Origin of the sequence: Brucella sp. NBRC 14130 (genome assembly GCF_040371715.1) — a bacterium.
GTDB lineage: Bacteria > Pseudomonadota > Alphaproteobacteria > Rhizobiales > Rhizobiaceae > Brucella > Brucella intermedia.
The window spans coordinates 1-57,671 of record NZ_BAABTE010000020.1; the positions used below are offsets into that span (position 1 = coordinate 1).

The window sequence follows — 57,671 nt, forward strand, 5'->3', positions numbered from 1 at the left end:
ACAAACCACCGGCACCCGAAGCAGCCGTCTGGCCTCCACAAAATGGGCCAGCGTCAACACCAGCAGTGGCAAGCAGACCGATCATGCACTAACATTCCAAACGGATCACCTCGTGGGGGCAGGCCAGGTTCATACGACGCTTTCGGGCGCCCTTGCGGCAATCTCTGTCACGACTGACGTGAACGTCACCCATCTGGATCAGCATGTGATCTCTGGTGATCCGTCAATCAGCGGCAGCTTGGTCGCCAATGATGGTGTCGTCCCTGAAGGCTCGCGGGTCGTAGTTTCAGACGGCGGTACTTTTGTTGACGCAAGCGCAGCGGGCACTGTCATCCATGGTGTCCATGGTGACCTGACCGTCTATAGCAATGGTACATACAAGTATGAGCCGCTGGACACGTTGGCCTATGCCGACCGCGAAGGGACGGACAGCTTCACCTACAAGATCGTGCTTCCGGGCGGTTATGAAACGACGGCGGAACTGGTTGTCCAGCTTCATGACGGCGCGGCCGTAACGTTTACAACGGAGACGGCTGATCCGGTATCGGCAGAGAGTTTCTCGGCGGACACATCAGGCGATGTCGTGGCGCTTGGCGGTCTCGCCGGATCGGATGCTTCGGACAGCTCGCCAGAACCGGCGCAGCATAATCTGTCAGAGGCTCTCCTCCTTGACGACGGCGGCGGTGAGATCGTTCTGCCTTCCAGCGATAGCGAAACGGGCGGAGGCAGCTCTGCCGATGCGGCGGTAAGCAGCACAGATACCGATCTGATAACGGTAGATGAGGGCAGCACGGTGATCGATCCGTTGGCTTATCTGACACCCGATCCGCTGAGACAGGAGGACCCACCCCACTCTGCACATATGGTTTGATCGATCTTCCCTGCCGCCGGCTGGTCGGCGGCAGGGTTTCATCCGAAAATTTTCAGGCTTCGGCCGGTTATAACGGATATTAGATGCATAAAGCCCCGGTCTTAAATCATTTGCCAACCATATTGCTCAGTTCATGCCTTCTGGCGGCGTGCCAGACCACTACAATTGACCCGGCTCCGGGAGACCAGCTTTCTGCCCAGCCAACAAGGAAAGCGGAGGCTCCCCGGCCCCCGTCAACAACGGGTTCCGTTCCCCCAAACCCTGTTGCTGACGGGGGCAATCCTGCTCGAAATCCCGCGCCCGCGATACAGGCTTCAGCGGGGTCCCTAACAATGGAAACTGCCGTTCGGCGTGCCGTCGGCTGGCATCCAGCCGTCGACGAAGCGACAGGCCGGATTTATCAGGCCGACGAACGCATTCGGGCTGCGCAGGCAGGGTACTATCCCAAGCTCAATGCGGGCGTCGCTTCCGGTTATCAGAGCAGCAATAGGGAAGGCTGGCGGCCGAATTTCAATGTCTCGGCGTCGCAGATGCTTTACGATTTCGGCAAGGTTTCCAGTTCGGTCGACATTGAACGGGCCGTAAAGGATATCAGCAATGCTCGCCTTCTTCTCGCTATCGATGATCTATCGCGCGACACTGCCAATGCCGTTGTCGAGGTGCAGCGCTACAGAAGGCTTTCGGCGCTGGCCCAGGAACAGGTGGCAGGGGTTAAAGTCATCGCGGGCCTCGTCAACCAACGCACGGACAAGGGGGCGAGCACCATGTCCGACAAGGTACAAGCCGATGCGCGTGTAGAGTCCGCGCTGGCTACCCAGTTGCAATACCAGTCCGAATTGAACCGCTGGCAGGTGGCTCTCGGAGCGCTGATCGGCGGCGGTTCGCCAAACCCCGTTTCTGGTGAGCCCGGCTGGCTGGGCAAGGCCTGCGATGCTGCAACCCCGGACTGGGAAGAAGTGCCTGCAATGCTGCAGGCCAAGGCGGAGAAGGAGGAGGCTGAGGCGCAACTGGCCGCCAGCCGGGCTGAAGCTCTCCCAACCGTATCCCTTGAGGCGATGACCGGATACGATCTCAACGCGTCGAGGGACGATACACGAAGCAATGATCGCCAGCCGGAATATTCCGTAGGCCTGAATGTTTCGTCGAACCTCTACAATGGCGGCCAGACGACAGCCCGTAAAAGAGCTGCGGCCTATGCACTCCAGTCGGCAGAAGCAGCCATCAGTACCGCCCGCTACGATATCGAGCGCAATCTCATGGAGGCGAGAAGCCAGATTGGTACGTTGGGCCGGTTGATGGGATCGCTGGAATCGCGTGCGAACATGATGGTCAAGACGCGCGATCTTTACCGCGAACAATATCTGGAACTGGGGACCCGAACGCTTCTGGACCTGCTCAATGCCGAGCAGGAATTACATGAATCGCGGTTTCAGATCGCCAATACCGTCCATGATCTGCGGCGGCTCAATATCAGCTGCCTTTATAATTCCGGTAAGATACGCCGCGAGTTCGGCATCAATCCCGCGATGGTGCGAGGAGGCACGGTCAGCCAATGAAACATGGCGAAATCTCTCCCGAAATGGGATCAGTCTTGAGCTTTGAGCCAGAAGAAGACGTACAGGAGCCGAGGTTTTGCCAGGAACGCTGGCTGGAAGCCTTGCGGCTTGTTGCACAATATTACCGACTTCCGCTTTCTGTTCAGGGTGTAAAACTCGCCGCCGCTTCCATAGACCCCAATTCAACTGACGAGATGAAGCTTCATGCGATGGCCCGCCGCATGGGGCTGGGTATCAAGCTGGTCGACCCACAAAATATCAATCTTTCCAACTGGCATGTGCCTTTCATTCTTGAATTGACGGATGGGCAATTGGCGGTTGTTCACAAGATTTCAACGGATAGGGAAGCTGGGGTCTGGCTGAGCGGCGAACAGGGGCTGGAACATGCATTTCCCCTTGATGCTCTTGTCGTCCAAACCCGTCATGTTCTGCTGGCTCGCCCGGCCCGGACTGTTCCTGATGCGCGCGTCGATGCCTATATCAAGCCTTTCGAGGAAAACTGGCTAAGGCGGATCGTCTTTCATGATCTTGGGTCCTATAGCCATGTGCTGGTCGCTTCATTTATCGCCAATGTGCTTGGGCTGACGGGTATCATTTTTTCGATGCAGGTCTATGACCGTGTCATCCCTGCGCAGTCGTTCAATACGCTCTATGTTCTGTTCAGCGGCGTCGTGCTGGCGATTTGCTTCGATTTCATGATGCGTCGCGCACGAATGGGCATCATTGATATGCTCGGAAAGCGTACCGACCTGCAAATGTCAGATGTCGTGTTCGGTCACGCGCTCCGGGTGCGTAACCGGGCCCGACCGACTTCTACAGGTTCTTTCATCGCGCAGTTGCGCGATATTGAACAAGTGCGCGAATTGTTGACCTCAACGACCGTTGCAGCAATTGCGGACCTGCCGTTTTTCCTTCTGTTTCTCGTGCTGTTCTGGTGGCTGGCGGGGCCGTTGGTCTTTATCCCGCTGGCCGCGATCGCAGCCTTGATCTTGCCCGGTGTCTTTCTGCAAAGGCGTCTCCGCCGGCACGCCAATGAGGCCATGCGCGAGTCATCATTACGAAACGCCATGCTGGTGGAAACAGTACAGGGCATAGAAGACATCAAAAGCCTGCAGGCGGAGGATCGCTTCCAACAGCAGTGGAACCATTTCAATGCTGTTACCGGCGAGGCGCAGATCAGGCTTCGTTCCGTTACAAACGGATTGAGCGTATGGACCCAGAATGTGCAGACGGGCGTTTACGCGTTGACGGTATTTATCGGTGCGCCCATGGTCATCAGTGGTGACATAACCACCGGCGCACTTGTCGGCGCATCCATTCTCGGTTCGCGTATGCTGGCGCCGATGGCGCAATTTACGCAGATCGCCGGGCGTTTGCAGCATGCGAGGATCGCAAAACAAGGACTGGACCGTCTTATGCAGATGCCGGTCGACCATCCCGACAGCGAAACCCGGATTCACTGCCCGCATATCAAGGGTTCCTATCTCCTGAAGAACGCGCTCTTCCGTTATGGTGATGAAAGCTCGCCTCCAGCGCTGCTGGTGCGCGACCTTAAGATCGAACACGGTGAGCGGGTTGCTGTTCTCGGACGAAACGGTGCAGGTAAATCCACGCTCCTGCTCGCCCTGTCGGGGCTTATGGACGCAAGTGACGGTGAGGTTCTGCTGGACGATCTCTCCTTGCCGCAGATCGATCCGGCGGACGTCCGGCGCGACATCGGTCTTCTGACACAGAATTCGCGCCTGTTCTTCGGCACATTGCGCGACAATATCACGATGGGTGCGCCTGACGCTTCGGACGATGAGATCCGGCGCGTTCTTGCCATGGTCGGAGCCGATGGCTTTATCCGCAAACTTCCGCAAGGCCTCGAATATCTTGTTCAGGAAGGGGGAAGCGGTCTTTCCGGGGGCCAGAAGCAGGCCATATTGCTGGCGCGGCTGCTGATACGGGACCCGTCGGTGGTGCTGCTCGATGAACCGACATCCACGATGGATGAGGCGACCGAGCGCCATTTCATCCAGCAATTCGCAAAGTGGAGCGCAGGGCGCACCGTGGTCCTCGCGACACATCGCACGCGGGTGCTGGAACTGGTTGAACGGCTTATCGTCGTCGAAAACGGACAGATAGCACTGAACGATACCAAAGAACGTGGGCTGCAGGCCCTGCTCGGCGTAAGCAAGGTCGAAGCCCCGAGAACGGCCCCTGCAGCATCGGCCAGAACATAGGAACTGGCTCTGGTTGGGAGAATGGCGATATGGCAGCCCTTGGCGAAGATTTCGGCGATTGGGTGAACGGGAGTGTCGACGGTGCACGGCTGAAACGTTCGAAGCGTTTTGTCCGGCTTGTATTCCTGTTCTTCGCGGTTCTGCTGATCTGGGCTTATCTGGCTTTGCTCGATGAAGTGTCGACTGGCACCGGCAAGGTAGTTCCAACGTCCCAGGAGCAGGTGATCCAGTCCTTGGAGGGCGGGGTTCTAGCGAAGCTTTATGTTCGTCAGGACGATGTCGTCGAACCAGGCAAGATACTGGCTCAGCTCGATCCAACGGTCACTGAGGCAACGGTACAGGAAAGTTCCGCCAAATACCGTGCTGCGCTGGCCAGTTCCGCTCGTCTGACGGCGGAAGTCAATGGGAGCGATCTGGAATTTCCTGACGAACTGGATGCATTTCCTTCGCTTCAGGCATCAGAGACCAAGTTATATGAAGCGCGCAAACGCAGCCTCAAGGAGTCGCTCGATTGGCTTGCGGAGTCTAAGAAACTGGCGCAGGACGAACTCGCCATCAGCCAGTCGCTGACAAAGATGGGCGCTGCCAGCAATGTGGAAGTCATCCGGCTGAAGCGGCAGCTTGTCGAGCTTCAACTCAAGGAAACCGAGATCCAATCGGACTATATTGTCAAGGCACGTGAGGAACTCGCGAAAGCCAATGCGGACGTGGAATCGCTTTCTTCGGTGATAAGGGGCCGGGCGGACTCGCTTGCGCGGCTGACCCTGCGCTCTCCAGTGCGCGGCATCGTGAAGAACATTGAAGTTTCGACGATAGGCGGTGTGGTTCCTCCCAACGGCAAGCTGATGATTATCGTCCCGCTGGATGAACAGCTTCTCATCGAGGCTCGCATCTCCCCGCGCGACATTGCCTATATCCATCCCGACCAGCCAGCAACGGTCAAGGTCACCGCGTATGACTATGCGATATATGGCAGCTTGAAGGGAAAGGTCGTCAGTATTTCACCGGATACAATTCAGGACGAGGTCAAACCGGAAGAGTTCTACTATCGTGTCTTCATAAAGACCGAAACAGACGCACTTTTCAACAAAACTGGCGAGCGTTTTCCAATCGTCCCCGGCATGGTCGCTACCGTTGACATTCATACCGGCAGCAAGACTGTTATGGATTACCTCATCAAGCCTTTCAACAGAGCGCGGGAAGCACTCCGGGAAAGATAGTTGGCTTGTATTATCCGCGTGGCGAGAATGCCATTTCCCAATGGGCTCGCTGAGTCGTGGGTGTAAACCACCAGTGACTGAATAAGTCGAAATCGGCTTTAAACGGTTTCGTAGAAGCTGTCCCGCATGGAGCGCAGGATGATGACCGCAGAAGCAGCACCGGGATCGACATGACCAAGCGAGCGCTCACCCAAACGAGCAGCGCGGCCCCGTGCGGCCACCATAGAACGGGTTGAATCCGCACCCTTTTCAGCTGCTTCGAGAATTCTGTTCCACATTTCCAGGCTGCTCAAGCCGTGCGTTCGCGCGTCAACAGCCGTTTCCATCGCCGGTATCCATGCATCCAGCATGGTTTTATCGCCACGTTGTCCCTTTCCGCGTTCCTGAATGCCTCGTGTGATCGCCTCGACGATGCCGGCCTGGTCCTCGGCGTCGAGGCTTTCGCGCGGTTTAAGGGCCTTGGAAGCGTGGCGAAATGCCGTCGCATAGAGGGGACCGGTGGAAGCGCCCACGGTGTCGAGAAAAGCGGCTGCAGCTGCGGCGAAAATCTCGGAAGGGAGTATGTGCTCCAAATCCAACTTGGCAAGCGCGCTGTTGATGGCTGAAAAGCCCAGCACCATGGTGATGCCGTGATCCGCATCGCCAATTGCTCCGTCGAGATCGGAAAGTCGTTCTTTTTCCTCCTTCATCGAAAAGGCAATGAGCTGGAACATTCGGCTTAGACGACGCGCTGCAGTTTCCTGCATTTGTACCTCCCAGACAATCTGGAATTCATGTAACCGCCGAAAGCGGCTTTAATCAGTTGACCCGCAGAAAAGCCGTATCGCAAGGATGCGACAAGAGATCGGACAATTCCTGATCGAGGTGCATGACGGATATAGATGCTCCGTTCATGTCCAGCGATGTGCAGTAGTGGCCTACCCAATTGGCTTCGATTGTTATTTGCTTGGCGCTCAGCCGTTGTTCGACGCGTCGGAACAAAATGTAGAGTTCCATCAGCGGCGTTGAGCCGAACGAATTTACCAGTACCGCCACCCGATCTCCCGGCGATGCATTCATCTCACTGAAAATCCGGTCCATGATGTGATCGACAATGGCATCGGCGGACATCATTTTCTCGCGAACAACGCCACGTTCGCCGTGAATACCCACGCCGATCTCCATTTCTTCAGCGCCGATTTCGAAATTGTGGCGCCGTGTCTGGGGCAGGGAACAGGGCTCCAGCGCAACGCCCATCGTAAAGGTTCTTCGGTTGGCCTTGCGCGTCACCGCTTCGCATGCCTCGAGCGACATGCCGCGGTCACACGCTGCACCGGCTGCCTTGAAGATGAAGAAATTTCCCGCTACGCCGCGCCGACCGTCGCGATCCTCCACTGGGGACGACGATATATCGTCTGTTGTCAGAACGGTCCGTGTGGGAATGCCAGCTTCCTGCGCCATTTCGGCCGCCATCTCGAAATTCATGACATCCCCGACATAGTTGCCATAGACGAAGAGGACGCCTTCTCCGCCGGAGGCGGCCTTGGCGCATTCGAGAATTGGGGCAGGGGGAGGCGAGGAAAAGACATTCCCGATGGCTACCGCATCGGCAAGCCCTTTTCCGACATAGCCCAGAAAACACGGTTCATGCCCGGACCCGCCGCCAATCACCAGTCCTACTTTTCCCTGTCGGGGCCCGGTCCGTGCGACGAGCGCGCGTTTCGATCCGTTGATAGGAGCGAGATAGGACCGGTGCGCTCTGGTGGCGCCATCAAGCATTTCCTCCACGACATCGTCGGGACTGTTCAGAAACTTCTTGATATGCGTGCGGTAATGGCTGGACACGTGGGCCGGCTCCGCACGCAGCTTCTGCGAAAGCTTGCTGTCGATTTCAGTCACGCCATCCGCGTTGAGGATACCGCGTCCTGTCGCGGCATCGGTAATCAGAATGTTGATATAACCGCCCCGCAAGGCGGCGAGAATTGCAGGTACTTTGTCGAAACCACCTGCAACTGCGATGCGCATGTCGATGTTGCGCAACCTGTCGAGCGTAATACCGATGGTCCTGTCGTCAAGCGGGCCTGATACAGGCTGTCCATGAGAATCGATGAAGCGCCCGGCGACGACGCCGACGGCATTCTTGGCCAGATATTCCTGTATGGAGACGTTCTCGAAAAAGCCGCTGGTATGAATCGTGGAATTCGGTCGGAGCGAAGAAATACCGAACAACGCCTTGTTCGCGTGGTCCAATGCCTGGAACTGCTCCGCAATAATCGGTTCTCCGACTATTGCTGCCTTGACGTGAGCACTGGATACGATAGCTGGCGCTGTGATGTTGACGAGATGCGCATTTGTCGCCCGTGCCATGGCTGCCGCGCATAATTCGGGGGTGTAAGCGAAACTGGCGCGTGTTCCACCGGTAGCCTGAACGACGGTCACATCCTGCAGATTGGCTATGCGGGTGTTCTCAGCGATAGCGAGGACCGTCCGCCCCCAGGCGACAGCGAGCGTATCCCCGGATTTTAGAAGCTTGGCGATTGCTTGCGCAGCTGCGGTTCCAAGCCGGTCGATAAGCGCCTGCGCGCCGTCATCATTTGGCACTACCAGACAGTCGTTCAATCCGAAATGGCGCTTGAGTTCCTGCGCGATTGCAAGGGAACCGAGGCGCGCGGGTTCGATCGAGATGTTGACGATGCCACGGCTACGGGCATCCGCCAGATAGCTGTTCACGGTAGCCCGCGAAATCCCCATGATTTCAGCGATTTCACCCTGCGTGCGCCCATCTTCATAATAGAGCCAGCACGCCCAAACGTACGGATCGTCACCATAGCGCAGCGGAATGCCGTGGGTCGGTTCCACCTGTCCAATCTTGCTTGCGGTTGTTTTTCCGTTTGGCGCCATGTTCTCTGCACTGAACCTCTTGTTTCCTTCTAAACATATCCAACAAAAGTGCGAAGCGGTTTTGTGTTGGATAATGCGTAAAAACAGAAGATTGAGCGGTTCTGCTGAACCTGTCTTAACCGGACTGCTCTATCGTCGGGTTGCCTGGCAATACAACGGTTTTGCTTGGAGTTTTTTAGAATGCGCGGAAACAGCAGGCCCGGTTCCTGGCTTTACACCGGGCCTGCTGATCGTCGGTAATCCCTACTGGAACCGCACCCGTGCGCCGTCGGAAAGTTCCTTGAGGATAATGGCGCAGGATGTCGCTCCGGCATCCAGAACACCCAGCGACCTTTCGCCAAGACGGCTGGCGCGACCGATCTTCGCCACCAGATCGATCGTCGAATCCCGGCCTTTCTCAGCGGCTAAGACGAGAGCTTCGAGGGCCTCGGCAAATGACTTTCCGGCAGCGGTGGCTTCATCGAAAGCTTCGATGGCAGGCACGAGCGTGTCCAGCAATGTCTTGTCACCGACCTTTGCAGAGCCGATTGACTGGATACCTTCAAGCCCGGCGTGAAGCATGCGGCTGAACGCAGCCGCATCGATATTCTCGATCCCGTCTATTTTTTCCGCAAATTCGGTGAACATCACGCCGTAAAGCGGCCCCATCGAGCCGCCGATCTCGGTCATGAGCACTGTGCCAAGCGTATCGAGAGAAGCGGCCAGTGTCTCGTTCTTCCCCTTCAGTCGTTCGGCGGCCATGTTGAACCCCTTGGCCATGTTGACGCCGTGATCGCCATCACCGATCTTGCCGTCGATCTCGCTGAGATAGGCGCGGTTCTCGACAATCCGGTCGGCCATTGCCAGCACGATGTCTCCGGCTTTTGCGTTATTGAGTGTTTGCACAGGTCTCTTCCTTACAGAATGGTGGTGCAGCGCACTTCCACGTCGAGCAGTTCTTTCAGTTCGTTGTCCAGCGCCATGATCGTCAGCGTTGCGCCGACCATTTCAAGCGAAGTGAAATAATTGCCGATATAAGTGCGATGGATTGTCAGTCCGCGTGCCCGGATCTCGGATTCAATCGTGTCGTTGAGGATATAAAGCTCGTTCAGCGGCGTTGCGCCCAGACCCGAAATAAGCACGGCCACTTCGGTGCCTTCAGCAAGTTCGTGGTCATCGAGCACGATCTGGCACATATCTTTTGCGACTTCGGCTGCGGGCTTGAGCGGCTCCACCCGCACCCCAGGCTCGCCGTGATGCCCGATCCCGACTTCCATCGTTCCCGGCGCGATCTCGAAATTCGGATGACCGACGGCACGCAGCGTGCATGGACCGAGCCCCACACCGATCGAACGGCAGTTATCGATGGCCTTCTGCGCTGTGGCGCGAACCTCCTCCAGCGCGGCTCCAGTTGCCGCTTTTGCGCCGCCAACCTTCCACATGAAAATCTCGCCGGCAACGCCGCGCCGCTTTTCGCGTTCGTCGGCAGGGGCTGAACAGACATCGTCGTTCGCGACGACTGTCGCAACTTCGATGCCGTCCTTGGCGGCCAACTTGGTCGCCATCTTCACATTCATGTTGTCGCCCGCGTAGTTGCCATAAAGGACGACAACGCCCTTGCCGCCGTCTGCTTCGCGTATGGCATCGTGAAAACTCTTGGCGGTTGGCGAGGAAAACAGTTCCCCCACCGCTACCGCATCAAGCATGTTCTTCCCCGTGTAACCGATGAAAGCGGGCTCATGACCGGAACCGCCACCTGTAACGACACCGACCTTGCCGGCGACGGGGGCATCTTTCGCAGCAATGACACGCGGGTTTTCCGCGAGCCGGACGATGTCGGAATGAGCTTTGACAAAACCCTTCACGGTATCTTCCACGACTTCGTCCGGATTGTTGATGAAGCGCTGCATGATATCTCCTGTAAGATGAATGAGCGCTGGGCTCAAAGAATGGTATAGCCGCCGTCGATCAGGAGATCGGCACCAGTAATCATGTCGGCTCCTGCAGATGCGAGGAATACGGCTGCTGCGGCAATCTCTTCTGGATAGGCAAAACGCCCTGCGGGGATACGCTTCTTTGCGGCCTCGCCCTTTTCACCGGCCCAGGCCTTCTTGCCGAGTTCCGTGAGCACGATGGTCGGTGAAAGTGTGTTGACGCATATTCCATGCTTGCCCCATTCGGCTGCGAAGGTCTTCGACATGCCGATGACGCCGAACTTCGACGCGCAGTAGGCGACGTGTTCTTCAATAGCGACTGTGCCTGCCTGAGAGGCGAGATTGATGATCTTGCCGCCCTTGCCCGCAGCGATCATGGCGCGACCGACCGCCTGAGTAACGAGGAAACTTCCTTTCAGATTATTGGAGATGGTCTTATCCCATTCATCGAGCGAAATTTCTTCTGCGGGAGCCAGATAGACGACACCTGCGCTATTGACCGCAATGTCGATTGTGCCGAACTCATCATTGACCGCTGCGATTGCGTCATTGACCGACTGCTGGCTCGAAACATCGCAAACGAACGGCTTTGCGTTTTCGCCGAGTTCCGCGGCTTTGGCTTTCGCAATATCAGCGCTGATATCGAGCACTGCGACTTTGGCGCCTTTGGCGATGAAAGCTCTGGATATTGCAGCACCGATCCCGGAAGCGCCTCCGGTCACGATTGCAATTTTTCCGGAAAGCGGGAAGTTCAGGTCAATTTGGGGAGCTTGATCGGACATTTTGTGCCTCGGGAGTCTGGTTTGTGAGCCTGGCGGCCCGGCATCCCTATCATGACTTTCACGATAAGTGGCGGGGCCGCCCAGGCAGCGTTACTTGCGGCTTTCCAGGAGCTTGTCGACGTTTTGAGCGGTCACGGGCGTCCATGGAACATTGTAGTTCTTGTTCTTGCCGTCGTTAAACGGCATATCCGGATACTGCGCCCAGATATCGGATTGAGGCTTGTACTCGCCCTTCTTGGCGTGGAAGATCGCAAGGTCGAGAGCGCCTTGTGCCTGCGCATTTGCATCCTGCAGAATGGAAGTCATCGTGCCTTCCTTGACCGCATGCAGTGCATCGGTAATACCGTCGATGCCGGCGATTGCGAAATCACTCACCTTGAGGTTGGCGGCCTTGATCGCCTCGATCGCTCCGAGCGCCATTTCGTCATTCTGGCCGATCACGCCCTTGATCTGACCGGGATGTGCGGTCAGCCAATTCTCCATAAGGGTCTGCGCTTCAGCGCGAGACCAATTCGCAGTCTGGTCTTCAAGAACATTCACGTCCGGGCATTCGGCCAGCGCTTTCTTGTTGCCTTCCAGACGGGAAATCTGTGCGGATTGGCCGATTGGTCCTTCAAGGATGACGACATTTCCCTTGCAGCCGATCTTGTCGAGCACGTCCTTGGCTTCCATATAGCCCGACACCGTATCGTCGGAGCCGACATAGGCCGCGAGCAAATCGGAGTTGACGCGTGTGTTCGAACCTACAACCGGGATGCCTGCGTCGCTGGCGGCCTGAACGGCGGTAGCACCTGCCTCGATATCAATAGGCACGAAGATGATCGCGTCGAACTTCTGCGTAATCATCGTATTGAACTGTTCCTGCTGGACCAGCGCATCATAACGCCCGTCGAATATAGTCAGGTCAACCTCGCCGTTCTTGACCGCCGGATGCTTTTTCAGGGCTTCCGACCAGACCTGCATGAACTCGGCATTCAATCCGTAAGGCGCCGCGCCGATCTTGAGCTTCTTGTCTTGTGCCAGTGATGGCGTAACGATTAGTGCGGACGCCGCAGCGAGCGCGATCAACAGTTTTTTCATTGCAATCTCCTCCTTGTTGATTTGGCATACCGATCAGTATGCCGTTCTTGAAAATGGGGGCGGTGCGGCTAGGCAATTTCCCGTTTGAATTGAATCGGAAGAAATGCCCTTCCGTTTGCTTTTGCGCATGTCCTTACCCCGAAACCGTTTCCTGCTTTCGGGAGGCCTGCTCTAGGCGCCCTGGTTGCGTTTCTGATCAAGCATGACCGCGCCTACGATGAGTGCTCCCTTCAAAACCTGCTGGTAGTAGGACTGGATACCCATCAGATCGAGACCGTTGTTCATGACACCGATGATGAGCGCGCCGATGAGTGTTCCCGTGATGCGCCCGACGCCGCCCGACAGGCTGGTGCCGCCAATGACGACCGCTGCGATGGCATCGAGTTCATAGCTGATACCCGCTTGCGGCAGCGCCGATCCGGTGCGGGCCGACAGGACCATGCCTGCAAGGCCGGCCAGCCCGCCGGAGATGACGTAAACAGAAAAGCGCACCCGTGATATGTTGATGCCAGAAGTATTCGCGGCGTGGGGATTGCCGCCAACAGCGTAGATATAGCGGCCGAACCGCGAGCGATTCAGAATCCACCATGATACCAGAAACACGATCGCGAGCAGAATGACAGGAACCGGAACGCCGAGAATGTTGCCGGTTCCAATCCAGCGAAAATCCGGGACAAGGGCGGGTACCGGCTTGCCGCCGCCGTAGATCAAGGTCAGGCCGCGCGCTGCGGAAAGCATGCCGAGCGTGGCCACGAATGCCGGAACCGCGAAGCGTGAGACTATCGTGCCGACCAGCGCGCCACAGCCGATGCCCACGAGCAGGCCGACGGGAATGGCTATGAACGGTGAATATGGAGCCCCCGCAATGCCTGCCGTCGCCGACGTGGTTGCAAGGCTGGCGCTGACGATACCGGCCAATGCGACCACAGAGCCAACGGAGAGGTCGATGCCACGCGTCAGAATGACGAAGGTCATGCCGATGGCGAGAATGCCGTTGATGGAGGTTTGCAGCAAAACGTTGGAAATATTGCCTGCTGTCAGGAAATACTCGTTGGAGAACGAGAGGATCGTGGCCAGAAGCAGGAAGGCGATGAATATGCCATATTCCTGAACGACCAGCCTGCGACGTTCGGAGCCAAACCAGCTGGTTGGTGAATTATTCTCTGTGGTGGACACTGTTCTACCTCTCCAGAACCGGCCGCAAGTGCTGATGCAGGCGACTGTTCTATCTCCTTGGTCTCAACCGATACGCGGTGCTTCCGTGTCAATCTTCATGTCGAAAGATGCACCAGCGTCTGCGCGTTCGTTTCCGCCCTGCGATAAATGCCAACCGATTGTCCCCCGCGCATGACCATGATGCGATCGGACATGCCGAGAACCTCATCGATCTCCGATGAGATCATGACTACAGTTCCGCCTTCGGCGGCAAATTCGCAGATGACGCGGTAAATTTCCTGTTTTGCGCCGACATCGACACCGCGCGTTGGTTCATCAAGCAGCAGAACGCGCGGGCTTCGCAGGAACCATTTTCCAAGTACGACCTTCTGCTGGTTGCCACCCGAAAGGCCGGAAACCGCCATCGTGTCATGCGCGACCTTGATCCTGAAACGCTCGATCATTGCCCTGCTGGCTGACGATTCCTCGCGTCGGTTCATTGCAAAATGCGGGCTCATCTCGGGCAGGCTGGCAAGGCAGATATTGTTGCGAACGCTGTCGCCAAGATTGAGTCCGGTGAGTTTTCGGTCCTCCGTCACGAAGGCGAGCCCGAGCGCCATGGCATCCGAGGGACGCCGGATGCTTATCGTCTCACCTTCCAGACGGATTGCGCCTTGGGAGGCTTTATCCAGTCCGAAAAGACAGTTGAATATTTCCGAACGACCCGACCCCATCAATCCGTAGATGCCGAAGATCTCACCCTTGTGCGCGGTGAAGGAGATATCGGTTATCTTGCCTGGTGCGCTGAGGCCCAAGACCTCGAGGCCTGGAACTTCTGTCGGGACATTCGTCTTGATGTATTCGTCACCCAATTCCCGTCCGATGATCAAACGGATCAATTCTGCGCGCGTGATAGCTCCGAGATCGCCGCTGTCGATATAGCTGCCGTCGCGAAACACGGTATAGGTGTCGGCAATCTGAAAAATTTCCGACAGGCGATGCGAGACGTAAACGACCCCTTTGCCGCACGCTTTCAGCCGTTCGATCGCGGCAAAAAGCTGCTGGGCTTCCTTTTCGCCAATGGCAGACGTCGGTTCGTCCATGAAAATGACTTCGGCGTCGTGACTGAGCGCTTTTGCGATCTCAACCAGTTGAATCTGGGCGACGGACAGATTCATCATGAACTGATTGGCGCGAATTTTGAATTCGAGTTGGTCGAGAAGTTTTTGGGCATTCCGGTTCATCGTTTTGAAGTCGATGCCGCCGAAACGACGAAGCGGTTCTCTGCCCAGATAGATGTTTTCCGCCACGGTCATGTGCGGGATGGGGCTCAGCTCCTGCTCGATTATGGCGATGCCCGCCTGCAACGCTTCAGCAGGGCTGGAATATGTGACTTCTTTTCCGCGCCGCCGGATATGACCTTCGTCACGGGCGTGAATGCCCATCAAAATTTTCAGAAAGGTGGATTTGCCCGCGCCGTTGCCCCCGCAAAGTGCATGCACCGAGCCGGGCCGCAACTGGAGGCGTCCGTTCCGCAAGGCGGCAACGCCGCCAAAGGACTTTTTCAGCCCCTCCACATCCAGCAGAAGTTCCAATGCATTTCCTCCGGTGGCGGCAGTTGTTCTGCCGCCGGTTTCAACGGCCTCGCCGTCGTTTTGACAATATTCGATAAATGATCGACAAATGTCAACCTTTCATGTAAGAAGGACAAAAAGGGGAAAAGCAACATCAGCCCTGACGGTAGCTGGGCGGCGACAATAACGTTCCTATTCAATGGGTTAAGTGTAATCAGACGGATCGGCAGGTTTTGAGTGTAGATCTGGCCCGTGATTGCGCTTCCAGCTGAGGGATCTCCCGTTTTTGAGAAGATTTCGGTGTTGAGGGGAAATGTGTTGACAAGAGACAGAACTGTCTGACAAATGTCAAAATGTGGAGGCGGTCTTCAAGCTATCACCTGTCAGGAGGCGGCAGGGTTTGAAGAACGAGAAATGCTTCGATAGCGGGAGGATGGACGTGTCATCGAACAGCCTAGATCGACAGACGCTGTTTCTGGCGTTGATCAATGTCGCCGTTCTGGCGGCGGGCGGCTTTCTGGCCGGTTCAAATTTCATGGACAGCTATAACCTGCAATCGATGGCGTCGCAGGTTCCCGAATTGGGACTGCTGGCCTTCGGTGTCATGCTGGCGATGATTTCAGGCAATGGCGGTATCGATCTTTCGGGCATCGCGCTGGCAAATCTTTCCGGCATCGTCGCGTTTCTGCTGACACGCCATTATATTCCGGCTGCCGATGCACCGCTGCTTTTCTCGTGGGTATTTGCCGGTCTGGCGCTGGTCGTCGGGTTGATCGGCGGTGTCATCAATGGGATCGTGATTGCCTATGCGCGCCTGACGCCATTGATCGCAACGCTCGGAACCCAGCTTCTTTTTACCGGCATTGCCGTGTTCCTGACCAACGGCTCCGCCGTCAGCATGGGCTTTATCGAGCCGCTCGATAATTTCGGCAACATGCCCGTTCTTGGCGTTCCGATGTGCTTTGCGCTGTTTATCGCTATCGCTCTGGCGCTGTCATTCCTGCTCAAATACACGCCTTTCGGCGTGAAACTGATGCTACTTGGCAGCAATGCCAAGGCGGCTCGCTATGGCGGTATCAATGAAAGGCGCATGCTTCTCATCACCTATACGCTGTGCGGCCTTCTTGCTTCAGTTGCGGGGATCATCATTGCTGCGCGCAACTCTTCGGTGAAGTGGGATTATGGCGGGTCTTACGTCCTGATTGCGATCCTGATTGCCGTCTTGGGCGGTGTGAAGCCGGAGGGCGGCTGCGGGAAGATACTCTGTGTGCTTCTGGCCGCTACGGCTCTGCAGATACTCTCAAGCCTGTTCAATTTCATGAATATCTCGAATTTCTTCCGCGATCTTGCCTGGGGTGTTCTGCTGATGGCGCTTCTGGCATCGGCACGCATGCACTTCAGCTACTGGCTGCGGCCCAGAAGACAATAGCGACAAGGCTGCGGTTCCGGGATGAAGCCGCCAGCCGAGGACCCAAAAAACAATCTGCTTATATTAATGGAGGAGTCTTATGAGCATGTTTTCCAAACTGATAGCGGGCACGATGCTTGCGGGAACAGTCATGGCCGGCGCCGCACTCGCGGCAGACAAGCCGACCATCGTGACGGTAGTCAAGGTTACTGGTGAAAACTGGTTTACCCGCATGAACGAAGGGGTTGATGCTTATGGCAAGGACAATGCCAATGTGAGCGCCAGCCAGGTGGGCCCGGCAAAGGCTGATGCCGCGCAGCAGACCCGCATCATCGAAGACCTCGTTGCCAAGAATGTCTCGGCGATTGCCGTTGTGCCGATGGACCCTTCTGCACTTGAAGGCGTGCTACGCCGCGCTTCACAGCGCGGCATCAAGGTCATCACCCATGAGGGTGACAGCCTCGTGAATACCGATGTCGATATCGAAGCCTTCGACAACAAGGCATTCGGCGCGCGTATCAATGAAAAACTTGCCGAATGCATGGGCAAATCGGGCAAGTGGACCTCGTTCGTGGGATCGCTTGGCAGCCTCACGCATAATCAATGGGTCGATGCCGGTGCCGAAAACGCCAAGCAGTATCCCGATATGGAACTGGTGGCAGAGAAGAACGAATCCTTCAATGATGCCAACCGGGCCTATGAAAAGGCCAAGGAAATCCTCCGTAAATATCCGGATATCAAGGGCTTTCAGGGATCGTCCGCTATCGATGTGATCGGCATAGGTCGTGCCGTGGAGGAAGCGGGACTGCAGGACAAGACCTGCGTGTTCGGTCTCGGGCTTCCGAAGGATACCGGTCCATATCTCGAAAGCGGTGCTGTCGACCAGATTTTTTTCTGGGACCCGAAGGATGCCGGCTACGTCATGAACAAGGTCTCCGATCTCGTTCTCAAGGGCGAGGAAATCAAGGATGGCATGGATCTGGGTGTTACGGGTTACGAGAAGATGACCGTCATCAAGGGGCCGGGCAAGGGCATCATCATCCAGGGCCAGGCCTGGGTTGATGCGGACAAGTCCAACTACAAGAACTTCCCGTTCTGACTACGAAGCAACGCGCCACGCTGACCTCCAGGGCCGCCCGCACCACAGCGGCCCTGGAGGGACCATCCGGAATTTCAGGAATTCGCCATGCTCGCCACCGATACAACGACACATTCTGCGCCGCCGTTTCTAGAGGTCAGAAACGTCAAGAAATCCTTTGGCGGCGTAAAAGCACTCAAAGACGTCAGCCTGACAATTGAGGCCGGACAAATCTACCATTTGATGGGAGAGAACGGTTGCGGCAAGAGCACGCTGATCAAAATCCTCTCAGGCGCACAGCCCGCCGATGAGGGGCAGATACTGATCGACGGCGAGGCGACCGGTGCAACGGCTGGCGATCTTGGCGCTATTGGAGCGCTTCGTGCAGGAATAGAAACTGTTTATCAGGATCTGTCGCTGCTACCCAATCTCTCAGTGGCAGAGAATGTAGCATTTACCGAACAACTCGTTGAAGCTTCCGGGCGTCTTGCCCGCCGGTTGAATATTTCGCTTCTGAACGAAACTGCGCGGCGGGCGCTTGCGGAAGTGCATTTGCCTACAGACAATGCGTTTCTTTCGCTCCGAACCGACACGCTGCCGCTGGCAACGCGCCAGTTGATCGCCATTGCGCGCGCGGTCGCTTCCGAGGCACGCCTTGTCATCATGGACGAGCCCACGACATCGTTGACCCGCCAGGAAGTTGAAAACCTGCTGCATGTGGTGGAACGCCTTCGCAGCAAGGGTGTGGCCGTGCTGTTCGTCACGCACAAACTCGATGAGTGCAAGTCTCTTGGCGGGCGTGCAATCATCATGCGCGACGGGCTGAAGGTTGCCGAGCTTGATGTCGCCTTGCACAGCAAGGCGGAGTTCAGTCATTGGATGACCGGTCGTGAAATCAGCGAAACACGCTATCGCACGGATCCGAAACTTGGCGAAGTCATGCTCGAAGTCGAAAAGCTTGGCGATGGCAAGGCATTTCGGGATGTTTCACTCAAGCTTAGAAAAGGTGAAATCCTCGGTATCACTGGCCTGCTGGATTCGGGCCGCAACGAGCTTGCGCTCGCTCTTGCTGGTGTCAAAACAGCAACAACCGGAAAGATGCGCTTGAACGGGCAGGAGATCGCACCGCAGTCGACGGCGCAAGCCATTGAATATGGGATCGGTTACGTGCCGGAAGACCGGCTGACTGAAGGTCTTTTCCTCGAGAAACCGATTCAGGACAACATTACCCTTCCGATCCTCGACCGGTTGCGCAATGCGCTTGGCGTGATTAGCGTCCGGCGTGCGCGTAGCGTCGCCGAGCAAAGCGTTGCCGACCTGCAGATCGTCGCGCCGGACGTAACCATACCGGTGCAGTCCCTGTCCGGAGGCAATCAGCAGCGCGTTCTGATCGGCCGATGGCTGACGATCAACCCTCAGCTTCTGATCCTGCATGGTCCGACGGTGGGGGTGGATGTAGGCTCGAAGGACACGATTTTCCGTATCATCCAGCGTCTGGCTGATGATGGTATGGGCGTCATTATCATCAGTGATGATTTACCGGAGCTTTTGCAGAACTGTGACCGCATTCTCGTCATGCGTCAGGGCCGTATCGTCGCTACGCACGCTGCCGAGGACCTGAGCGAAGATGCCATCTACCAATCCATGGCCAGCACGTCGAAGGAGGTGGCACAATGACTGAGATCGCATCTGCTTCGGTTTCGGATAAGGGTCGGGGCGGCATTGGCTCGCGTCTCTGGGATCTGCTGGGGCGCCGGCCAGAAATCTTCACACTGCTTCTGATTATCGTCACCTGTCTGGTGGTTATCGGTGCCAATCCTGATTTCCTTCAGATGAGCAATATCGTGGATATTCTACGCGCTTCCGTCGTGAGAGGATTGTTTGCGATGGGCGTGCTGGTCGTGCTCGCTTCCGGTGGGATCGACGTTTCATTCACGGCTATTGCAGCCTTTGTGATGTATGCTCTGACCATGCTGGTCACGAACTGGTTCCCTGAAATGCCGATGACGATCACCCTGATCCTTGCGGCTCTGGGCGGCGCGGCGTTTGGGGCTCTGAACGGCCTCCTCGTCCAGAAACTGCAAGCGCCCTCGCTGATCGTCACCATCGGAACGCAATATGTCATCCGCAGCTTTCTGCTGACCTTTGTCGGCACTGCGCTGTTCATGAATATTCCGGCGGCAATGGATGCTTTCGGCAAGGCCTCGCTCTTTACCCATCACGCATCGAACGGCGTCGTTTCAGTACTACCAGCCACGGTTCTGGTTCTCGTTGCCGCCGCGCTGGTAACATGGTTCATCCTTGAGCGGACGTTGATGGGACGGGCAATCTTCGCTGTCGGCGGCAATCCGGGCATAGCCGAACGACTTGGCATCAATCTCTTCCGCGTGCGTATTTTCGTCTTCGCCTATGCGGGGCTTCTGGCTGGTATTGCGGGCGTGGTTCACGTCTCAAGCAATCGTCTCGCCAATCCATTCGATCTTGCCGGTATGGAACTTGAAATCATCGCTGCTGTCGTGCTCGGCGGTGCGCGAATTACGGGTGGTTCCGGTTCGGTGATTGGAACACTGTTGGGGGTGCTTTTGATCACGATCGTCAGCAACGTTCTGATCTTCGTGGGAATTCCGAGCACGCTGCAGCTTGCCATTGTGGGCATTTTCATCCTGCTTGCCGGTACGATCTTCGCCTTGCGCAATCGCAGTTGAAATCAAATCGGCCGCGCTTTTCTGTCACAGCACAGGTGCGGCCTCACGTATTTTCTGGGAGGGTTTCATGTCACACGATGTGTCGGTCGTAGGGCTTTATATTCTTGATGTGCTCGGTCGACCGGTCGATGCAATTCCACCGGGCGGGAATGTCGAATTCATTGATGAAATTCGGTTGACCGTCGCGGGTACCGCTGGCGGTACGGTTGTCGATCTGGCCAAGCTTGGTCTCAACTGTCTGGCCGTCGGTGCCGTTGGAGACGACGAGAAAGCCGATTTCGTCATTGCGACGCTACAAAGGTTCGGTGTCGATACCGCGCAGATGCAACGTCTCAAAGGCGTGCCGACCTCAGCGAGCATCCTGAATATTCGCCACAACGGCGATCGTCCGGCTCTGCATGCACGCGGGGCATCGGACCATTTCGAGATTGCGGACAGTGCGCTGGATGCAGTGCTGGCGCCGCCGATCATCCATCTTGGCGGAACTGGTCTTCTGGCCAAGCTTGATGGCGAACCCAGCCGAAAGCTTCTTGCTGAAGCGAAGGCACGCGGAAGAACGACGACCTTCGATCTTCTCGGTGCAAATGATGGCACTCTCGACCTGATTGCTCCGCTTTTCCCGCATATCGACTATTTCATGCCTTCCATCGAGGAAGCGAAGCAGATTTCGGGTGCTGAGGATGTTGAGGGCGCAGGCGTCTTCTTTCTTGAGCGTGGCGTGAAGCATTGTGTATTCACGCTCGGCGGTGACGGCGTCTGTTTCATGGACGCATCAGGCCAAATCGTGCGCCAGCCTGCTTTCCAGATCGAAGTCGTGGATACCACCGGATGCGGCGATGCTTTCGATGCCGGTTTCATTGCGGCCTTGCATCACAAGATGGATTTGAAAGCGGCCTTGAACTTCGCTCAGGCGTCGGCCGCGCTCGTTGCAACAGGCCTCGGCTCGGATGCGGGTATTCGCTCCTTCGACGAGACGCTGGCGTTCATGAACACCGTGCCTGTCCGGCAATAGTTTAACAGAGGCGGGTGGGTTTAGAAGACCGCCCCGCCTTCTAATCAGCAAGGAGCCGTTCGGCAGCCTCCATATCGGTCACCAGATGCGTGGCATACCCGCCCGCCAGAACAGCGCGAATTGCTTCGACCTTTTGCGCGCCACCTGCAACGCACAACCTGTTCGGGACGCCACGCAGTTCATCAAGCTCGATGCCGATGACGCGCTGGTCGAGCTCGCGGACAATCTGCTTTCCGTCTCGATCAAGGAAGCGGCAGATCAGAACCGCCGCCGCCCCTTCACGTGCATAAGCGTCGATTTCGTCATTGCTGGTCACATCCGCAATGCGCATCGTGCTTTCGGCAGCAAGACCGCCGACGCCGAAAACAATCATGTCGGCCTGGCCGATCAGTTCGAACTGGCGCTGGAGTACAGGTTCGCCCATCAGCGCATCTCGTAGTTCAGCCGTGCTGAGCACGGCAGGGGCCAGCATGTTGATGCTGGTGGCGCCCATGTTGCGCGCCATGATGGAGGTGCAAAGCTCTGCGGAAAACTCCCGTTTGCCGATGGATGAGCCTGTGACCTGTACTATCGTGAGCCCTTCCATCGGCTGCGGCAGCGAAATTGCATCGGCAATGGCGAGTACCGTGCGTCCCCATGAGACGCAGATAGTCTCGCCGGGCTTCACCATACGCTCCATCAATCGCGCTCCGCCCGCGCCCAGCGCTTTCAGGCGAGCTTCGGCGGTGATTGATTTTTCGGATGGAATGACGAGTGCCTCCGCCAGCCCGAACCGCGTCGCCAATTTGCGAGCGATATGCGTGCGTGTCGCGATTTCAGGGTTCATCAGGATGCGCACGACACCTCTCTGCCTCGCCTCCTGCAGATAGTTGACGATGGTTGCGCGCGAAACACCGATCATTTGCGCGATTTCGTTCTGGGTCAGCTGGTTCTCGTAATAAAGCCAGGCTGCCCAGACAACGGCGTCATCGAACTCGGCCGGGATAGCATGCGTAGACGATGTTTGAGCGCCCGATGTCATACTCGTTTCCTGTTGTCTCTGTTGTTCCTGAGTTGCACAGAAAACCCTTTCGATCAACACGACAATCAATCGAGTTGACTAATGTCAGTTATTGGTGTCAATTGTATATGAGAGGAAGAGGAATCTCCACAAGTCTTTGTTGCGCCGTGGAAAATGCGAGGTTTTCCACGATGGCGCCTTTGTGTCTGCACTTCAATGCGCAGGCTTGCAGCTAAGGGAACGGCGGATGAAATCGAATTGGTCACAAGCGGATTTCGACAGGATTGTCGGTGTGTATGAACGGGCAGGCGTGAACCGCGATGTCGCGATCCGTACTTATACCACGCGTCTTCTCGGTTCCGAGCCCAAGCTGGTTTTGCACGGCGGCGGCAACACCTCGGTCAAGACCACGCTGATTGATCATGACGGCAGTGAAGTTTCCGTACTGTGCGTCAAGGGCAGTGGGTGGGACATGGGCAGGATTGAGCCGGCAGGTCTCCCCGCTCTGCATCTGGAACCGTTGAAAGCGATGGTGAACTACGAAACCTTGTCGGATGACGATATGGTCATGCTGCAACGCCGCTTGCTGCTCGATCCCGCAGCGCCCAATCCATCCGTGGAAGCCATCCTTCATGCGATCCTGCCATTCAAGCATGTCGACCACACGCACGCCAACGCGATCGTGGCGCTTACCAATCAGCCGCGGGGCGAAGAGATCATTCGGGAACTATTCCCGGAGATGATTATCGTGCCTTATGTCATGCCGGGCTTCGATCTTTCGAAGGCGTGTCTGAAGGCATTTTCCGCAAGGCCCGATGCACCCGGCATGATCTTGCTGAAGCACGGTATTTTCACCTGGTCGGAGGACCCGCGTGAAGCCTATGAAAATATGATTGCCGCGATTGACCGTGCTGAAAAGCGCATCGCGGAAGGCAGGTCACGCCCATTCGGAACGGCGAGCGCAGCACGATCGGCTAAAACCCTGGCCTCGGCGGAGGAAATCGCACCTCTATTGCGTGGAGCGATTGCACTCCCTGGCAGGGGAGAGGGACGGCCGCGCCGCTTCATTCTCGAGCACCGCTCTAATGACGATATTCTTGATTTTTGCGGTGCGCCGAACATCGCGGATCTGGTGCGGTGCGGGAATGCGACACCAGAACATGTCATTCATATCAAGCGCTATGGCGTGGCGCTGCCAAGGCCGGAAGCCGATAACTTTGAAGCGTGGACAGTCGGCGTAAAAGAGGCGGTGGCCGCCTATGCGGCCGACTACACGGCCTATTTCGAGCGTAACAATGCGCGTGTCGGCGGCGGCAAGAAGATGCTCGATCCGATGCCGCGCGTTTTCTATGTCGAGGGTGTGGGACTTTTTGCGGCTGGAAACACGCAGAAATCCGCTGGCGTCTGCGCGGACGTCGCCGAAGCGACGATTGAGGTCATTCGCGGTGCCGAAGGTATCGACCGTTTTGAAGCACTTTCCGAAGAAGACCTTTTTGACATCGAATACTGGTCACTGGAACAGGCAAAGCTTACCAAGCAGACCGAAAAGCCGCTCACTCGGCAGGTGGCGGTCGTGACAGGCGGAGCAGGCGGTCTCGGTCTGGCTATCGCGGAGCAACTGAAAAATCAGGGTGCGGAACTTGCGCTGATTGACATCGATGGGGAGCGTGTAGCCGCGGAAGCGAAGCGGCTGGGTGGCTTTGCCCTTGCATGTGACCTGACTGATCCCGTTGCGGCGGACAATGCACTTGCACAGATCGCCGCAAAATTTGGCGGGGTTGATATACTCGTCTCCAATGCGGGTGCAGCTTTTCAGGGCGCTTTGACCTCTGTCGATGACGATCTGTTCAAGGCTGCGTTCGATCTCAATTTCTGGAGCCATCATTATATTGCGCGGGCTGCGATCAAGGTCATGCAGAAGCAAGGCACCGGCGGTGCCATCGTGTTCAATGTCAGCAAGCAGGCCGTAAACCCGGGGCCTGATTTCGGCCCTTATGGCACATCGAAGGCGGCATTGATGGCACTGATGCGTCAATATTCCCTGGAGCATGCCGCTGATGGCATTACGGTAAACGCGGTCAATCCAGATCGAATACGCACGGGCCTGATGACCGACGAAATGGTCGATGAGCGTGCGCGGGCACGTGGTGTGACCCCGGAAGTCTATATGCGCGGCAATTTGCTGAAGCGTGAAGTCTCTGGCGAGGACGTTGCCGAGGCGGTTCTGCATCTGGTGCAGGCACGCGCATCCACTGGCGCTGTCATAACCGTTGATGGCGGCAACGTGGCGGCGATGATGAGGTAAACAGGTGCCAGTCGGGGTCCCGCCCGTTTCACCCTAAGCTTGATAGTTCGTTGTGATCGGGCGGTGTTAGGGAACCTTCTCGCCTGTTACGCCACTCCACGACAGTCATCATCCAGATGTGGAATATCAGAACATAGGTGAGTGACCCTCAAGGTGCGCTGAAGAACCCGATGGAATTACGGCTCCCAAAGCTAGGAACCGCCAATTGGGTTTTCCAGTCGCCAGGCACCCTGCATAGGCTTTCTGAGCAGGTTCCCCTGCTAGTACTAAGCCAATAAATTACATTTACCTAATATTTCAATCATAAGTCATAAACAATAATCAGTTAGTAATTTTACGATTAACCAAAACATGCGTTCTAACTTGTTCCGGTAATACTTGATGCGTATAACCACGCTGGTTGATTCAGTTTCGTTAAGGGGAGGCAATCATTACTTTTGGTTGCATTTTTCTCCCTGCACGGCACTTATTTTTTAAGGCGCCGCTGGTGCGAGGAGAAAGCATGTCTGGCAGTTATTCAATCTGGAAATCTTCCCGTCGAATGTTGGCGCGCGGCGTTGCTGTAGCGCTTGTGACTGCAGGTCTTATCCTGCCTCAGGCTGCTTATGCATGCACCAGTTTCATTCTTCCGACAAAAGACGGCAGTTTCGTTTACGGGCGCACGATGGAGTTGGGTTTTAATATCGATTCCAAAATGATCATGATCCCGCGCAACTTCAAAATGACTTCGCAGCTTTCGGCCGATACCGCAGGGAAGACGTGGAATGCCAAGTATGCGGCTGTAGGCATGAACGCCTTTGGCCTCCCGGCACTGATCGATGGCATGAACGAAAAAGGTCTTGCGGGTGGCATCCTCTATTTCCCGGATTTTGCGCAGTATCCTGATCCGTCCTCTGTAAAGCCGGAAAACAGCCTCGCCCATGGGATTTCCTGAGCTGGGCGCTGGGCAATTTCTCGACAGTGGCAGAAGTGAAAGCTGCGCTCGAAACGGTAGCCGTCGTGGGCGTCAAGCAGTCTGATATGGGCTTCGTCCCACCGGTCCATTACACGCTGCACGACACAACCGGCGCGTCGATAGTGATTGAACCGGTCGATGGCAAGCTGAAGGTCTATGACAATCCGCTAAGTGTCTTGACCAACGCGCCTACATTCGACTGGCATATGACAAATCTGCGCAACTACGTGAATCTGTCGCCAAAGAATGTCAAGGCGCTGAAAATCAACAATGAAACCATCAAGCAGCTGGGCGAGGGATCTGGCATGCTCGGCGTACCGGGCGATATGACGCCACCGTCGCGCTTTGTTCGTGCCAGCGCCAATCTTCTATCGGCTCGCAGCGTAGGAAGCGGCATCGAGAGCGTGCGCCTGGCGGAACACATTTTGAACAGTTTCGATATCCCGATCGGCCTTGTTCAGGGCGAAGCGGGTGAGGAAGACAAGCCTGTTGATTATACGCAGTGGTCGACGGTCGCCGACATGAAGAATGACGTGTACTACGTCAAGACCTATGAGGAACAAATCCTGCGGGGAGTTTCCCTCAAGGACCTCGACCTTGATGTCAAGGAACTTCTGACGATCAAGATTCCGACAGCAGTGGAGTCACTGCCGGTCTTGAAACAGAAATAAGGAAAAAGGAGCGGCGCGAGCCGCTCTTTTGCTTCACGCGCGGTTAATTTTCTTCGAGCCGCGATCAGACGTCAGTTCTTTGTCTTTGGAACTTGTGCACCGACGCCGGTGGGATATTGCGGAACGAGCGGCCAATCTCTTCCGTTTTGAGTCCGAGTGCAGAGAGCAGTTCTGTATGGACGGGACAACGCATGGCGTAGGTGAACTGATAGAATGAACCGAGCTGCGCGAGATAGTGGAAGCTCCCCCGCAAGACCGCTTCCACCTGCACTTTATCCATCGCCAATAGGCCGAGACCGCTGACGATGTTCTTGCAGGACCCCGGCGGTAAAAGGTCGAGCGCGGCGAGTTGTGTCGCGTCGGCCTGAATGACAGTTGAACGCGGAAAGCGTTTGCGTAACATACTCACAAAATCCGGATTGAATTCGATCAGTATCAGATCGCGGGGATCGACGCCTCGTTTGAGCAGAGCATAAGTGAATACGCCCGTTCCAGGGCCCAATTCGATGACGGGGCCGGTGCCCGGGCTGATTTCGCGCGTGATCAACCGGGCAAGAGACGGCCCGGACGGTGCTATTGCGGCAGTTAGCAGCGGATTGCGCAACCATGCAGCAAAGAAGGGAACGAAATCTGCAATTGGCATTCGGCGGCTCCTCGTGAAAACTGTTCTCCGATTCGTCCGGCAGAACCGCTGCAATTTCGAAGCTTCACCTGTCAAAGACCTGTCGTCCGGGTCGCGTGTAATCGTAAAATAGGCCGGGGCTTCGGGAACCGTTGGCCGATGCCAGCCTGATGCCAGACACGATGGGTACACCGAGCAAATGCGAGCAGGAAAAGGCACGGCAGATGCGAATTCTGGTGGTTGAGGATGAACGCGAACTGGCGTCGATGTTGGAACAGGTTCTAACGTCGCAAAACATGGTGGCGGACACTGTCGCTACCTGTGCTGAAGCCGAACATATGCTCGCGGAAGATTGCTACGATGCCGTCATTCTGGACCGCCGTCTGCCCGACGGGGATGGATTGTCCGTGCTGCGAAGATTGCGCGGCCGCGGCAGTTCGATCCCGGTTCTGGTTCTGACTGCAAATGGCGATTTGCCGGATCGCATTCACGGCCTCGATAGCGGTGCTGACGACTATCTGGGCAAACCCTTTGCTTTCGATGAACTCATGGCGCGGTTGCGGGCAATATTGCGCCGCAATGGCGATGTTCGCCCTGACATTGTCCGACTCGGCCGTGTGTCCTTTGATTTCATCGCCCGCGAGGCTTTTGTGGGCGAGACTCCGCTTTCCATGCCGCGCCGGGAACTGCTTGTGCTTGAGGCCTTGATGCGCCGAAAAGGACGTATGGTGCAAAGGCCAGTTCTGATGGAAGCGGTTTTCGGCATGAACGATGAAGTGGAGCCAAACGCTCTCGACACGCATGTCTCGCGCGTGCGTCGAAAGCTGGCAGCGGCGGCTGCGGGCGTCACGCTGAACGGTGTGCGGGGTGTGGGCTATCTTTTGCGCGAGACCGTTAATTGAAAAAACTACCCTCTTCTCTGAAGTGGCAGCTTATTACTCGGATCGTCTTCGCACAGGCGTTTATCGTTCTATCAGCGCTGGCACTTTTCGTTGCATTTCTCTGGCTGTCGGGTTTTGTTCACGAACGCTACGATCGAGGCGTAATAGACGTCATCAAGGAGGCGGTGAGCCGTGACGGGGACGGGCATCTAACCCTGAAAAACACGTCTGGACTGGCGGCGTTGCGTCGAGATGAAAAATCACTCTGGTTTATCATTCACGATGCTTCCGGCAATCAGCTTATTGAAGGCACCGTGCCAGACGCCTACCGGACAATGAGCAACGCCCTGTCGAACGTGCTGGAAGCCCGTCTTGGCGACGATAAGGCCGGGGCTTCCAGGCCCGATGCCGTCATAAGACGGGAAGACACATCTGTGGGGCGCATTCTGATCATGGCAAGCACGGGAGGTGGTCTCACCTTCGGGCGGCTGGCCGAAGCGGTCGGGGAAGGATTCAAGATGCTCGTTCTTCCGGGTCTTCTCCTTGCCGCCATGGCAGCCTTGCTGGTCATTCCGCTGGTTGTGCGTATGACATTGAGGGGAGCCTCGGCAATCGCTGAGAAAGCCTCGCAAATCGAGCCTGAGCGGCGTGGAATCCGTCTGCCTACTGAGGATGTTCCTGCCGAGCTTTCACCATTGGTGGACGCGTTCAACGGCGCACTGGAGCGCCTTGATCAAGGATACTCGCGTCAGCAGCGTTTTTTGGCACAGGCGGCGCACGAATTGAGAACCCCGATCGCAATCCTCTCCGCCCGACTGCATGCCCTGCCGGAAAACGAAGTGAAATCTGGCCTCACGCGCGATGTGGCCCGGCTTGGAACTTTGGCGGGCCAGCTTCTCGACCTACAGCGACTGGAAGGGCAGTCAAACAAGTTTCATGCGGTAGATATTGTCTCCGCTGCCCGGCAGGTGATTTCGGATATGGCGCCGCTCGCCTTCGCTGCTGGTTACGACGTTGTTTTCGATACCGATGCCGAAGTTATTAACGTCCCTGGTGATCGTCAGGCGATAGAGCGTGCCATTACCAATCTGTTTCAGAACGCGATTGATCATGGATATAAGCAAGGGACGATTGCAATAAGCGTTCTGAGGCCAGCCGTGATTGAAGTTGCTGACGAGGGCAAAGGTATTCCTTCGGATATGAGAAGGAGCATCTTTGAGCCCTTTAGTCGCCTTGATGACCAAGGCCCCGGGGCGGGCCTTGGGCTTAATCTTGTCCAACAGATCATGGCGCTTCATGAGGGAACCATTGAAGTGGGTGAAGCCAGCTCGGGCGGCGCACGCATGAGGCTGGTCTTTCCTCAAACTGTTTCATCTTCAAACCGGTAGGCGATCTGCGGCAGGCCTGTTAATTATTGCCCTTGCGCGTAATCAGGTTCGCTCCAATTTTCCAGAAAGCGATTTTTGTGTTGCTGCGTCGGCTGCCGCATCCTTCGTTAATTGCGGGATCGGCGGGAATCCGAAACCCAAACGGGGGAAAGGGAACTCCGCCACGATCAAGCCAATACGCATCCAGATCCGGCAGCTTTCTTTTTCGCCGTTTCGAGGTGCGGTGATTGATGACATGGTTGGAGTTGCTGACTGCAATCAGATAGGAAGTGGCGCCGTGCGCTATCAAACCTTTCAGCACGAGCATGATCGCATCTTTCGGTCGCAAACCGCCGAGATCACGGGTTGCGGAAATTACCGCGCGTTTGGCGTCTGCACGGGCCGACCCTTGCAATCCGCCGACGATCAGACTGTATGATTGGCCCGGACGACGCACGAACACGAAGCTCGCCATGCAGAGAAGTGCGTCATCTGTCGCGTCCACCAGGCGCACCGTAAACGCGCCTTCGTGCCGACTGCCGCAATGATCGGAAAGCAGCAATTGGAGGTGATACGCGCGTTCCCGGCCACAAATCGTCCCAAGCTCGATCTTTTCGCCTCGCCAGAGCGCTTGCAATACGTGTGGGCACAATAACTGCCGTGCCAGTTCGAAATGCTGGGTGAGAATGTTGAACCGGGTTTTCCACGCCATCCGATGCACGAGGAATGACGAGAGGGATTTGCGGATAAGATCGTCGTGAGGCGGAGCGAAGGTGTGCTGCTCGGTGTATTCACCGAGAAATCTAAGCCAGCGAAGAGTGAGTCTAGGCGACAGACTGCTTCTAAGCATGAAAGCCAGAGTTTTGCGGAACTTCAGTCGCGAAACAATGCTGACCGTCTGCCGCAACATCGAATGGGAAGCAGCCAGATGCTTCAGGGGCACATTCTGGTTGCTTGGCTCGGCACTATGATGGGGTTGGCCTGGTTCAGGCCTTCTTGTGGCGGACGTCGAATGGGAAAGTTGTTCAGCCAGCATGATCATTGTCCGTTACGGCGGGTAGGATGCGTCCCGGAATTTTCGTCAGCTTTGTCAAAGTTCGATGGAGAATTGCCGTGTGCTCTGCGAGCGTAGAACCGCGTGCCGAATTGCTTTACGCCGTTGTCGATCGCCATCGCCTGGCTGGAAATTCTTCGCCAGAGCCACATCATCAGGCACAGGACCAGCCCCCACGCCACTATGACATCGGACAGGAAATGAGCGCCGAAGATAACCCTGTTGAAGGAAACGAAGAACAGGATCGGAACTGCGACCACAGTTCCGACGGATCGCCATTGCAAGGGAACGAAGACGATAAGCGACAGGGTTGCGGCGGCTACCGCGGCCTCGCCCGAGGGAAAGGAGCAACTGTGCCTGCAAGCGGCCGCATATTGCCATACGGGCGTAAAATCGGCGGTTCCACCGAATTCGACGATTTCGCGCGGACGAGCTCTTCCAATGGTGTTCTTCAGAAACTGTACTGTGACGAGCGGACCGACTAAAAAACTCAGCAGTACGAACAGGGCTTTATGCGGCGGGCAGAAGGAGAATTTGCGCGGCAAGAAGGCATACAAGCCCGTTGAGAGTAGCATCAAAGGCAAAAGGTAGATCAAGCCCTGCCGGTTTATATCGCGCACAGCTTTCAAAAACGGATTCTCAGACAATGGAAACCCATGGCCGTCCGCAAAAACGCGCGAGATGGTGAGGTCGACCGACGGAAACACCACGAGGATGAAGCTTGCAGCAAGAATAGAGCGAACCACAAACTGCGTCTGGCGGGACGCAGACTTGTAATGTTCGGGAACGCTGGCTGCCGAATGAGAATCGCTTGAGCCAAGGATAGTTTCCTGCATGTCGACACCTCGAAAGAGTTGAACGACCGCGATTTGAAGGCCGATTATCAAGACTCTGCGAAGATCGAACCGGCAAAGTGTCTAAAACCGATCTTCGGATGGCGCGCATATTGTTTGGAAATTGCACGTTGAGGATTTGCCGGTCATAGTCCGCGCAGATTTTACCGGGATTATTATCAACGACCTATATCTGGAGCCGCCAGTGGACAACAGTCTCGTTCTTATTGTGGAGGATGAGCCGGAAATTGCGCAAATCCTGGATGCCTATCTCGTGCGGGAGGGCTATCGCACGGTGCGGGCCGCCGATGGCGAAACGGCGCTGCAACATCACGCGCTGCTGTCGCCGGATATCGTTCTGCTCGATGTTCGCATTCCCAAGCTTGATGGTTTTGCCGTGCTTGCACGTCTGCGACAAACCAAAAACACGCCGGTCATCATGGTGACCGCGCTGGCCGAAGACATAGACCGGCTCAGCGGACTTCGCCTCGGTGCGGACGATTATGTCGTCAAACCCTTCAATCCGCAGGAGGTTGTAGCTCGCGTCAAGGCGGTGCTCCGCCGTACAAAAGGCGATCAGCAGGAGACGCTCCGCCGCTTCGGGGCGATTGAAGTGGATTTCAATGCCTACTCGGCTTTCGTCAATTGTAACGGAGAACGGATTGCCCTCCAATTAACACTCAGCGAATTCAGAATTCTTGCTTACATGGTGCGACGTCCCACGCACGCCTTCGACCGTGCCGATATTCTCGATGCCTGCCTGCCGGAAAGCGACGCGCTGGTCCGCACGGTGGATACGCACATATCCAATCTGCGAAAGAAGCTCGAAGCACTTGGGCAGAAGGATTTCTTCCCCGCCGTCCGTGGCATCGGTTATCGCTTGGCAGACCCCAAATGAAGCTACCCACGCTCCCTCTTGCCACGCTGACTGCCATCATAATTGCTGCCATGCTGGTGCTCAGTGTCGGACTGGCCTATCTGGGGGTGACCTCTTATGCCGCTTATCTGGAAGAGGGCGTAGTAAAGAGCCTGCCCGCCAATGCGGCGCAGGCTTACCGCGATATGAATTCCGGCATCGTTCCGGAACCTGCCGCGATCAGGGAACTGTTCGACCATCTTGATGGTCTTTCTGATCCGGTCGACTTTCAGCTCTACTTGTCCGTGCTTGTCTGCGGTCTGTTTTCGGCGCTTATTTGCAGTGTCATCGGAATATATCTGGCGCGACGGATCGCTCGGCCTCTGGAGCAGCTGACGCAGGTAGCGGAGGGGCTAAAATCGGGGGACTTTACCGTCCGGCTGGCGGAATCTCATACGAGCACGGTGGAGGTCAAGAGCCTTATCGAAAGCTTCAATGCATTGGCAACCAGCCTTGAAACTATGGAAGAACGTCTGCGCTTCAACAATATGGCTGTAGCACATGAGTTGCGCACACCACTGACCATATTGCGTGGCTCCATGCAGGGCATGGTGGACGGCGTATTTCCGATGGACACGAAGACGGTGGCGAGCCTTTTGCTGCAGGTGGAGGGGTTGTCCCGTCTTGTCGAGGATCTGCGAACGCTGTCGCTGGCGATAGGACAAAAACTCGTCATGGACCGCGAGCGCTTTGAAGTGGCGGAACTGGTGGACGCCGTAATCGATTCAGCCAAGCCGATGCTCGAAGCAAGCAAGCTTACTGTCGAAAAGGAATTGTCGCCAAGGACAGCGATAGCCGATCGCCAGCGTATTCGGCAGGCCATACTCGCGCTTCTGGAAAATGCCTGCCGTTATGCTGCCGGTGGCGGAGTGTTGCGATGCCAGACTGAACTGACCACTGATGGCTTCATCGCCATACGCGTCCTGGATCGAGGTCCCGGCTTTCCTGAAAATATGGGCGACATAAACGTCAATCCCTTCTGGCGAGGGGACGCGTCTCGTTCGCGGGCCACCGGAGGAACCGGACTGGGCCTTTCGGTTGTGCAGGCGATAGCGGCAGCCCATGGTGGAAAGCTCGAACTCCAAAACCGGCCTGGCGGGGGCGCCATCGTATCCATTCTTATTCCTGGGGACTCTGCAGAGCGTTGCTCCTGATTGCCGCAGCGCACCTCAGAGGGCTTGGCGCGCGCTTCGCACAAAGGGGGTTGTTTTCCAAACCCTGCTCGCCGAATCCTCAACGCCATCAAATTCTCGAAAAGTTCGCAGTCACGTCGGAACTGGAGGGGCTGCCCGAGCACGTGCGGCGCAGCGCTTTACCACGGACGACAAACTGGCCCTGTTGGCGGCTCATGAACCATGCGCAAATTCCGCGAACAGCGAGGATAAAGACCGCTATTATTACGATAATGAGCAGTTCCATAAGGTTATCTACGCCGCCAGTCATTGGGGCTTCCTTGCCGAACAATGCCTCATGCTGCACATATGCCTGCGACCTTAACGGCGCTTACAATTGCGCATCCATAATCGTATGCGTACTTCAATTCAGGAACACACTGAAATCCTTGATGCTATCGTTGCAGGCGACGCCTCTGCCGCTCGTGAACTGCTTCGCAATCATGTCGCAATTCAAGGCGACCGCTTCAATGATCTGATGTCAACAATAGCAAGTGCATTTAGTCGGAAAGAGTAATCTTCGGAGATGAACTGGGAGTCCTGCTTAGACCTTTTACAGGGTGATGAGTTTGATCGCTGTCGCAGTTACTCAGTGCGAAAGAGTGACATATCATCGCAATCGCCCGCCTGATTGGTCTGAAGACCGGGAAGGGCAGTTTGATCTAGTCATTCATTTGGTAGCATGCTCGGGAAGAATGGCAATATTTCATGCAACGACCTGATGAGACTCATTCTCCCGTTTTCGGCGCGACTTCCCATCGAAAGGCGGGTCACGCTATGCCGTCATAGAATAGCTATCAGGGCCTCGGCTGCGTCTCCGTCTATAATCAGGCCGTTCACGATCCCGCTCTTGAGCAGTGCTTTGGCGGCAACGGCCTTCTCCTGCCCGGCGATGAGCAGGACCACCTGAACCTTCTTCAAGTCGGCGAAGCTCAGAGCAATGGTCCGCTGGTTCATCTCGTGTTCGACCTGCTGCCCGTTCTCGTCAAAGAAGATGCCGTTGGTGTCGCCGATGGCGCCGGCAGCACGCAGGCTTTCCAGTTCGGATTTGCTCAACATGTTCTGGCGGCGCAGCAGCGAATCCTCTGTCAGTTCACCGGCACTGATGAAGCAGACGGAAGCGGTACGGGCAATTTCCAGCGCGCGTGCCACAGAGCGTTGGGAGATGAGAACTTTTCGATCTTCGGCGGAATCGGCGATGAAGGGTACAGGAAGGAAGAAGCCTTGTCCGCCTGTCCGCCGCGCCAGCATATGCACAACTTCGAACGGATTATAGGCGGAGTTTGCGGTCAGCGATCCCATCACGGAAATGAAGCGCGCCTGCGGTGCACGTACACCAGCAAGTTGCAGCGTCATCTGTTCTATGGTTCGCCCCCAGCCGGTGCCGATTGTTGCATCCTCATGATCGGCCAGAAAGCTTTTCAGATAGGTGGCGGCTGCAACACCGACAGCTCGGAATGATACCTGTTTGCGGATTTCAGAGGCAGTGTCGTCATCGGATTGAAAGCCAAATGGCGGTGTTGAAATACAAAAATCCAGACCGTACTGACGCATCAGCTCATTTTCCACGGGCAATGTGCCAGCGTTCTGATGGTCGATGGAGATGCTGACGAGACCGCTTTCGCGGGCTTCGCCCAGTATCTTGTTTACACGGGCCCGGGTCAGGCCGAGACGGGATGCTGTCGCCTCCTGGTTGAATCCTCCAACATAGTAGAGCCACGCCACGCGCACCATGAGGCTGTCTTCGGATTCGCTCATCTGTCTCTCTTTCGATTTTTCATTCACCAAATTACAAATGTATTTCTATTTGACATTTGTAATTTGGTGACGCTTAATACCAATCGTTCCGGCGGACAAGAGCGCGAAAGGGCAGTGAGGTCAATCGGAAACGAAACTGGCGCAAGGCGACGGAATGGTGGTTCTGGAGGAGCAGAAACAGGCATTCGCCGATGCGACAGAAGGGGAGAACGGCGGAGCGCCGATGGCGCTTTTCGCGATGGTCACGGTCCAGTTCGACGTCAAGCGAACTGAATGTGCCTGCAAGCAGCAATCAAAGTCGGATGTGGAGCCAACCACATGGCTTTTGGGAGGAAAAAATGGGTTCTGGATTTTTCAAGAAAGCAGTGGCTGTCACGGCCCTTGCCATGCTTATGGGCACGGCAAGCGCTTCAGCTACAAATGTAGCCTGGGTGCATTCCAACGCTGCTGCGCAGTCCGAGCAGCGCGCAAAGGCGGGCTTTGATGCCTGGCTCAAGGAGACGAACAAGGACTGGAGCATAAGCGTGCTTGATAGCGGTGGCTCCGGTGAGCGCACGGCGTCGAACATTCAGGATGCGGCCTCGCGCGGGGTGGATGCGATCATCGTCAGCATGTCGGATTTGCGCGCTTCACGCGCTGCCATCGATTCCGCTGTTGCGGCCAAGATTCCGGTTTTCGCTATCGATAGCGGCCAGGTCGACGGTGTGGTGGTGGATGTGACCACCAATAACTGGGCAATGTCGGCCGATGTGTCGCCCTTTTTGCTCAATGAGATGGGCGGCAAGGGCAATCTTGTCTTCCTGCGTATGGCTGAGCACCATGGCACGCGCAAGCGCGGCGACGTGATGGAGACCGTGCTGAAGGAATACCCGGAAGTAAAGGTAATCGCTGAGCATAATATCGACTACACGGCGTTCTTCGAAGACACGACCAAGACCATGCAGGACTATGCATCGCGCTTTGGCGAGGAGATCAATGCGGTCTGGGCCCCATGGGATGAGCCTGCACAGGCCGCGATCAACGCGCTGAATGCCGCTGGTCTGAAGAATGTCAAAGTGATTGGCATTGACGGCCATCCGCAGGCCATCGAAGAAGTTTGCAAGCCTGACAGCCTGATGATCGCGACGGTCTCGCAGCCATTCGAAAAGATGGGTGCGCAGACTGGCGAATGGATCGAGAGCATAGTGGTCAAGAAGGATGACGCCGCGAAGGTCATTCCGTCGAAGACCGTTTATCTCGATGCGCCTCTCGTCACCAAGCAGAACTGCAAGGACTTCCTCCCGAAGAAGTAGGCAAGCCCCCAACGTTGCCTGCATCTGGCCGGAGCGTGATCGTTCCGCGCTCCGGCCCCTTTTGGAATAGATTGAATTCATGGGAGTTCTCCGATGGCGGTAAGCCTGTCGCAGATCGTTATGTCCTATCCCGGAACGCTGGCACTGGATCAGGTGAGCGCTGAGTTTCGGTTTGATGAGGTGCATGGACTGATCGGAGAAAACGGCGCGGGAAAGACCACTCTGGTCAGCATTCTTGGCGGTAGCAAAAGCCCGACATCCGGCACAATCACCATTGATGGTGCGCCGGTGAAGCTGACAAGCGCCGGGGATGCGCTGCGCAAAGGCATCGCGCATGTATCGCAGGAGGGCAGTCTCGTGCCCGGGCTGACCGGCGCAGAGAATATTCTGCTTGGCGACGAGCCCCGGCTTGGGCTCGGTGTCATTGATAAGCGCAAACTGCTGTCGCGTGCCTGCGAACTGCTCAGGCGCTGGTTTCCGCAAGTTTCCATCGATCTCGACCAGCAGGTCGACATGCTGCCGATGGCTGACCAGAAGATCATCGAGATTGTTCGCGCACTGCGTGGCGATGTCCGGCTGCTCATCCTTGACGAGCCCACGGCCACCTTGCCTGCACGCGAAAAGGAAAGCCTCTGGGAGATTATCAGGACTTTGCCGCAGCAAGGGGTTGGCATCGTGTTGATCAGCCATTTCCTCTCGGAAATAAAAGCACTGAGCGATAGAATTACGGTCCTGCGCGACGGCCGACATGTTGCGACGCTTCGGGCTGCTGAAGCGAGCGAAGCCGGGCTGATTGATCTGATGCTGCAACGCACTGGCGGAAAAACGGCGATGGCGTCGGAGAGCAGCCAAAATCGCAGTTTCGGCCCCGTGGTTCTGGAAGTGAGTGACTGGCGTGCAGGCAATGTCGAAGTTGACAAATTTTCCATCCGTGCCGGTGAAATCGTCGGCCTGATCGGTTTGACCGGTGCCGGCCATTTTGGCTTCGCTCGTTCGCTCTATGCGGGGAGTGGTGTCACCAGCGGCAGCTGCCGTTTTCGGGGCGACGCCATCGCCCGGATCGATGCGCGTTCCATGCAGAAAAAAGGCGTCGCTCTGGTCCCCGATCACCGCATGGAATACTCGCTGATCGGCGATTGGGATGTGCGTGAAAACCTTGCTATGGTGCATCCGTCATTTGCGGCCATGGGCGGCACGGGCGTGCTGTCGATGCGCCGTGAAGCGCAGGAAGCCGACCGCACCATGCAGCTTTTGAACGTGAAGGCGCATTCGCGCAATCAGTTCGTGAAGGACCTGAGCGGCGGCAACAAGCAGAAGGTTTCTATCGGCAAGTGGCTGTACGGCGCAGACGACCACTACCGGCTGATGATTTTCATCGAACCCACCGAGGGTGTCGACATTGGGGCCAAGCGTGAAATTCATGCTCAGATGCGCCGGCTCGCCGACAAGGGCGTGGCAATTCTGGTCACTTCGTCCGACCTGCTGGAAATTGCTGACGTGGCAGACCGCGTCATCCCCTTCGTGAACGGTTCTACGGGTGCTGAAATTCCGCGTGAGGCCTTTTCCGAAGCGAAGTTCATTGCCGCAATGGCAGGAGTTATCCAATGAATACACAAAACCCCGCCGTTGCCCCACGATCGTCGCGTCACGCGCAGAGCTTTGGCAAGAAGCTTAAGGGTGAATGGCTGCTGAAATATTCAACGCTCTTCGTGTTGCTCCTGCTGTTCGTGGGCTTTTCGCTGACAGTGGACCGCTTTCTGACGGCCAACAATCTGCTCAACATCCTCCAGCAGATTGCCATGCTCACCATCGTCGGCGCGGGCCTGACCTTCGGCTTCGCCGCGCGCGAAATGGACCTTTCGGTCGGCTATATGGTCGGCATGGCCGGTATTGTGGTGCCGCTGCTGCTGGTTGCGGGCACGCCTTTGCCATTGGCGTTGCTGGCCGGATTGGGGGCAGGATTTGTCGTCGGTGCCGTCAATGCGGCGCTCGTCACCCTGGTCGGCGTACCCTCATTGATTGCGACGCTGGCAGTAGGCTCCATTCTATATGGGATCAACTTTCTGATGACGGGCGGACGCGCGATCTATGGCGGGCTTCCGGCCAGCTATCTCTGGCTGGGACAGGGGCAGCTCTTTGGTGTTCCCGTGCTTGCCTATGCCATGGTCGTCGTGGTGTTCGTCGCCTGGTTCCTGATGGAGCGCACGGTCTTCGGTCGTTACATTTACGCTGTGGGCGGCAACCTCAAGGCTGCGGAGCTGTCTGGCGTGAACGGTCGCTTCTATCGCGCCGCCGCCCTGATCGTCTGCTCGATTTTCGCAGCCGTTGCAGGGGCGCTTCTGGCAGCGCGCCTCGGCTCCGGCCAGCCGAATGCCGGCGAGCGCTATCTCCTCGACGGTTTAGCTACGGTATTCATCGGCATGACCATGTTCCGTCCCGGTACGGCGACGGTTGCCGGAACTTTCTTCGGCGCGCTGTTTATCGGCGTCATCAATAACGGCCTCAATCTGATTGGCATGGATACGTATATCCAGAGCATCGTGAAGGGCCTCATCATTCTCGTCGCGGTCGCGGTTGTCTCGCGTACCACCAAACTAAAGCTCCTGTGAGGGCATTGAACCGGACATCATGAAACATTTGCAACAGACAGGTCTGTCGGAGGCGCACGTGCAAAATCCGAGTAACTCCAATCTTCTCGAACTCTATCGAACGATGCGCCGCATCCGCACCTTTGAAGAACGCGTCGGCGAACTCTTCGTGCGCGGCCAGACGGCAGGTTCGATGCTTCACCTTTCCATTGGCGAAGAAGCCGCTGCCGCCGGTGTGTGCGCCGCCATGCAGCCACAGGACACATTTACGACGCATCATCGCGGCCATGGCATCTTTCTCGCCCGCGGCGCCGATCCCAGGCAGATGATGGCCGAAATCGGCGGCAAGGAAACCGGCTATTGCCATGGCAAGGGCGGCTCCATGCACATTGCCGACATGGCACTCGGTCATCTTGGGGCCAACGCTATCGTAGGCGGCGGTATCCCATCTGTTGTCGGGGCAGGCCTGTCGAGCAAATACCTGAAGAAAAATTCCGTTTCGCTCGCATTCTTTGGCGACGGCGCGATGCAGCAGGGCATTCTCTATGAGAGCATGAACATGGCCGCCCTGTGGGGCCTGCCGGTGGTCTTTGTCTGCATCAACAACCAGTACGGCATGGGAACGCGCGTCGATCAGGCGACCGCCAACACCGCCTTTGATCAGCGGGCCCACGCATTCGGCCTCAACGGAAGGGTTGTCGATGGCATTGATGTCGAGGAGGTCAAGCACGCTGCCCAGGGATTGATCGATGATGCGCGGCTCGGCAAGCCGGGCTTCCTGTCTGTCACCTGCTATCGGTTCTTTGGTCATGCGCGCATGGATAAGAGCCCATACCGCGCAGAGGCGGAAGAACTCGAAGGTCGCAAGAAAGATCCTGTAAAATTCACGCGCGACCAGCTCTTATCCTCCGGTTTCGCGCAGGAAGCCTCACTTGACGCCATGGATAGCGACATTGCTGCCGAGATGGACGCCACCATCGACTTCACCGTCGAATCCAAGGCGCCGCCGCTCACTTCCATGTTCAAGGATGTTTATGCGGTAGGGGAGCCCGAGCCCGAACCTGTCCGCACCCGTATCGACCGCATACTTTCCAAGGATGAAGCATAATGGTTGCCATGACTTACCGCGACGCGCTGCGCAAAGCGCTGGATGACGCCATGGCGGAAGACAACACCATCGTCGTGATCGGCGAGGAGGTCGGGCGCTATGGTGGTGCCTATGGCGTTACGAAGGACCTTATCGGAAAGTACGGTCCTGAACGCCTGATTGATACGCCCATATCCGAACCGGCTATTGTTGGTACGGCGGTCGGGGCTGCGATGACGGGGCTGCGGCCAGTTGCCGAGCTGATGTATATCGATTTTCTCGGCATGACGATGGACCAGCTTGCCAATCAGGCAGCAAAGATACGCTACATGTTCGGTGGGCAGATCGGCGTGCCGATGGTGCTGCGCACCCAGGGCGGTACCGGACGCTCCGCCGGGGCCCAGCATTCCCAGAGCCTTGAGGCATGGATAATGCATACGCCAGGTCTGCGCCTTGCCATGCCCGCCACAGTCCAGGATGCCTATCATCTGCTGCGCCAAAGCCTGACGAAGCCTGATCCCGTGGTCTTCATCGAGCACAAGGCGCTTTACACCCGCAAGGAAGAAGTCGATCTCGACGCCGAGCCGCTTGAATGGGGCAAGGCTGCGGTGCGCCGCACCGGCAAGGATCTCGTTATCATCACCTATTCGCGCCAGCTTCATTATGCACTCGATGCCGCCGAGAAACTTTCCGCGAAGGGCATCGAAGCGACGGTCGTCGATCTTCGGACGCTTAACCCGCTCGATTTCGACACAGTGCGTGAACATGTCGAGCGTGTCGGCAAGGCAATGGTGGTTTCCGAAGGTGTCATGACTGCAGGCGTTGCGGCCGAGCTGGCCGCTCGCATTACCGAGGAATGTTTCGACTATCTCGAACAGCCCGTTGTACGTGTCGCCGGTGAAGATATTCCGATTTCGGTTTCGCAGGAGTTGGAAACCGGAAGCGTTCCGACGCCCGATTTCATTCGTTCCGTTGCCGAGAAGATGCTGTCATGACCGAACGGATTCTCAAAATGCCACGCCTTGGCGAGACAATGGAGGAAGGCAGGATCGTCGGCTTCCTCGTCAAGCCGGGGGACAGTTTCAAGCGCGGGGATTCCATAATAGAAATCGAAACGGACAAGACCGTGGCTGAGTTTCCCGCCTTGGGTGACGGTACGTTGAACGAATGGATCGGAGCTATTGGCGATCAGGTCATGGTTGGTGCGCCATTGGCGCGTATCGATATCGGCGATGGTCCCGACTGGACGGATGAAGGTGGCGAAAGCGCGCCTTCTCCTGAAGAACCGGCTGCGTTGCACCCCGCACGCGCAGCCGGTTCGCAGAACGAACGCGTTGTCACCGACCTCGCTATGCCGCGTCTTGGTGAAACGATGGCAGAAGGCCGTATCGTTCGCTGGCTGAAGAACGCAGGCGAGAGCTTCGAGCGCGGCGAGGCCGTGCTTGAGATCGAGACAGACAAAACCGTTGCGGAGTTTCCGGCACTGGCGAGTGGAACGCTTGTCGATATCTTGCGCGAGGAAGGCGAGATGGTCACGGTTGGCGAGACCATAGCCCGTATCGAAGTGGCCGCTGCAGTTGCGGCAACGCCTGAAGTGGCGGTGCACAAGGCTGAACCCATTCGGCCTGAAGCCAAAGCGTTAGCCGCCAGACAGATGACTCCGGCAAGAGAGGGCGAGCGGGTCCGGGCCACGCCGCTTGCTCGCAAGGTTGCCCGCCAGAATGGCATCGACATCAATTCGCTTTCGGGTAGCGGACGCCGGGGGCGGATCGAGAAAGAAGACGTGCTGGCGGCGTCGAGCAATTCGAATTCAAACAGCGCTGTGCACTTTGCCGATCTGGCGAATGGCCGTGTCGCCTATCTGGATCAGGGTCCCCAAAATGCCCGCACAATCCTGTTGCTGCACGGTTTCTCTGGTGACCGGACGACCTGGACCGGTATTGCATCGGGTCTGCGCCGGGCGAATTTCAGGGTAATTGCGCCCGATCTTCCTGCTCACGGACTGACGACCATCAATGCGACGAATGCGGATGAACTCAGCGCATTCCTGCCCGCATTCCTCGACGCTCTGGGCATTGCCGAGGTGGATGTCGTTGCGCATTCTCTTGGAGCCGTCGTAGCTGCACAATTTGCAGCTGTGCATGTGAGCCGTGTTTCGAGCTTGACGCTGATCGCTCCTGCCGGCCTCGGTTCTGACGTGGACGTCGGATTCATTTCCGGCATGGCCCATTTAACAACGGCAGGCGAGGTCAGCCATCTGTTGCGTCGTATCGTTGCCAAGCCCGCAGAGCTTTCGCCGGAACTGGCGGCGAAGTTTGCTAAAACCATGGCCCAAGGGCGTCTCAAGGCGCTGGCAGCAGCCATTGTGGCCCCTACAGGGCAAAAGATCGATATTGTTCCGGGACTGGAAAAGCTTTCCCGCGCGAAACCGGTACGTGTTCTGGTCGGTCTTCTGGATCGCATCATTCCATGGCAACAGGCGACGACACTTCCGCCTTCCATTGCGGTGCATTTTCTCGGCCAGTCCGGCCATATGCCGCAATGGGATCAGGCCAAGGACGTTCTCGATCTGATTTTGAGTTCCATCGGAGGTTCCCATGACTGAGGACGTCAGGCTTCGTCTCAAGGAAGCGCAGGCTCGGCTCGGCGCTTTTGCGAAAGCTGCGCCCGAATTGATGACTGGCTTCGCCAAGGTCAGCAAAACCGCAACCGCTGCCGGCGCGTTTTCGTCCGGCCAGCGCGAATTGATCGCTGTCGGTATTGCCGTCGTGAAGGGATGCGAAGATTGCATCCTTTACCACGTGGATGCAGCGATCCGGCATGGAGCAAGCGAGCAGGAACTGATCGAGGCGCTTGAGGTAGCCGTTGAAATGGGCGGCGGACCGGCTGTCATGTATGCGGGCAAGGCGCTGGAAGTGTTTCGGAGCCTGAGTTGAAACATGCGCGATGAGGTATGCGAAGACTGGAGGAGTTTTCGCATCTGCCTCGGGAGGAGTTGAATGGCTTATTTTCTCACCGCCGATGGAGGAACGGAAAGTGTCCGCGCGCGGGTTTACGATCTTTCGGGCACGTGCCTTGCAAGTGCCGCAGTTCCTTATGAGACCAAGTTTTCCAGCGGCGCTCGTGCCGAGCAGAACCCCGAAGACTGGTGGTCAGGCTTTGTAACGGCTGCGCGCAAGGCGATTGCGGATTCGTCCGTCGACCCGTCCGCGATAGAAGCAATCACGCTGGCGACGACGAGCTGCACGGTCGTGGCTCTGGACGCGGCTGGTAAACCGCTGCGTCCATCGATCATCTGGATGGACGTTCGAGCAAGTGCCGAGGCCGATGCTGTCCTTGCCACTGCGGATATTGCCTTGCAGGCCAATGGCGGGGGGCGAGGACCGGTTTCGGCGGAATGGATGATCCCGAAAGCACTGTGGCTCGCGCGGAATGAGCCGGAGATATTCGAAAAAGCAGATACGATCTGCGAGTATCAGGATTTCATGACACTGCGCCTGACCGGTGAAAAAGCTGCCAGTCTGAACAACGTGTCGCTCCGCTGGCACTATTCGACGGATCGCGGCGGTTTCCCGGTCACACTCCTGGAGAAACTCGGCCTCAGTGATCTATTGCAGAAATGGCCTTCTCGCGTGGTCGCACCCGGAGAGGTCATCGGCGGGCTGTGTGCAACCGCTGCTTCCGAACTCGGCCTCTCGCAGAGCCTAAAGGTAGTGCAGGGGGGCGCTGATGCACTTATCGGCATGATAGGACTGGGCGTGGCCAAGCCCGGTCAGCTTGCGCTGATAACCGGCTCGTCCCACTTGCAATTTGGTGTTGCGGACAAACCTTTGCACGCGCCGGGCATATGGGGCAGCTATCCCGACATGGTCTATCCGGGACGCTATATTATCGAAGGCGGGCAGACTTCCACCGGCTCGATCATCGCATGGCTCGGACGCCTGATGAACGGGACCATGGACATGGAAGCGCTCAACGCCAAGGCGGCTGCGCTGGAGCCGGGCGCTGAAGGGCTTCTGGTGCAGGATCATTTTCAGGGCAACCGCACGCCCTATACCGATGCCTTGTCTCGTGGTGCAATCGTCGGACTGACGCTGGCGCATGAACCGCATCATATCTTCCGTGCCATCATGGAAGGTATCAGTTTCGGCACCCGTACTATTCTTGATGCCATGGCTGAAGCCGGTTATCGAGGCCAGGAAATCACCGTCGGCGGCGGTGCGAGCGCGTCCCCGCTCTGGCTGCAAATCCATGCCGACACTGCGGCCTTGCCTGTCTGTGTGCCGCAGTCACGCGATGCGCCTTCCGTGGGAGCTGCGGTGCTCGCTGCGCATGGAGCAGGCCATTTCGCAACCATCGATGAGGGTATTGCCGCCATGGTAAAGCCCGGCAAGCGCATAGAGCCGCGTCCGCGCGAGATGGCTCTCTACAATGAAATCTATCAGCAATATCGGGCGCTTTATCCGGCATTGAAAGCCGTTCGGGCTACCTGAAACATTGTCGCGGGAGGACTGAATGCTCACTGATTTTCAACTGACCGGCAAGCACGCCGTTATTACAGGTGGCGCGCGGGGTATCGGGCGTGCGATTGCCGAGCTTTTCGTTGAAGCCGGCGCGACGGTCATCATCACCGACCGCGACGAAGCGGCTGCCAGGCAGGCGGCTGCGGAACTCAATGCCCGTCGTCCTTCTTCTGCGAGCATGTACATTCTGGACGTGACCGACCGCGATGCGGTGGAGCGAACCGCCGATGCTATTGCCGCGGAGTTTGGCGTCCCGGACGTCCTCGTCAACAATGCGGGTATTGTTCGCAACAGTCCTGCGAGCGAAACATCCAAAGCGGACTGGCACGCTGTAATCGACGTCAATCTTAACGGCGTCTTTTATTGTGCCCAATCCTTCGGCAAGCGCATGGCCGCTGTCGGACGCGGCACTATCGTCAATATTTCGTCGATGTGCAGCGAGATCGTCGTCTATCCGCAGCCGCAGGTTGCCTACAACGCCGCTAAAGCCGGAGTAAACCTCGTTACCAAGTCTTTGGCTGTGGAATGGGCAAAGCAGGGCGTTCGCGTCAATGCGGTCGCACCTGGTTACACCGCGACGGAACTGACGCTTGCTGGCCGTAGCAATGAGGAATGGTTCTCAATCTGGATGCGCATGACGCCACAGGGACGGCTGGGAGAACCGAGAGAGATTGCCAATGCCGTTCTGTTTCTGGCGTCCGATGCTGCAAGTTTTGTGACCGGCACCGTGCTTGCCGTGGATGGCGGCTATACCGCGCTTTGATTTTGGGAGAATGAAATGACAGAACAGGCAAAAATCGCCCTCGTTACTGGTGCAAGTCGCGGTATTGGCCGAGCCATTGCAATCGGCATGGCCAAACGTGGCTTCGATGTTGCTATCAACGACATAGAGCGCCAACAGGATGCCTTGGAGGAAGTGGCGCACGCAATCGAGGCCACAGGCCGGCGGGCTCTGATCGTCCATGCTGATGTGAGCAACAAAGCCCAGGTAGAAGCGATGGTCAGTAATGTAGTTGATGTGTTCGGCCGCATCGATGCTCTCGTAAACAATGCCGGGATTCTGATCGCCGGTGATGTCGAGCACCTGAAGGAAGAGCACTGGGATAGTGTGCTCGATGTCAACGCAAAAGGTACGTTTCTGGTCGTTCAGGCAGCGCTTCCTCACATGAAGCGGCAGAAATACGGTCGCATCGTCAATATCGCCTCCATCGGCGGCAAGCACGGTGCGCCGGAACAGGCCCATTATTCCGCATCGAAGGCTGCCGTCATGGGGTTCACCCGCGTTCTGGCCCAGGAGGTCGGTACGTATGGGATTACAGCCAACTGCATTTGCCCCGGAATTATTCTGACGGACATGGGACGGGTCAATCTGGATGATGCCGCCGTGCGCCAGGCATGGCAGGAAAAGACGGCGGTGCGTCGTATCGGCGATCCGGAGGACGTTGTTGGACCGGTCGCATTTCTGGCATCTGATGATGCCGCTTTTGTTACAGGACAAAGCCTCAACGTCGATGGCGGTATCGTGTTGAGTTAGAGGGGATTGGAAACGGGAAGCTTCTTGAGGCAGTCAGCAGGCCCCTATCGCGAAATGATTGACGTTGGCTCAATCTTCGGAAAGAGAGGTGTCCAGAACCTTTTCGATCATTTCTTTTGCAAGCTGCACAAACATATCCGTTTTCTCGCGCGTCTGATCGAGGCAAGCTTCGAGCCACAGACCATCCAGTATGGCGTGCACACAAATGGCGGCGCGTTCGATTTCCGCAGGGGTGAACGCGCGTCCTTCGGCGGTGAAAACTTCGGCGAGAAGCGGCTCGGTCGCCCTGCGAAGATTTGCATAGCTTTCCTCGCGCACCGCCATGATCATCGGGTCCACGCGATTCTGGCTGATGAACGTGGCCCAAAGGGAGAGCATCCGATCGTCGGAAGCTTGCCCTTCCAGTGTTGCCTTGATGAATTGCAATAGCCGCTGATGCGGCTTCCCCTCTCGCCCTTCCAATATCGCCATGCTGGAAGCGGTGATCAGCTCCATTGTACGACGGTAAGCTTCGACGATGAGATTGGCCTTGTTTTCAAAGTGATGGCGTATCAGCCCGTTTGTTACGCCCGCGCGAGCGGCAACGGCACGCACGGTCGTGGCCTGAATTCCGACCTCGGATATACATTCCAATGTCGCTTCAATCAGTTCGCGTCGGCGTTCGCTTTCTGGGGCGCGTTTGAACAGGCTCGTCATGAAGCGGAACTCTCCTTTGAATTATCTCTCGCATATATGAGGGCAAAGGCAAAGCATGGAGACGCACTATTATGCACTTGCATAATAGTGCGTCTGTGTATAGCTTTCAGCATAAAGAACTGCTCAGGGAGAGATTCAACAGGGCAGCAGGGATATCTCTTTGGCCCCCGCTTGCAGAGCCTTTTCAGGCTCCAAGGTGTGACGAGCGGAGGCTGAAGACTTTGCGTGAAACACAAACCAATAGTGATTAACCGGAAGCGGAGCTGCGCTTTCCGGAACAATGGAATTATGCCCATGCGCGACCCGCGTTACGACATACTCTTCGAACCCATCAAGATCGGTCCGGTCACCGCGCCTAACCGTTTTTATCAGGTGCCGCATTGCAGCGGCATGGGTCATCGCTATCCCGACGCTGATCGACATATGCGGCGTATGAAGGCGGAAGGCGGTTGGGGTGTCATTGCCACACAGGAAACCGAAATCCATCCCACCTCCGACATCACGCCGTCCAATCAGGGCAGGCTGTGGGACGACAAGGATATTCCTCGTCTCATCCAGCTCACGGAGGCTGTGCATGAGCAGGGAAGCCTCGCAGCCATTCAACTCGTGCACAACGGCATTCACATCGCCAACCGACTGACGCGACTTTCGCCGATTGGACCGTCCGACATTATGGTCGATGTGGAAGATCCCGTTCAGGCGCGCGCCATGGATAAAAGCGACATAGCCCAATTCCGCAAATGGCATCGCGATGCGGCCTTGCGCGCCAAGCGTGCGGGCTTCGACATCATCTATGTCTATGCCGGTCACGACATGACGCTTCTGCAGCACTTCCTGCTTAATCGTTATAACAAGCGCACGGATGAATATGGCGGCAGCTTTGAAAACCGCCTGCGTCTGTTTCGCGAGGTGATTGCCGATACGCGCGACGCAGTAGGCGATAAATGCGCCATTGCGGTGCGATTTGCCGTAGAGGAGTTTTTGGGCGCGGAAGGTCTGACCCATGACGGTGAAGGACGCGATGTTATAGCAGCGCTGGCCGACGAACCCGACCTTTGGGACGTTAACCTTTCAAATTGGTCGAACGACAGTCAAACCTCCCGGTTCTCGCAGGAAGGCTTTCAGGAGGAGTTCGTTTCCTTCGTAAAACCTCTCACCTCGAAACCCGTCGTCGGGGTAGGGCGTTACACTTCCCCCGACGCGATGGTGCGTGCAATCAAGAAGGGGATTTTCGATCTGATCGGCGCAGCGCGGCCGTCGATTGCCGATCCCTTTCTGCCAGCGAAAATTCGCGATGGCCGTATCGACGATATCCGCGAATGCATCGGCTGCAACATCTGCACGGCAAGCGATAACACGGTTGCCCCGATGCGCTGCACGCAAAATCCGACGATAGGCGAAGAATGGCGCAAGGGCTGGCATCCGGAAATCATTCCGCCCCTGCAGAAGCAGCAATCGGTGCTCATTATTGGCGGCGGCCCCACCGGGTTGGAAGCGGCGCGCGCCATGGCGCAGCGCGGCGCGGAGGTGGCGCTGGCTGAGGCTACACAAGAGTGGGGTGGTCGCGTTACGCAGGAATGCCGCCTTCCCGGGCTTGCTGCCTGGGGCCGTGTGCGGGATTGGCGCCTTGGCCAATTGCGGCAGGCATCCAACGCGCAACTTTATCTTGATAGCCGGCTTAGCGCGGAAGATGTTCTTTCCTATGGCATCCCGCACATAGCAATCGCCACAGGGGCGCGCTGGCGTAACGATGGTGTGGGGCGGGTTCATCGTGACCCGCTCGATTATCTCGCAGAGGGGACGACAGTCGGCGTCAATGCACTGCTCGAAAACGGCGTGGCTGCGCTTGCGAACGATGGTCCGGTCGTCGTCTTCGATGACGATCGTTATTATATGGCGAGCGTTCTTGCCGAGCTTATCGCTTCATCAGGGCGATCCGTGACTTTCATCACTCCTGCCTCGATTGTCGCGCCATGGACAGAACACACGCTCGAACAGATTCGCGTGCAGCGTCGCCTGATTGAAAAAGGCGTTGAGATTATCCCGCTGCATCAGCTTGCAGGACGGACGAACGATACGCTCAATATCGCCTGCTCCTATTCCGGAAAAATACGGACGATCGACTGTGCGACGCTGGTTCCGGTCACCTCACGCCTGCCAAACGATCAACTCTGGCATGATCTGGTAGCCTTGAAACATCAATGGATGGATCATGGTTTGGAAACCGTCGAACGCATTGGGGACTGCCTTTCTCCCGGTATCATCGCGACCGCAACCCATGCAGGGCATGGCTATGCGAGAAGCCGAGGTTCCCAACCAATGGAAGCTGATTACGATATTTACCGGTGAGGATTGCTAGAGTTGGCGCTGCGCTTTCCGGCTTTTTATTGGTGAGAACAAAACCGTGGGAGAACGTCCTGATGATTTTGGCGAACTTCCTGTTAGTCGCACCGGAACTCTATTCATCGGTGCTGGCTTGATATTGTTAATTCCGCCGGAATTCGACCATATTCCGGATTGAACGCTTCGAAGATGCTGGAAGCTCGCTGAAATTGTGCTAGCCAATGCCAACTGCGAAACCCAATGTTGTTTGTCAGCCGGAGCGTCCGCGTAGTGGTGCTGGCATAATGACTATGTAGGTTGCACTTCATCCAAGTAATCAGAACTGGTGACGGGACAGTGGTGTCAGAGCCAGCTGATGGTGGTCTACCGGATGCTCGCTTGGTGAGGTTTCCTGACAATTTGTCTCCTGGCCTCATAACTTCTTAGCGGGAATACTTGCTTGCGCGTGTGTCGCGGCGAACATCCTACTAAAGGCTGCCGAGACACTTCAGTGTTCAACGATGGCGCATCACTTGCTTCGCTGCTCGAAATTCCAATCGCAGCCACCAGAACCGGGATGCGGCACGAGTGATACGGTGTGGGTGCGAGTTGACTGGAAATCTCGCTCCAAGGTGCCACATCGCCTGACAAAAGGATAGCACCGTGCGGCTCCGAATATCGGCGTCATCCAATCCAATATGTAAGCGCAGATCGGCGCTGCATCGCATAACCCAAATTGCTTCCTAGCAAGACTGCTCCGCCTTCAGCGTGGTGTTCAATTTGCCACAAAAAACCTCGGCGCGGGGGCTGCCGAGGTTGCGCCGGAAAAGCGGGGGCTTCAACAGCGCGTTTTCATCATGTCACAATCCAGGGAATATGCAACCAGCTGCCAAATCGCTTAAAGCGTCCAGCCGTAAACCGCGAGAGCTGCCCCACCAACGGCACCAATCACCGACCACCCAACCATGCTAATACCCATGAAGCTGTGATAAGTGTCCGCTGAAATTTTCTTGAAAGCTGCGGCCACAAAAAGGTTTGCAGCGGCACCGACGATCAGACCGATACCGTTGGCGACGTAAGCGGCTGGATGAAGCGCCATGCTCTGCATGAAATACGGCCGCAGTAGGAAAGTCGCTCCAAGCATCCCTGCAATCAGCACAAATACCGATACCATTCCGAAGCCTGACCATCTTACGAGCATTTACTGAATTACCTTTTTCTTGAGGGGACGTATGGCGGTAATGACGCTTGCTCGTTGGTCGAGCAACCCACCGCTAGACGTTTCCTCAAGAAAAACCGTTCGTGTCCTCACTCCATCATCGAGTTTCAGGCACGCAATCCAACAGACAAAATAAGGAGAATACAATGGCCAAGGGAACCTTTGCTAAAGCGATGCCGCCTGTCTCCTCGGAAGAGGACGGATACGTCGACCGTCCGAAAGAGCCGGCGGCGCGACGAATATGGGCATCACGCTCTCTACGCTGTCCGCCTGGAGGGGCGAAAGGTATCGAAAGTCGAGGTGAAGGCTCTGGCCAAATCCAAAGCAATGGATATCTACCGTGAGAACTACTTCAGAAGATTGTCCGCGTCGATCAGGACAGCGTCGTCGGTCGCGCCCCTGTTCGGCCTGATCTAACCTCAGAAGTAGGTCCAAAAACTGATCCGCACTCTCATCTGAAAAGTCCGTTGCCAGGCGCAATTCCAAAGTTTGGGCGATTGCTTAGGCAGACTGCAAGGTCCCCGGTATCACGCCGATTGCGCGCCGTGCTTTAAATGGTATTTTTTGACTTCTTTCATAACCTGTGACGTTAAAGACGGTTGAAACTCCGCGAAGTTGGGCGGTGGATGGACTTAACCGTTATAGCTAGCGAACTTACGGATTTCGCTGCGATTTGCAGCGCGAGCACCTGTTGGATATTAAGCCGACTGATCTAAAAATGGGGCTCCGGATTCTTCCGAAGCCCTTATTGCTTAAGGTCGTTATTACCTGCGATAGGCTAAGCCACCCCAGATACGGCCTTCGTCGCGATGTCGACCGCCATGGACCGCACCGATGTAGGCGGCCACGGCTGCAACGAGCGCAGATGCCGCAAGGAGGAACGCCGTCAGAATACCAGTTATTCTGGCCTTCTCAGCTGCGTCGGCTGCCTTTGCTTTGACTTCTTCCGCGGTTTTTGCAGCCTGGGCCTGAACGTCAGCAATCGCCTTTTTCGCTTCTTCCACTCTGGCCTGAGCTTCGGTGCGTAGTGCCTGCACACGCTCTACGGACTGGTTTACACGCGCCTGTGCGTCGGTTTGACTAAGGCCAGTTCGAGTAGCTACCTGGTTAGTGAGCCAGGCACGATCCGCGTCGGAGATTTCACCCGTGCTTAGGAGATTTCCGAGGATACCACTGACTTGACGTTGGAAATCCGCCATATTCTGGGCTTCCTGGCCAACAACCGAGCTACCCTGGCCATCCGTGCGCAGGAGACTATCCGTGAGGTAGTCCAACGGGTTCGTTTTCAAACCCTCTGGCAACATTTGTTCAACCGATGGAGCAGCCGCTTGACCTGCGCCCTGGGCTAACCCGGACACCGCTTGCCCGGCGCCTGAAGCAAGTCCACCAGCTAATTGACCAGCACCTTGCGCAGTTGCACCAGCCACAGTTCCTGCGGTCTGCACAGCGGTTTCAGCGGCACTTCCAACTGCTTTTGCGCCGCCGGAGATAGCGCTAACGAGCAACAGCGTCGATATGATTGTACCAAGACCCCATACGACGAGGCCGTTTAATCCATCTCGAACGGTCAATTCATCGCGTGTAGCTGTCCCAGCAGGACGCCGCATTCTTCCGGTGATGTAGCCACCAAGCATGTAGGAAGCGACCATTGATATGATCATAAAAAGCGCAGTGACCACGAGCCAAACTACGCTTATGTCTCCCCCTTCATCTACGGAGAATGAACTTAAACCGAGACCACTGGCAAAGGTGGTGAGGACAGCCATAACACCAGATGCGACTGTGGCGCCAGCGAAGATGGCGGCCCAGTCAACGTAGCCGCGATCATTCGTGTTTTCTACAATAGTTGGATCTACCATCAGCGTAATCCCAGAAAAGAGAGGATGAACAACACGATAACGACTAGACCGACTAAATAGATAATGGAGTTCATTTTGAGTATCTCCTTTCGACAAAAGAAGCACCCGGTCAGCAATTCTTTATTGCGGCGGGTTTTTCTATCTGTGACAACTCGCTAGCCAGCAAAAAGTTTCAGCGAAAGGCGATTATTGGTTTGATCAATCTTTCGATCGGTCAGGGTAGGGCTCTTTAGGTACCCGTATATTAGGATTGCCCGGCGCGTTTGTTTGCTCGTGCGTGGGTTTCTCCTGATGGTCCCTCGGTTCGACCGGTGATGGATCGGTTGCGTCCTTTTCCCGTACCAGATCGGGATCTGACCATAGATTTTTCTTCTGGGCCATTTTGCTCGCTCCAAAGCCTATTTCGTCTTGCTGGTTTCTTTCTTCAGAGAATTCCGCAGTGCATCCATGATATTAATGACATTGCCGGTGGCGGGTTCCGTTTCGGCCTTTTTGGACTTCGCTTTTACCGGTTTCTTCAGCAACTTCTTTTTGTCTGCGATTATGTCGAGGAGGCGTTCCTGCACTGGATCGTGAACCAGGTCGGGGCTCCAATCTCGTGTTTGCTTTTTTATAAATTTCTCAATCAGAGGAAGCGCATCGGAACCGGCCTTTTCATTGCCGATCCTCTCAAAATATAAATCCTCGTCGCGTACTTCATCGCCATAGCGCAGCGTCCAGAGAACTATCCCTTTACCTCTGGGCTCCAGCATTACAGCCCGCTCACGACGAGACAGGACCAGCCGGGATATGCCCACCCTATTCTCGGCTTTCATTGCTTCACGAATGACAGCAAACGCCTCCTAGCCGACGGGATCGCTCGGGATCAGACAATAGGGAGTATCCAGCCATATCCATCCAATGCTCTCGCGTGAGGTGCACCCCGCACGCGCCGATACCCGTAACGAACCCGTGTCTGACAGATGTTCTTGTTCCCGACCTTCAGTTCAGCCTGCTCGCCGCGCCTTGACTTGTAGACATAAAGTGACCGGTCAATCTTGAGCACCGAACAGGCGCGTTGTACCGAGACTTTCCAATCCGACTTAATAGTGTCGACAAGCGCTCTTAATGGGATGGTTCGCCTCGTCCTTCCACCCCACATAAGGGAGACGAACAAAAAAGGGAGGATCGTCATGAGCGTTCGTAACAAATCCCGAGAAGCAGCCGTATTGCGTCGACATTGGCAAGAACGTGTTCCACGTCGTCGGATTGGACCCTGCTGGTCATCATCCAATACAAAAGGCGACTTTCCGGCGTGACACTGTCCTGCAATTCTTCGAAGGAGCTACGCCGACAATCGTTGGAATAGAGGCATGCCCCGGTTCACCGTGGCTGGCGAGGAAGCTCCAAGGCTTTGGCCACACAGTTCGAATTGTTGCTGCAAAATTTGTGGAGCCCTTCGTCAAATCCAACAAAAGTGACATCATTTATGCCGAAGCTATAGCCGAGGCCGTGACACGGCCAACAATGCGGTTTGTCGAGGTGCGTACGTCTGATCAGATCGATGTTCAGGCACTGCATAGAGTACGAGGTACGAGACCGCCTCCTGGCTCAGCGCACCAGGGTTATATGCCAGATGCGCGCCTTCTGCCTCGAATACTGCATTGCGATGCATCAGGGGCGGGTAAGTTCAAGGCGGACATGCCGAGGGTCCTGGAGGATGAGGACAACGACCTGTCGGCACCAATGCGGCAGTTGCTTATGTCTCTCTTCGAGGACATTCGCTATCTTGAGCAAAGAATTGCTGAAGTGAGCCGTCAGATCGAAGCAGCGGCCAACGCGGACGATACCGCCCGTCGCCTCATGACTGTTCCCGGCATCGGGGCATTGACTGCTACTGGGCTATTGGCTGCAGCGGGAACGGGTCGCCAGTTCAAAAGGGCTCGCGACATGGCCGCCTGGTTGGGACTTGTTCCGCGAGGGCATTCAACTGGAGGGAAAACCACATTACTGGGTATCAGCAGGCGGGGAAGGTATATTGGCAACAGAGTACATGGCCTATGCAATATAATCTCACAGCGAAGCGTCTCCTATTAAGTAGATGAGAGGCTGTTGAGCGATGGATTATGGTCAGTTTCTCATTACAATAGCCGCGACGCCCTCCCGCTGCGCCGTTTGGCGTTGTTGTAATAGTTGGAGGCCTGCTGGACGGAGCGATGGCGGGATTGTTCCATGGCTTCGGGCAGCGGAATGCCACGATTGGCTGCTTCGGTGAGATAGCCGGAGCGCAGGCCGTGCGCGGAGAATTCACTTGCATCGAGACCAGCCATTTGCGCGCGTTGCTTGACGATCCGGTTGACCGCGCTCGGTTCCAGAGCCCGCGCGGAAACGTTGCCCCAACGATCCACTTTGCGAAACACGCTGCCCTTGTCGATTTTGGCGGCTTCCAGCCAGCGCGTGAGGGCTTCGACGGGTCGTCCGGTCAGATAGACCATCTCGTCCTGATCGGCGCCACTGGTTTTGGTCCGGCCGAGATGAATGGCGAGCGAGGGGAGGGGAGAACCATCGTCGTCAGTGACAGGCACCTGTTTGACAAACTGTTCTACGCGCAAGCCCGCAATTTCACTGCGCCTTCGTCCGCCCGAGGCAAAGGCCACCATCAGGATGGCCCGATCACGCAAAGCGGTGAGATCCTCGCCGGAACAGGTCGCCAGCAGCTTGCCGAGGATATTACCAGTGATGGCGCTGGCACTCTTGCGGCTTGGTGGTCGGTTAATGGCGCGGACCGCAAGCCTGATCGCCGATTTGACGGCCGGTGACGAAAACGCCCCTTCCAGGCCGCGCCAGCGGGTCAGCGTCGACCAGTTGGCCAGACGCCGGCGCACGGTTGCCGGCGCATGCGGTCCGGACACACGCAGAAAGCCTTGGCTGCGCAATACCTGCTCCACAGTGGACGGCATGCCGTGCTCGGGTTCGATTTCGCGCTGCTGCGGCCGCCACAGATGATGGGCCACAAATTTCAGCAGGAGGGCTTCCGGTGCGGGAAAGGGGAGGGGTCTGCCGGTTGCGGCCATTGACCAGGCTTCGAGATAGGCCAGGTCCGACGTCAGGGCCCGCAGCGTGTTTTCGCCCATGCCTTCATTGACCAGATGACGCAGCGTTTCGACATCCTCATCCGTCAATATCCCGGCGAGCCTGCCGCGGCGGCTCAGCGGCAGAACAGCCGCTATCGTATCTAAAGTCTCGGTGCGTTTTTCAATCGAACTTGACGACGAGCTGCTCATTTCGGCAGTCCGTTCTCGTCATATAGTTCATCGTGGTTCGAAGTCTGGTGCGTGTTTGCAGGCCTTCCCTTAAGCGCCAGCGCCCAGACTTCATCCCATGTGCCCTGGCCGTTCTGCGAAATTGGCACGATCGCGGCAATAGGATCGCCAGCTCGACAGATGACAACCTCGTCATCGCGCAAAACGATGTCGATCAGTTCCTCAAATCGCTCCGCTGCCTCGGCAATGTCCACGAATACCTTCCCCGCCACTGCCCTTACCAGACGCGCTCATGCAGAATCGCGTCGAAGGCCAGATCCGTCGAGATGAAAGTGCAGTGCTCAAGCCGCGCCTGAGCGGCGAGAATCCGGTCCCACGGATCGCGATGTTCCCAATCAAAATTTGCTGCAAGTTCGGCATGCAGATCGGTGATGGCTAGTGTTTGCAGGCCGCTTTCCGTGACGGCTGCCCGCAGTTCCTGGGGCTTGAGATCAAGCTTGTTCAGGCGCATCTTGTTGTCCAGTTCGTAGAACGTGACCGCACTGACGAGGATAGCATTTGCCTTGTCCTCGATCAGCGATCGTGCCTTCGTGGACAGGCGATCACTACCGATTGTCCACCAGTAGACGGCGTGGCTGTCGAGCAGGATTTTCATTGCGTGTTTTCGCTATTGTTGGATTTGCCTTGCCAGACGCCGGTATCATCATTCCAGTCGCCGGCATCGATCGCCGCCTGCTCTGCATCAACTGTATCGAACAGGTTGTCGGGCAGGCGACGATGGCGCAACAGGCCAAATGGGCGCTTGCCACCGTCAGCTGCTGGACCGATGCGGGCGTAAACTTCGTTGCCACGCATGATGACGATCTCTTCGCCCTGGTTGGCGCGATCGAGGACTTCGGCGAAATTCTTGCGGGCTTCGCTGATCTTGTAGCTTGTCTGGGGCATCGGGACCTCCGAAATTGGCCGTACGCCATTGATACCATTGTTTTACAGCACGTACAAGTGCCTCGTACACGTCACCTTCGATAACCTATACTTATCGATGGTGATATGGCCAACCATAAAGCATCATCAGTACCAGACATTAAATAACGACTAGTGTCCGTTATAGAAATTGTTTACCATGTTTTCAATGCGTTACCATTTTGACCAACTGCCCCTGAAGACCTTGCTGTCGCCCTTGGCCCGTGCCAGTGAAGCCCTGGCTCGTCTCGATGAGCGTCTTGCTTCTTCGCCGGTCGGCGCGGGGCTGATCGAACGGTTGCATTGTGCCGATGCCTGCGCCTCGCTGTGGCTCGATGGCGAGTTGGTCGAAATGGAAGATCTGGTGCTGCATGAGGCAGCGCGTGATATCCGCTCGCCGAGTCACGCGCTGACCATTGCCCGCGACGTGTTGCAGACAAGGCGGCGCATTGCAGTGCAGGCACCGGATTGGGCGCTGAGTGCGAACGGCTTGCGTAGTCTTCGGATTGGCGGGCAGGCGTGGCCTGCTGCATCGCCTGGTAGTGGCATCCTCGTGGAGAGCGAAAGCATGGGGGTGTCCGATGCGGCGGTCGACTGGCAGGACCGGGACGGGAAGAAAAATCGTGGGGATAACGGGCTCGACCTGCCTGGCATCGATCTCGGCGCGATCGACGCGGTGCTGGCACGGTCCGAAGACGTTCTGGCCAAAGCGAAACAGCCGCAGCGGTGGCCGAAGCCGGAGACTGACCCGCTGATCCGCGATCCCGACTGGGATGAAGAGGAGCGGCTCGAGGAATGGCGAGCCGTGTTGCGGTCGATCCGTGATCAGCCGCCGGTGTTGCAAGCCGTCCTGGCGCTTGATGCCTGGAATGAACTGGCGGTCTTGCAGCGGGCGCCGTGGCTGGGTCGTTTGCTGGCGGCATCCCTGCTCCGGCGCGAAGGGCTGACCACCAACGCGCATCTGGTGGCCTTCAATGCGGGACTGAAGACCATCCGCGTTGAACGGCGGCGTCATCGCAATTTTGAAATCCGGCTTATGGCCAGTCTCGACGGACTGATGGCCAGCATCGAACTCGGTTTTAAAGAGCATGACCGGTTATTGCTGGCGCGGCAAATGCTGGAACGGCGGCTTACTGGCAGGCGGGCTTCGTCCAAACTCCCGGGCCTGATCGAGCTGGTGCTGGCGAGGCCGCTGGTTTCGGCCGGCATGATCGCCGCGGAACTCAACATCACGCCGCGCGCTGCCCTTCGCCTCGTCGAAGAGCTGAACCTCCGCGAGCTGACCGGCAGGGGGCGGTTTCGGGCGTGGGGGATCGTTTGAAGACGATGTTTCAGGTAGTTCTATAATTCTAC

General features: G+C 56.6%; 47 protein-coding genes and 3 pseudogenes. 29 read left to right on the forward strand and 21 right to left on the reverse strand.

The genetic code is table 11. The features are described from left to right. From ABWW28_RS24605 to ABWW28_RS24620, 4 genes are all read left to right on the forward strand, one after another. On the forward strand, positions 1-871 hold an 871-nt coding region (locus ABWW28_RS24605; protein ID WP_353392615.1), incomplete at its 5' end, for a hypothetical protein. A gap of 332 nt (positions 872-1,203) precedes the next feature. Next, the gene (locus ABWW28_RS24610; RefSeq protein WP_006471933.1) at positions 1,204-2,427 is read left to right on the forward strand and encodes a TolC family outer membrane protein; all 1,224 of its coding nucleotides are present in this window, start codon (positions 1,204-1,206) and stop codon (positions 2,425-2,427) included. Continuing rightward, entirely contained in the window at positions 2,424-4,652 is a 2,229-nt protein-coding gene (locus tag ABWW28_RS24615; RefSeq protein ID WP_006469730.1) for a type I secretion system permease/ATPase, read from the forward strand. The genes ABWW28_RS24610 and ABWW28_RS24615 overlap by 4 nt, the downstream gene beginning before the upstream one ends. 29 nt (positions 4,653-4,681) lie before the next feature. After that, a complete protein-coding gene (locus tag ABWW28_RS24620; RefSeq protein ID WP_006469731.1) occupies positions 4,682-5,872 on the forward strand; it encodes a beta-barrel domain-containing protein in 1,191 nt (396 codons plus the stop codon). A gap of 98 nt (positions 5,873-5,970) precedes the next feature. On the opposite strand, the gene dhaL (ABWW28_RS24625) is transcribed toward ABWW28_RS24620, so the two are convergent. The 8 genes from dhaL (ABWW28_RS24625) to ABWW28_RS24660 form a co-directional block, all read right to left on the reverse strand. Continuing rightward, positions 5,971-6,618, reverse strand: a complete 648-nt coding sequence (dhaL, locus tag ABWW28_RS24625; RefSeq protein ID WP_006469732.1) for a dihydroxyacetone kinase subunit DhaL — start codon at positions 6,616-6,618, stop codon at positions 5,971-5,973. Between the two features lie 52 nt (positions 6,619-6,670). After that, complete coding sequence (locus tag ABWW28_RS24630) at positions 6,671-8,752, reverse strand: bifunctional sugar-binding transcriptional regulator/dihydroxyacetone kinase subunit DhaK (RefSeq protein WP_006469733.1); 2,082 nt, start codon at positions 8,750-8,752, stop codon at positions 6,671-6,673. A 243-nt stretch (positions 8,753-8,995) separates the two neighbouring features. After that, a complete protein-coding gene (gene dhaL / locus ABWW28_RS24635) occupies positions 8,996-9,637 on the reverse strand; it encodes a dihydroxyacetone kinase subunit DhaL (RefSeq protein ID WP_006469734.1) in 642 nt (213 codons plus the stop codon). A gap of 11 nt (positions 9,638-9,648) precedes the next feature. Continuing rightward, positions 9,649-10,641, reverse strand: coding sequence for a dihydroxyacetone kinase subunit DhaK (locus tag ABWW28_RS24640; RefSeq protein ID WP_353392619.1), 993 nt, complete (start codon positions 10,639-10,641; stop codon positions 9,649-9,651). Positions 10,642-10,673: 32 nt separating this feature from the next. Further along, on the reverse strand, positions 10,674-11,447 hold the full coding sequence (locus tag ABWW28_RS24645) for an SDR family oxidoreductase (RefSeq protein ID WP_006469736.1): 774 nt from the start codon (positions 11,445-11,447) through the stop codon (positions 10,674-10,676). 90 nt (positions 11,448-11,537) lie between these two features. Beyond that, positions 11,538-12,527 carry a substrate-binding domain-containing protein gene (locus ABWW28_RS24650; protein ID WP_006469737.1) on the reverse strand — a complete coding sequence of 330 codons (990 nt, stop codon included), beginning with the start codon at positions 12,525-12,527 and terminating at the stop codon, positions 11,538-11,540. Positions 12,528-12,698: 171 nt separating this feature from the next. Then, positions 12,699-13,703 carry an ABC transporter permease gene (locus tag ABWW28_RS24655; RefSeq protein WP_006469738.1) on the reverse strand — a complete coding sequence of 335 codons (1,005 nt, stop codon included), beginning with the start codon at positions 13,701-13,703 and terminating at the stop codon, positions 12,699-12,701. Positions 13,704-13,798: 95 nt separating this feature from the next. Next, positions 13,799-15,277: a sugar ABC transporter ATP-binding protein gene (locus ABWW28_RS24660; RefSeq protein WP_176588543.1), complete on the reverse strand. Its 1,479-nt coding sequence runs from the start codon at positions 15,275-15,277 to the stop codon at positions 13,799-13,801. Between the two features lie 418 nt (positions 15,278-15,695). Here ABWW28_RS24660 and ABWW28_RS24665 point away from each other — a divergent pair, with 418 nt between their 5' ends. The 5 genes from ABWW28_RS24665 to ABWW28_RS24685 all read left to right on the forward strand — a co-directional run bounded on the left by ABWW28_RS24665 (position 15,696) and on the right by ABWW28_RS24685 (position 21,459). Then, positions 15,696-16,685, forward strand: coding sequence for an ABC transporter permease (locus ABWW28_RS24665; protein ID WP_006471931.1), 990 nt, complete (start codon positions 15,696-15,698; stop codon positions 16,683-16,685). A 79-nt stretch (positions 16,686-16,764) separates the two neighbouring features. Then, complete coding sequence (locus ABWW28_RS24670) at positions 16,765-17,763, forward strand: autoinducer 2 ABC transporter substrate-binding protein (RefSeq protein ID WP_176588542.1); 999 nt, start codon at positions 16,765-16,767, stop codon at positions 17,761-17,763. A gap of 87 nt (positions 17,764-17,850) precedes the next feature. After that, on the forward strand, positions 17,851-19,419 hold the full coding sequence (locus ABWW28_RS24675; protein WP_006469742.1) for a sugar ABC transporter ATP-binding protein: 1,569 nt from the start codon (positions 17,851-17,853) through the stop codon (positions 19,417-19,419). Next, positions 19,416-20,447, forward strand: coding sequence for an ABC transporter permease (locus tag ABWW28_RS24680; RefSeq protein ID WP_006469743.1), 1,032 nt, complete (start codon positions 19,416-19,418; stop codon positions 20,445-20,447). The genes ABWW28_RS24675 and ABWW28_RS24680 overlap by 4 nt, the downstream gene beginning before the upstream one ends. Positions 20,448-20,514: 67 nt before the next feature. Next, positions 20,515-21,459 carry a carbohydrate kinase family protein gene (locus tag ABWW28_RS24685; RefSeq protein WP_006471930.1) on the forward strand — a complete coding sequence of 315 codons (945 nt, stop codon included), beginning with the start codon at positions 20,515-20,517 and terminating at the stop codon, positions 21,457-21,459. A 40-nt stretch (positions 21,460-21,499) separates the two neighbouring features. On the opposite strand, the gene ABWW28_RS24690 is transcribed toward ABWW28_RS24685, so the two are convergent. Beyond that, complete coding sequence (locus ABWW28_RS24690) at positions 21,500-22,480, reverse strand: sugar-binding transcriptional regulator (protein ID WP_006471929.1); 981 nt, start codon at positions 22,478-22,480, stop codon at positions 21,500-21,502. A gap of 226 nt (positions 22,481-22,706) precedes the next feature. Between ABWW28_RS24690 and ABWW28_RS24695 the strand changes: the two genes are divergently transcribed. After that, on the forward strand, positions 22,707-24,764 hold the full coding sequence (locus ABWW28_RS24695) for a bifunctional aldolase/short-chain dehydrogenase (protein WP_006471928.1): 2,058 nt from the start codon (positions 22,707-22,709) through the stop codon (positions 24,762-24,764). 502 nt (positions 24,765-25,266) lie between these two features. Beyond that, a pseudogene (locus ABWW28_RS24700) lies at positions 25,267-26,390 on the forward strand (linear amide C-N hydrolase). Between the two features lie 64 nt (positions 26,391-26,454). Here ABWW28_RS24700 and ABWW28_RS24705 read toward each other — a convergent pair. Next, positions 26,455-27,033: a class I SAM-dependent methyltransferase gene (locus tag ABWW28_RS24705; RefSeq protein ID WP_006471927.1), complete on the reverse strand. Its 579-nt coding sequence runs from the start codon at positions 27,031-27,033 to the stop codon at positions 26,455-26,457. Between the two features lie 203 nt (positions 27,034-27,236). Here ABWW28_RS24705 and ABWW28_RS24710 point away from each other — a divergent pair, with 203 nt between their 5' ends. Both ABWW28_RS24710 and ABWW28_RS24715 read left to right on the forward strand, forming a co-directional pair. Further along, on the forward strand, positions 27,237-27,914 hold the full coding sequence (locus ABWW28_RS24710) for a response regulator transcription factor (protein WP_075041760.1): 678 nt from the start codon (positions 27,237-27,239) through the stop codon (positions 27,912-27,914). Beyond that, the gene (locus ABWW28_RS24715) at positions 27,911-29,281 is read left to right on the forward strand and encodes a sensor histidine kinase (protein ID WP_113342285.1); all 1,371 of its coding nucleotides are present in this window, start codon (positions 27,911-27,913) and stop codon (positions 29,279-29,281) included. Before ABWW28_RS24710 ends, ABWW28_RS24715 begins: the two co-directional genes overlap by 4 nt. Positions 29,282-29,300: 19 nt before the next feature. On the opposite strand, the gene ABWW28_RS24720 is transcribed toward ABWW28_RS24715, so the two are convergent. Beyond that, positions 29,301-30,296, reverse strand: a complete 996-nt coding sequence (locus tag ABWW28_RS24720) for a DUF535 family protein (protein WP_247886268.1) — start codon at positions 30,294-30,296, stop codon at positions 29,301-29,303. Between the two features lie 2 nt (positions 30,297-30,298). Then, a complete protein-coding gene (locus ABWW28_RS24725; RefSeq protein WP_113342286.1) occupies positions 30,299-31,150 on the reverse strand; it encodes a phosphatase PAP2 family protein in 852 nt (283 codons plus the stop codon). A 202-nt stretch (positions 31,151-31,352) separates the two neighbouring features. On the opposite strand from ABWW28_RS24725, the gene ABWW28_RS24730 reads away from it, so the two are divergent. From ABWW28_RS24730 to ABWW28_RS24740, 3 genes and pseudogenes are all read left to right on the forward strand, one after another. Beyond that, positions 31,353-32,045, forward strand: coding sequence for a response regulator (locus tag ABWW28_RS24730; RefSeq protein WP_036565313.1), 693 nt, complete (start codon positions 31,353-31,355; stop codon positions 32,043-32,045). Further along, entirely contained in the window at positions 32,042-33,217 is a 1,176-nt protein-coding gene (locus ABWW28_RS24735; RefSeq protein ID WP_006469754.1) for an ATP-binding protein, read from the forward strand. Before ABWW28_RS24730 ends, ABWW28_RS24735 begins: the two co-directional genes overlap by 4 nt. Then, positions 33,126-33,752, forward strand: a pseudogene (locus tag ABWW28_RS24740) (GntR family transcriptional regulator). Before ABWW28_RS24735 ends, ABWW28_RS24740 begins: the two are co-directional and overlap by 92 nt. A gap of 266 nt (positions 33,753-34,018) precedes the next feature. Here the strand turns inward: ABWW28_RS24740 and ABWW28_RS24745 are convergent. Next, positions 34,019-34,993, reverse strand: a complete 975-nt coding sequence (locus ABWW28_RS24745) for a sugar-binding transcriptional regulator (RefSeq protein WP_006471919.1) — start codon at positions 34,991-34,993, stop codon at positions 34,019-34,021. A gap of 338 nt (positions 34,994-35,331) precedes the next feature. Here ABWW28_RS24745 and ABWW28_RS24750 point away from each other — a divergent pair, with 338 nt between their 5' ends. The 10 genes from ABWW28_RS24750 (at position 35,332) to ABWW28_RS24795 (ending at position 46,017) form a co-directional block, all read left to right on the forward strand. Next, a complete protein-coding gene (locus tag ABWW28_RS24750; protein WP_022568402.1) occupies positions 35,332-36,285 on the forward strand; it encodes a sugar ABC transporter substrate-binding protein in 954 nt (317 codons plus the stop codon). A 93-nt stretch (positions 36,286-36,378) separates the two neighbouring features. Continuing rightward, positions 36,379-37,893: a sugar ABC transporter ATP-binding protein gene (locus ABWW28_RS24755; protein WP_021586465.1), complete on the forward strand. Its 1,515-nt coding sequence runs from the start codon at positions 36,379-36,381 to the stop codon at positions 37,891-37,893. Next, complete coding sequence (locus ABWW28_RS24760) at positions 37,890-38,894, forward strand: ABC transporter permease (RefSeq protein WP_006469761.1); 1,005 nt, start codon at positions 37,890-37,892, stop codon at positions 38,892-38,894. The genes ABWW28_RS24755 and ABWW28_RS24760 overlap by 4 nt, the downstream gene beginning before the upstream one ends. Positions 38,895-38,952: 58 nt before the next feature. Continuing rightward, entirely contained in the window at positions 38,953-39,981 is a 1,029-nt protein-coding gene (locus ABWW28_RS24765; RefSeq protein WP_085979586.1) for a thiamine pyrophosphate-dependent dehydrogenase E1 component subunit alpha, read from the forward strand. Next, entirely contained in the window at positions 39,981-40,955 is a 975-nt protein-coding gene (locus tag ABWW28_RS24770) for an alpha-ketoacid dehydrogenase subunit beta (protein ID WP_006469763.1), read from the forward strand. The genes ABWW28_RS24765 and ABWW28_RS24770 overlap by 1 nt, the downstream gene beginning before the upstream one ends. Then, positions 40,952-42,565 (forward strand): acetoin dehydrogenase dihydrolipoyllysine-residue acetyltransferase subunit, encoded by a 1,614-nt coding sequence (locus tag ABWW28_RS24775; RefSeq protein ID WP_006469764.1) that lies wholly within the window; start codon positions 40,952-40,954, stop codon positions 42,563-42,565. Before ABWW28_RS24770 ends, ABWW28_RS24775 begins: the two co-directional genes overlap by 4 nt. Further along, on the forward strand, positions 42,558-42,896 hold the full coding sequence (locus ABWW28_RS24780; protein WP_021586467.1) for a carboxymuconolactone decarboxylase family protein: 339 nt from the start codon (positions 42,558-42,560) through the stop codon (positions 42,894-42,896). The genes ABWW28_RS24775 and ABWW28_RS24780 overlap by 8 nt, the downstream gene beginning before the upstream one ends. Positions 42,897-42,959: 63 nt before the next feature. Continuing rightward, a complete protein-coding gene (locus ABWW28_RS24785; protein WP_006469766.1) occupies positions 42,960-44,453 on the forward strand; it encodes an FGGY-family carbohydrate kinase in 1,494 nt (497 codons plus the stop codon). Between the two features lie 22 nt (positions 44,454-44,475). Continuing rightward, positions 44,476-45,246 (forward strand): SDR family NAD(P)-dependent oxidoreductase, encoded by a 771-nt coding sequence (locus ABWW28_RS24790; protein WP_113342288.1) that lies wholly within the window; start codon positions 44,476-44,478, stop codon positions 45,244-45,246. 15 nt (positions 45,247-45,261) lie between these two features. Further along, positions 45,262-46,017, forward strand: a complete 756-nt coding sequence (locus tag ABWW28_RS24795; protein WP_113342289.1) for an SDR family NAD(P)-dependent oxidoreductase — start codon at positions 45,262-45,264, stop codon at positions 46,015-46,017. Between the two features lie 69 nt (positions 46,018-46,086). Here ABWW28_RS24795 and ABWW28_RS24800 read toward each other — a convergent pair whose 3' ends face one another. Next, positions 46,087-46,713: a TetR/AcrR family transcriptional regulator gene (locus tag ABWW28_RS24800; protein WP_113342290.1), complete on the reverse strand. Its 627-nt coding sequence runs from the start codon at positions 46,711-46,713 to the stop codon at positions 46,087-46,089. Between the two features lie 288 nt (positions 46,714-47,001). Here ABWW28_RS24800 and ABWW28_RS24805 point away from each other — a divergent pair, with 288 nt between their 5' ends. Next, complete coding sequence (locus tag ABWW28_RS24805) at positions 47,002-49,062, forward strand: oxidoreductase (RefSeq protein WP_113342291.1); 2,061 nt, start codon at positions 47,002-47,004, stop codon at positions 49,060-49,062. A gap of 871 nt (positions 49,063-49,933) precedes the next feature. Here ABWW28_RS24805 and ABWW28_RS24810 read toward each other — a convergent pair. The 3 genes and pseudogenes from ABWW28_RS24810 to ABWW28_RS24825 form a co-directional block, all read right to left on the reverse strand. Further along, positions 49,934-50,209, reverse strand: coding sequence for a hypothetical protein (locus ABWW28_RS24810; RefSeq protein WP_006472882.1), 276 nt, complete (start codon positions 50,207-50,209; stop codon positions 49,934-49,936). A gap of 809 nt (positions 50,210-51,018) precedes the next feature. After that, positions 51,019-52,113 (reverse strand): hypothetical protein, encoded by a 1,095-nt coding sequence (locus tag ABWW28_RS24820; RefSeq protein WP_113342292.1) that lies wholly within the window; start codon positions 52,111-52,113, stop codon positions 51,019-51,021. A 398-nt stretch (positions 52,114-52,511) separates the two neighbouring features. Next, positions 52,512-53,030, reverse strand: a pseudogene (locus ABWW28_RS24825) (Ku protein); the annotation flags it as partial. A gap of 313 nt (positions 53,031-53,343) precedes the next feature. Here ABWW28_RS24825 and ABWW28_RS24835 point away from each other — a divergent pair. Beyond that, positions 53,344-54,189 (forward strand): IS110 family RNA-guided transposase, encoded by an 846-nt coding sequence (locus tag ABWW28_RS24835; RefSeq protein WP_353392628.1) that lies wholly within the window; start codon positions 53,344-53,346, stop codon positions 54,187-54,189. A 44-nt stretch (positions 54,190-54,233) separates the two neighbouring features. Here ABWW28_RS24835 and ABWW28_RS24840 read toward each other — a convergent pair whose 3' ends face one another. Genes ABWW28_RS24840 through ABWW28_RS24855 form a run of 4 tightly spaced genes read right to left on the reverse strand, consistent with a single transcriptional unit; the run spans position 54,234 to position 56,300 of the window. After that, a complete protein-coding gene (locus tag ABWW28_RS24840) occupies positions 54,234-55,376 on the reverse strand; it encodes a site-specific integrase (protein WP_113342295.1) in 1,143 nt (380 codons plus the stop codon). Further along, a complete protein-coding gene (locus ABWW28_RS24845; RefSeq protein ID WP_006472886.1) occupies positions 55,373-55,609 on the reverse strand; it encodes a type II toxin-antitoxin system Phd/YefM family antitoxin in 237 nt (78 codons plus the stop codon). The genes ABWW28_RS24840 and ABWW28_RS24845 overlap by 4 nt, the downstream gene beginning before the upstream one ends. A gap of 23 nt (positions 55,610-55,632) precedes the next feature. After that, positions 55,633-56,010, reverse strand: a complete 378-nt coding sequence (locus ABWW28_RS24850) for a type II toxin-antitoxin system VapC family toxin (protein ID WP_006469785.1) — start codon at positions 56,008-56,010, stop codon at positions 55,633-55,635. Beyond that, positions 56,007-56,300 carry a type II toxin-antitoxin system Phd/YefM family antitoxin gene (locus ABWW28_RS24855; protein ID WP_006469786.1) on the reverse strand — a complete coding sequence of 98 codons (294 nt, stop codon included), beginning with the start codon at positions 56,298-56,300 and terminating at the stop codon, positions 56,007-56,009. The genes ABWW28_RS24850 and ABWW28_RS24855 overlap by 4 nt, the downstream gene beginning before the upstream one ends. 178 nt (positions 56,301-56,478) lie before the next feature. Here ABWW28_RS24855 and ABWW28_RS24860 point away from each other — a divergent pair, with 178 nt between their 5' ends. Further along, positions 56,479-57,639: an RHE_PE00001 family protein gene (locus ABWW28_RS24860; RefSeq protein WP_176588540.1), complete on the forward strand. Its 1,161-nt coding sequence runs from the start codon at positions 56,479-56,481 to the stop codon at positions 57,637-57,639. Positions 57,640-57,671: the final 32 nt, after the last annotated feature.

Excerpts from the sequence above, each read along its gene's own strand:
- ABWW28_RS24770 (WP_006469763.1), top strand. The coding sequence starts at position 39,981 with ATGGTTGCCATGACTTACCGCGACGCGCTGCGCAAAGCGCTGGATGAC.
- ABWW28_RS24705 (WP_006471927.1), bottom strand. The coding sequence starts at position 27,033 with ATGCCAATTGCAGATTTCGTTCCCTTCTTTGCTGCATGGTTGCGCAAT.
- ABWW28_RS24800 (WP_113342290.1), bottom strand. The coding sequence starts at position 46,713 with ATGACGAGCCTGTTCAAACGCGCCCCAGAAAGCGAACGCCGACGCGAA.
- ABWW28_RS24775 (WP_006469764.1), top strand. The coding sequence starts at position 40,952 with ATGACCGAACGGATTCTCAAAATGCCACGCCTTGGCGAGACAATGGAG.
- ABWW28_RS24840 (WP_113342295.1), bottom strand. The coding sequence starts at position 55,376 with ATGAGCAGCTCGTCGTCAAGTTCGATTGAAAAACGCACCGAGACTTTA.
- ABWW28_RS24675 (WP_006469742.1), top strand. The coding sequence starts at position 17,851 with ATGCTCGCCACCGATACAACGACACATTCTGCGCCGCCGTTTCTAGAG.
- ABWW28_RS24725 (WP_113342286.1), bottom strand. The coding sequence starts at position 31,150 with ATGCAGGAAACTATCCTTGGCTCAAGCGATTCTCATTCGGCAGCCAGC.
- ABWW28_RS24680 (WP_006469743.1), top strand. The coding sequence starts at position 19,416 with ATGACTGAGATCGCATCTGCTTCGGTTTCGGATAAGGGTCGGGGCGGC.
- ABWW28_RS24615 (WP_006469730.1), top strand. The coding sequence starts at position 2,424 with ATGAAACATGGCGAAATCTCTCCCGAAATGGGATCAGTCTTGAGCTTT.
- ABWW28_RS24630 (WP_006469733.1), bottom strand. The coding sequence starts at position 8,752 with ATGGCGCCAAACGGAAAAACAACCGCAAGCAAGATTGGACAGGTGGAA.
- ABWW28_RS24795 (WP_113342289.1), top strand. The coding sequence starts at position 45,262 with ATGACAGAACAGGCAAAAATCGCCCTCGTTACTGGTGCAAGTCGCGGT.
- ABWW28_RS24760 (WP_006469761.1), top strand. The coding sequence starts at position 37,890 with ATGAATACACAAAACCCCGCCGTTGCCCCACGATCGTCGCGTCACGCG.
- ABWW28_RS24735 (WP_006469754.1), top strand. The coding sequence starts at position 32,042 with ATGAAGCTACCCACGCTCCCTCTTGCCACGCTGACTGCCATCATAATT.
- ABWW28_RS24670 (WP_176588542.1), top strand. The coding sequence starts at position 16,765 with ATGAGCATGTTTTCCAAACTGATAGCGGGCACGATGCTTGCGGGAACA.
- ABWW28_RS24820 (WP_113342292.1), bottom strand. The coding sequence starts at position 52,113 with ATGGTAGATCCAACTATTGTAGAAAACACGAATGATCGCGGCTACGTT.
- ABWW28_RS24785 (WP_006469766.1), top strand. The coding sequence starts at position 42,960 with ATGGCTTATTTTCTCACCGCCGATGGAGGAACGGAAAGTGTCCGCGCG.
- ABWW28_RS24745 (WP_006471919.1), bottom strand. The coding sequence starts at position 34,993 with ATGAGCGAATCCGAAGACAGCCTCATGGTGCGCGTGGCGTGGCTCTAC.
- ABWW28_RS24640 (WP_353392619.1), bottom strand. The coding sequence starts at position 10,641 with ATGCAGCGCTTCATCAACAATCCGGACGAAGTCGTGGAAGATACCGTG.
- ABWW28_RS24860 (WP_176588540.1), top strand. The coding sequence starts at position 56,479 with ATGTTTTCAATGCGTTACCATTTTGACCAACTGCCCCTGAAGACCTTG.
- ABWW28_RS24855 (WP_006469786.1), bottom strand. The coding sequence starts at position 56,300 with ATGCCCCAGACAAGCTACAAGATCAGCGAAGCCCGCAAGAATTTCGCC.
- ABWW28_RS24610 (WP_006471933.1), top strand. The coding sequence starts at position 1,204 with ATGGAAACTGCCGTTCGGCGTGCCGTCGGCTGGCATCCAGCCGTCGAC.
- ABWW28_RS24690 (WP_006471929.1), bottom strand. The coding sequence starts at position 22,480 with ATGACATCGGGCGCTCAAACATCGTCTACGCATGCTATCCCGGCCGAG.
- ABWW28_RS24805 (WP_113342291.1), top strand. The coding sequence starts at position 47,002 with ATGCCCATGCGCGACCCGCGTTACGACATACTCTTCGAACCCATCAAG.
- ABWW28_RS24780 (WP_021586467.1), top strand. The coding sequence starts at position 42,558 with ATGACTGAGGACGTCAGGCTTCGTCTCAAGGAAGCGCAGGCTCGGCTC.
- ABWW28_RS24720 (WP_247886268.1), bottom strand. The coding sequence starts at position 30,296 with ATGCTGGCTGAACAACTTTCCCATTCGACGTCCGCCACAAGAAGGCCT.
- ABWW28_RS24695 (WP_006471928.1), top strand. The coding sequence starts at position 22,707 with ATGAAATCGAATTGGTCACAAGCGGATTTCGACAGGATTGTCGGTGTG.
- ABWW28_RS24620 (WP_006469731.1), top strand. The coding sequence starts at position 4,682 with ATGGCAGCCCTTGGCGAAGATTTCGGCGATTGGGTGAACGGGAGTGTC.
- ABWW28_RS24650 (WP_006469737.1), bottom strand. The coding sequence starts at position 12,527 with ATGAAAAAACTGTTGATCGCGCTCGCTGCGGCGTCCGCACTAATCGTT.
- dhaL (WP_006469732.1), bottom strand. The coding sequence starts at position 6,618 with ATGCAGGAAACTGCAGCGCGTCGTCTAAGCCGAATGTTCCAGCTCATT.
- ABWW28_RS24710 (WP_075041760.1), top strand. The coding sequence starts at position 27,237 with ATGCGAATTCTGGTGGTTGAGGATGAACGCGAACTGGCGTCGATGTTG.
- ABWW28_RS24685 (WP_006471930.1), top strand. The coding sequence starts at position 20,515 with ATGTCACACGATGTGTCGGTCGTAGGGCTTTATATTCTTGATGTGCTC.
- ABWW28_RS24810 (WP_006472882.1), bottom strand. The coding sequence starts at position 50,209 with ATGGTATCGGTATTTGTGCTGATTGCAGGGATGCTTGGAGCGACTTTC.
- ABWW28_RS24750 (WP_022568402.1), top strand. The coding sequence starts at position 35,332 with ATGGGTTCTGGATTTTTCAAGAAAGCAGTGGCTGTCACGGCCCTTGCC.
- ABWW28_RS24850 (WP_006469785.1), bottom strand. The coding sequence starts at position 56,010 with ATGAAAATCCTGCTCGACAGCCACGCCGTCTACTGGTGGACAATCGGT.
- ABWW28_RS24645 (WP_006469736.1), bottom strand. The coding sequence starts at position 11,447 with ATGTCCGATCAAGCTCCCCAAATTGACCTGAACTTCCCGCTTTCCGGA.
- ABWW28_RS24790 (WP_113342288.1), top strand. The coding sequence starts at position 44,476 with ATGCTCACTGATTTTCAACTGACCGGCAAGCACGCCGTTATTACAGGT.
- ABWW28_RS24755 (WP_021586465.1), top strand. The coding sequence starts at position 36,379 with ATGGCGGTAAGCCTGTCGCAGATCGTTATGTCCTATCCCGGAACGCTG.